This is a genomic window from Marivirga sp., assembly GCF_035704835.1.
Classification (GTDB): domain Bacteria; phylum Bacteroidota; class Bacteroidia; order Cytophagales; family Cyclobacteriaceae; genus Marivirga.
Genome location: NZ_DASSWQ010000084.1, coordinates 1 through 57,671 on the forward strand (window position 1 = coordinate 1; position 57,671 = coordinate 57,671).

The window sequence follows — 57,671 nt, forward strand, 5'->3', positions numbered from 1 at the left end:
AAGGAAGTGACAGCCTATATCGACTATTACAACAATTATCGAATAAAAAGTAAACTAAAAGGAATGAGTCCTGTGAAATACAGAACTCATTCACAAATAAATTAATTTTTAATCCGTCCAACTTTTTGGGGTCAGATCAGAACGTATAGCTCCCACGGTTTTCTAGTTTTTATCAAAGAAGATTATTTAATTTCTACGTTTTCGACATTTCTAAAAATAATTTCCTCATTCTCCATTTCAATCAGTACCGTACTATCATTACTAATTTCTCCACTGAGAATTTGCTTTGATAGTTCGTTAAGTATAGTCCTCTGCATAACTCTTTTCAAAGGTCTGGCTCCAAATTGCGGATCATATCCTATTTTACCTAAATAATCAAGCACATCTTGAGTTGCATCAATTTGGATACCGTTTTCTTTCAATCGTTTCTGAACTTCTTTCCATTGAATATTTACAATCTGTCTTAAAATTTGCTCATTCAGTGGTTCAAACATAATCGTTTCATCTATCCTATTCAAAAACTCTGGCTTCACCGACTTTTTAAGCAATTCGAATACTTCGTTTTTAGTCTCCGTTAAAATCTGATCTTTTTTCCATTCATCGCCCCTGTAGTTCTCCGGACTAAGTCGTTCTTGAATCAGTGCAGAACCAATATTAGTGGTCATAATAATAATGGTATTTTTAAAATTAGCTAACCTTCCTTTGTTGTCAGTTAATCTACCCTCATCTAAAACTTGTAATAAAATATTAAAAGTGTCAGGGTGGGCTTTTTCGATTTCATCCAATAGTATAACTGAATAAGGCTTTCTTCGAACAGCTTCCGTAAGCTGACCACCCTCATCATATCCAACATAGCCCGGAGGCGCTCCCACCAAACGGCTGACTGCATGTCTCTCCTGATATTCTGACATATCAATTCGGACCATGGCATTATCATCGTTAAATAGATATTCCGCAAGCGCTTTGGCTAATTCCGTTTTACCAACGCCAGTGGTTCCCATAAATATGAAAGAACCAATTGGTTTTCGTGGGTCTTGTAAACCAGCTCTACTTCTCCTTACCGCATCAGATAAAGCAACTATCGCTTCTTTCTGACCAGCTACTCTTTTCCCTAATTGTTCTTCTAGATGCAATAATTTTTCTCTATCACTTTGCAGCATTTTAGTAACGGGAATACCGGTCCAACGTGCTACCACATCTGCAATTTCCTCCGAACCAACTTCTTCTCTCAGAAGCGTATGGCTAGAATTTTGCATTTCCGTCATCTTAGTCTGAAACTCATTCAGCTTAGCTTCCGCTTCGGTTAATTTCCCGTATCTAATTTCAGCAACTCTTCCAAAATCACCAGAACGCTCGGCTTGCTCAGCTTCCAATTTCAATTTATCAATATGCTCTTTTTGCTTTTGAATCCCCTGAATTACTTCCTTTTCACTTTCCCATTTGGCTCGTAAATCCTTACGCTTTTCTTCCAAGTCGGCCAGCTCACGATTTACAACAGCTTCCTTATCCTTATTCTTTTCTCTACGCATGGCCTCTCGCTCTATCTCCAGTTGCATAATTTTACGATTAAATTCATCCAGCTCTTCTGGTAATGAGTCAATTTCAATTCGCATTTTAGAAGCAGCCTCATCCATTAAATCAATGGCCTTATCTGGTAAAAATCGGTCAGAAATGTATCGACTTGAAAGCTCTACTGCGGCAATTACAGCATCATCTTTAATCCTTACGCCATGATGGACTTCATATTTATCTTTAATTCCACGAAGAATTGAAATAGCATCTTCTTGCGAAGGTTCATCCACATTTACTGACTGGAATCTTCTTTCTAAGGCTTTATCTTTTTCCACATATTTTTGATATTCTTTCAGTGTTGTGGCTCCAATTGCATGCAATTCACCTCTTGCCAATGCAGGTTTTAGAAGATTTGCAGCATCCATAGCGCCTTCACCTCCGCCAGCACCTATTAACGTATGAATCTCATCAATAAATAAAATGATTTGTCCGTCTGAATCGGTTACTTCTTTGATAACCGCTTTTAACCTTTCCTCAAATTCACCTTTGTATTTGGCACCAGCGACCAAAAGTCCCATGTCTAAGGAAATTAATATCTTTTCTTTCAAGTTTTCAGGAACATCACCATCTACAATTCTTTGCGCCATACCTTCCACTATTGCCGTTTTTCCTACACCTGGTTCACCCAACAAAATCGGATTATTCTTGGTCCTTCGAGAAAGAATTTGAAGTACCCTACGAATTTCTTCATCTCTACCAATAACAGGGTCAATTTTTCCAGCTTTTGCTTGTTCATTCAGATTAATAGAATAGCGCTCTAAAGACCTATATTTTGATTCTGCATTTTGGTCTTTAACTGTATCTCCTCCTCTTAATTCTTTGATTGCTTTGATTAAATCTTTTTCAGAGAATCCTGCATCTTTTAAAAGTGTTGCTGTTTTATCCCCTGCTTTTAAAATCCCTAAAATCAAATGTTCAATAGCCACATAATCATCCTTGAAGTCTTTCAAGAATTTCTTAGCTTCTGTTAACGCTTTATGGGCATCATTTGAAAGATAAGGCTGTGCACCACTCACTTTTGGATAGCTTTCGACTATCTCACTTAATTTAGTATCTAAAAATGCTTTATTAACATTCAATTTTTTATTCACAAAAGATAGCACATTCTCGTCCGTCTGCTGAATAGCTTTTAATATATGGCCAGTTTCAATCGCTTGTTGACCATTGGCCAATGCAATTTCAGCTGCTTTTTGAATAGCCTCCTGTGCCTTTATAGTATATTCGTTTAAGTTCATTTCCTTTATGATTTGGTTGTTAAAACACTTAATGCTTAGCAATTAATTTACCATTCTACCAGTACTGCCTTTATGACTTATTTTAAGTTAAAGTTTAATCTTTTCAAGACTTTTTGGCACGATTCAGATTATTTAGTGAATTTAAATATGTCAGAAAATGCATATATCAAATACATCGCAGTATATTATTACTAAAACCAAAATGGCTGTAAAATCATAAAATTGAATTATTTGAATATCTTTACAGATTATAAAACTTCATTTGTATTGATGAAACACTTTATTCTCCTGTTTTTACTATTATTGAGCAGTCAAATTGTAATGTCTCAAAAAGGAGATGTCCCACTACATCATTATGAAGTCCCTCTTCCTCCACAAGATTATATCTTCAATGACCTTACAATAGATAACCAAGGAAGATTATTAGCTGCCTATAAAAAAGGAATTCTACAGTTTGATGGCAATTCATGGTTAAAAATTGAAATTAATAGTAGTCCAATCAAATTCTTAAATATAAATAATCAAAAATATCTTTTGGCTAAAGATGGGATATATAAAATGAGTGAAGACAACTTTAATAAACTAAAGTTTGAACTTCTTCATGCTATCCCCATCAACTCTGTAGTCGCGGATTTAATTTACAATAAAGGAAAATACTATTTGCTAGCCAATGATTTGATTACCGTGCTAGACCAAGATTTCAATAAAATTAATACTTACGAATCGAAACTTGGTTATAAAGATATTTTCGTTTTTAATAGTAAGCTTTATGCCTTTGCTGGTAATTTTCTTCTAGAAAACATTGATGGAGTATGGGTGGATTTAAACCTATTTGCGCCAGACAACACTGATTTTTTATTCTCCGTCAAAGGAAACAATAATTTATACTTCGCTTACGATAATGGCGATTTTTACTCATTTAATGGAAAGGATTTCGAGCCTTATTCTAGCGAACTCAATCAATATTTTAAAGAAAACTATCCGATATCAGGAAAATTTCTTGATCAAAAAATCATCATTTCGACCTTAAGTGGTGGAGTAGTTTTAGCTGAAGAAAGCACCGGAAAAATTATTTCAACCATTCAGAATTACAATGGCCTTCCTACGAATGAAGTAACTGCTCTTACCATGGACTTTCAAAACGGATTATGGCTAGCGCATCCTTATGGAATATCACGCGCTTCTTTGAATATTCCTTTGTCCGATTTTCAGTTCTATCCGGGCTTGGAAGGTCTACCAGAAGTCACTTTAGTAAGAAAAGATACATTTTGGGTGGGCACTACCGAGGGATTATTTTATTTGAAAGAGGTGAAAGACTATGAAACACTTCAAAAAAAGTTAATCCAAAAAGTAAAAATATCAAATCCAGAAAGCATTTCTGCTGAGGGTGATGATGAAACCGGGAATATTTTTGGGGATTTATTCAGTTTCGGCAATGATTCGAAAGAAGAAGAGTTCATAAAAAATGAATTGAAAAAATACAGATCCATTTATCGGGAAAAGGGAATACGATTTAAAGAATTGAGAAATAAATTGGACGAGAAGGAACAGGAACTAAAAGATTCAATTCAAAACGTAGACAAAAAGAAAAATAAAAACGCTACATCACCTCTTAAATATCGGTCGGTTGTAAAAACAATAAATGTCAGCAGATTAAAATCTATAGACTTTGAATATCAAAGAATAGAACAGCTCGACCAGCATGTTGAATCACTAATTTCAACTGAACATGGTTTAATCGCAAGAAGCAATACTGGCGTATTTCTGATAAAAGCAGGAAAAGCAAATAAAATCACCAACCTAAGAATGGTAAAAAAACTTCTTTACTCATCTGTTTCAACCACCCTATGGGTCACTAATGAACAGGGTTTATTCAGTTTTGATTTGCTATCCGAAAACTACAATCCTAAGCAACATTCGACCCATGCTTATCACGACCTTTTAATATTCCAAAATCAGCTAATTGCTGTTGGTGCAAATCTGCTAGAGATATTTGAGATAAATAATAGCTCCTTGAAAACCATTCGAAAACTGAATATCATCAATAATTATTCTGAGGAAATGGCGGTTTTCACAAATGAGGGCGAGATAAAACTTTTAAGTTCGGAAGCTATTTTATCTGTTAGCACAAATTCCAATGAGTTTAAAATAGATTCATTATTTCAGAATCCGCTTAATTATTTTTTAAAGGATCAAAACGAAGAAGTTTGGATACTTTCTTCTCAGAATGAATGGAGTACTTTAAATGGTGAATTATCTAATCAAGCTAAAAAATGGCTACACATTGTACCCCCCATCAAAAATATTAACGTATTAAATGATTCCACAATTTTCTTCACTACTAATGAACGTATAGTACAATGGAAATCTAGTTTATTAAAAGATTATGATACCCCAATGACTTTTATTGATGGGGTAAAAGTGGATCATAAATGGTTAAAAAATAATGATCTTATAAAACTAAATCATGGGCAAAATAACCTGAAAATTATCTTGAGTACACCTGAATATTTATTTAAAGAAGATGTGATTTATCAATATTATGTTAAAGGCTTGATGGATGATTGGTCATCGTGGTCGAAAAGCAGAGAAATAGATTTTCCCTACATCCCTACAGGCGATTATAAATTACAAGTGAAAGCAAGAACCATACTCGATAATGAAACCACTTCTTTTAATTTAGATTTCAAAATTTTACCTCCTTATTGGCGAACTTGGTGGTTTTATCTATTAGAAATTATATTTTTTAGTATATTAATATTGATTTCAATTCGCCTAAATACTACTAATCAGAGTTCATATCTTACTAAAACTTTTACTTTTCTCACTTTAATTCTATTCTTAGAATTTTTGGCCACAATCGCTGAAAATAACTTAGCCGGATATGTTGATGATTCTCCAGTCTATACTTTTATTATAAATGTAGTTTTAGCATTATCCATCTCCCCTATTGAAAAAGGGATTTCAAAACTACTAGTCATTTTCAACACTGCCAGAGCAAAGAATTTAATATCTGAATTAAGAAAGAATCAATTAAAGAGAAAAAATGAGCCGAATTAAAATAGATGAGCCAGATAATTATTTATTTAAAGCAAAAATAACCACTAGAATAACTGATTTAAATTATGGCGGACATGTGGGAAATGATAGAATTTTTTCCTTTATGCATGATGCCAGAGTACAATTTATAAAATCTTTGGGTTACAAAGATGAAATGGATTTTGATGGGCTTGGAAATATTCAGACTGACGCTGCCATAACCTACAAAGCTGAGGTATTTGCCTTCGAAGATTTAACAATTGAAGTCGGCTTAAAAGATTTTAACAAATACGGATGTGATTTTATTTACCGTTTCAACAAATCAGATGGTACTCTTGCTGCTTTAGGCAAAACTGGAATTATATTCTTCGATTACGAAAAACGAAAGATTGCGCAAATGCCTAAGTCCTTTTTAAAGAAAGTGCAGTAGTCAGATATTATTACCTGACTACATTTACCCCTCCTCTTTGTTCGTAAATTCTTGAATTTACATCATCACTTCGGAAATTAATGATGTATGCGTATAAACCTTGTGGCACTTCAACTCCATTTAAATCAGTTGCATCCCATTCAAAATTTTTATCCCCAGATTCAAAAACAATAGTACCCCAACGATTGAAAATAATGATTTGAAAATCTGCCACGTATTCGTTTGCAAAAACTCTAAATGCTCGGTTTTGAGCAATTGCACTATTCGGTCTGATGGCATCTGGTGCAAACACTTTAGGCTGACAGTCCTCTAATACGGTGGTAGAAATATTGTACTCACAACCTGCAGCTCTAAGTAGAACGCTATATTCTCCTGGCTGATTAGCCACTACAACTCTGTTGGTAGAGGTACTGCCGTCAGGCAAAGTCCATGAGTAACTACCAAACGAACCTGGATCCAAGGTTACACTTCTTTCAGTTTCTAAACCCGTAGTACAAATAAAATAAGTATCTTGAATTTGTGGCTCAAAAATTTCCTGAACAGTTAATTCTCTATTAATAACTACAGGTTCGCAATTGCTATCATCATTAACAGTTAAGGTATATCGGCTAGATTCGTTAATAATCCATTCAACCACTCCATTTTCAGTATTAACTGGAGTAACATTCACGCCACCATTGTTTATTAAAGAAAATTGAGGATCACCAAGACCACCACTGATAGTGGCAATTAATAGAATCGTACCGTCTTCGCAATTTACTTCTGAATTTAAAGTGGCCTCTAATGCTGCATAAATTTCGTCTTCTTCAACAATTTCTTCCATTGAATTCCCACAAGTAACATTTCCAATTGGCGTAACCGTAACTTCATAAGTTCCTGCCTGAGTCACGGTAATCGTCTGTCCTTGCGCTCCGTTACTCCAGTTAAAGTTGAAATCAGCAGGATTTTGACCATCTAAAATAGCTGTCAAATCCGTCCCTCCATCACAATTTGTGGCAGGTTCAATAGCAAGGATATCGGCTTGTGGACTAAGCTGCACTTCTATAGTTGCTGTTGAAGAACATAAGCCAGGTTCATCAGCCGTTACTTCGTAAGTCCCAGCAGGAACAGCACTACTATCTTGCGGATCTGGCACAATGGTATATGTTGCATTATTGTTAAATCCGTTCAAATAAGTCTCTAAATCATAAGTTGCTCCACAACCATAAACCACATCATCTGGATTGAAATTAACGGAATCTGGTAAATTTAGTGTGAAATCAGCTACACCTAAACATCCGTTGCCACTGTCGTCAATTACTTCTATGCTGTAAGTTCCTTCACTCAAACCTGTTACATCAAAAGGATTTACTGATGCAATGCCATTGTCTTCCTCCGTTCCAGATTGATTAATAATTCTCCATTGAAAGTCATTTGTTAGTGTTCCTGCAGATGCGGTTAGTGTCACTTCAATAGATTGATTATCAGGAGTGCAATCAGCTAATCTTTGCACAGCCTCAACCGTAAACTCGGGATTGCTTAAAACCACTGTCTCAGTTGCACTACAATTTGTCAGGTTGTCCGTAATGGTGACATTGTAAGTTCCAGCTTCAAGACCGCTTGCTTCTGTTAAATCATCAGCTACGGCAGTTGGACCTGTCCAAATAATACTAAAATCTCCAGAACCACCATTTGCTGAAATTTCGATTTCACCATCAGAAACTCCACAAGCTGGATTAACCGTATTATCGACAGAAATGACTGGATTTTCATTTACTATTACTTCAATTTCATCTTCTGCGTAGCAAGTTGTGTCAGCGGGAGAAGGAATTTCCACCCTTATTAAGAATGTTCCTACTTGACTGGTATTTACATTGAAATTTTGTCCTGTAGCATCTGTCTGCAATACATCATCCACAAACCAACGATAATTAGTAGCATTTCCGCTAGCCTCTAACCTTAGCGTTTCCTCTTGACATACTGATCTGTCTCCTCCTAAATCAGCGAGATATGGAGGTCCTACAAAAATTTCAGCAACAGAAACGCAACCCGACTCACTAGTGATGGTTACACTGTAGTTGCCAATTTCTTCCACATCAATAGTTTGAGTGGTATCGCCTGTATTCCATAAATAGGTATGACCAGGTTCATCTACTATATCTTCTCCTAATGTTAATGAACTACCACAGAATGATCGCTCACTTAAAACATTGCTCACATCAGGACTTGCAAATAGCTCAAAATTTTGAACCAAAAGTTCATCATAACCACATTCATTAGTTATTCTTAAAGATGCTTCATAGGCTCCTGGCTCCAATTCAATGTCTAGCGTGTCTGTTTGGCTACTAGAGGTATATACACTGGAGTTATCGGCTAATGAAATTATCGTCCAGCTAAACTGATCGAAGCTTGTTTTACCATTACCTTCTAAAATCACAGGTTCTGAAGTACAGTTAGCAATTACATTAATGGATGGTTCCTGCTGAGGAGTAGATAAGTTTTGAACAAAATTAGGCAATCCAAGTCTGCTAGTTCGACCTGCCAAATCAAAAGGTTGCAATGTGCTGGCTAATAGTTCCGCATCTTCAGGTACATATCGTAGATCAGGAGTTCCAATCGAATATATTTCACTACTATTATTAGCTGCAATATATATCTGACCATTCGGTCCTGTTTGGATTGCTCCAGCTTCAAAATCTAATTCGGCAACTGTAACGCTATCAGGGTTTTCAATTTCTTCTATAGTGTAATCATCATCTACTGGAATTTGTAGCAATAATGAATTTTGACCATTATTGATTGTTGCATACAATAAATTACTATTTGGGGAGAATTCAATTCCATAAACTATTCCTCCAAAATTTACATCAATCAGAGCCTCTTCCCAATTTTCCAAACTATCTCTTCTTAAGAAATCAATAAATTGACCTCCTGAGTTATAAGCCTGAGCCACCTTATCCCCACCAGCTGCATATTTCAAATAACCAATAGCGGAAGAATTAGTAAGATAGTCGCTGCCTTGTGAAATATATTCCGGTGCATTTATTCCATCAATATTTACAGGATAAAGTCTATAGCTATTACTTCCTAATTCATGTGTTAATACATTAGTATTTTCAACTCCTTGAGCCGCTACCTTCTCCGTACTCTTAGTATAAAGCTTTCTGTTTTTTAGGACCACATCTCCTAATCCCTCATTCAATTTCATATCAATTATTGCATAGGAAAAAGCATTGGAATCGGAGCTAACATCTTCATTGAGAAAAAGGTAATAAAGCGATGGATCACCAGCATGGGCTACAGCAATTACACCTTGCGAGGCAGCAGGGTCGCCACCCAAATCAGTTCCGTTTGCCATTACTTCGTGCTCTGAATCCCAAACCACATCCCCATTGGTGTAGAAAAGTAAATCACCATTATCGTCAGAAACGGTGGCACAACCTTCTTCTGCTTCAATATTCCCATCAGTTACCGCCACAGGACCGTCTGGATTATTGAAATCAATACCTGCTCCATCTCCAAAATACCAGAAATTAGACTTTTGTTTCTCCTCCTCAAAAAGTGTTAATTCAAAACTTGCCGTAACCGTACAAGTTCCGACTGTAACAGCAGCGGTATAAACACCAGATTCTAAAAAGGTAGCCGTTCCGTCTCCGTTATCGGTGAATTTCTCTGGGTCTGGATTAATCCAAACCACTTCGTCAGGCTCCTCGCCATCTCCTAGTGTTGGTCCATAATTTTCTAAAGGCAATTGACATACGGTTGTATCTTGCAATTGCACTTCTGAACCAAATTCTTCAACATCTACATTTCTAGAGAACGTGAATACGTTTCCACCAGAATTTACTCTTAGAACAACCGGATACGCACCAGGTTCTTCATAAATATAATTCGGGCTTATTGCAGTTGAAATATCTCCATTTCCGAAATCCCAACTAACTGATGTTACATCTTCTAAATCACTGAAATCAGGGAAAAATGAAATCGGATTATTTTGACAGATGGACTGATTTAATTCGGAAGAGTACCAATCAAAATCTATTTCTGCCTCGATCAAGGCTGGTGGTGCAATATTTGGAAAATTATTTGATTCAGTAAAAGACTGTCCATCGAATAAATTCCAGTCTACTGATACAGAATCTGCTATGGAATCTGATTGCAGTATGCGACTCAAGAAATCCTCTGTTCCATTATTGTAAAGGAAATACATACTTCCATCAGGTCCATTTTGGAGCGCTTTTAAGTTTGAAATTGACCTATCCAGAATATTCTCTGATGTTGCACTGTCTAAGTTCAGTTGAATTAAACGAGCCTCTCCAGAAACCGTATTATTTTTGGTGTAATACAAATTATTTCCTCCTGCGGACCATTCTACATCTGTAATAAGTTGATCAACTGACCCCGTATTCGCTAACACATTTTCATTTTGAAAAACTGGGTTATTAACATCTAACACATTTAAGTCAAGAAGAATAAGGTTTTTAGGACTACCATTTACATTCTGCGAACTCATTGCCATTGTTAATGTATCACTTTCACTGTTTTGAAATGAAAGATTATTAACTGAATATTCAATGGAAAATTCGTGATTACTTATTGCTGTCAAGCTACCATCATTTTCTACTTGAACTAATCGCAGACTGTTTTCATTTTGAAATATTAGGAAAAAATTATCCCCGAATCGGTAAGCATTAATATAATCTGAAAGATTATTAAAGCTAGTGTTGGTATTGGCTGCGGATGAAGTTACCTCCCCGAATTCTCCCAAAGCCATATCTACACTCAACATTTGAAGCTGACCGTTATTATTTAGATAAATATAATAAATATTATCGTCTGCATTATTGGATGGCACAATAGCAACGGGATTTCGCAATTCGTTATTTCCTCCTATTGCAATACCTCCACCTGGTAATGGCTGATGGTTTTTTCCATAAATTATCTCTCCATCGGTATAAAATAACAATTGACCATCTACGGCATTCACCGCTACTGCAGCACCATTATTTCCAAAAGCTGGGTTTTGACTTTCTATTAAGAGTGCTATACGCTCTTCATTCCTATCAAATTGAATTGCACTATTGTTATTTCCAAAAAACCAGAAGGATTCAGAAAAATCCTGAGCATTCAGTTGGGTAAATGAAGTGGTCAGAATTATTAGAAGGAGATTAATTACTTTATTATTCATACAAATGGGTGTTGTCTACCTTACAATGCTTAACGTCAAATCGATAAAATAAATTTTCTTTATATGAAAATATATGAAGTAAGGAATATTAACGTTGTTGTAATTTAAATCGAAATTTAAAAATAAAATAGATAAACTAAGGAACAATTTCCTCTTTTTCAGATTTTTAAAAGAATTAGATAAAATTTTTATTAGGAATACATCTCTTTATGACAAATTTTATATCTTTCGATAAATTTTGAATTCAATTTGTGTTGTGTATAATATACTAAAAGGAAAAACGATTCGGGTTTGGGTAATCTTAAGTATTACTTTCATTAGTGTTCAAGACTTGAAGGCGCAAGATCCTCAATTTTCACAATTCTATGCGGCACCACTATATTTAAATCCAGCTTTTGCAGGAAATACTCAGATGAGTAGGTTCGGAATCAATTATAGGAACCAATGGCCAAGTATTAATGCAAATTTTGTTACGTATTCTGCCTATTTCGATCATTATTTTGATAGAATACAGAGTGGCGTTGGATTAATTATTTCAAGAGACGAGGAAGGTCTTGCAGGATTACGGTCTACATCAGTTGGCGCCCAATATGCTTATCAATTACGACTAAGTGATAAATTAACTTTCCGACCTGGTGTTCAGGTGGGTGTATACAACAGAAGTTTAAATTTCAGTAATTTAACATTTGGTGACCAGTGGGATCCCGAAACACAAACTTTTCAAAACCCATCAGGAGAAACACCAACAGGCCCTGGTAAAACATTCTTAGATTTATCTTTTGGAGGAGTTTTATATTCAGAGAATTTCTGGTTTGGATATTCTGTTTTCCACTTAAACCAGCCCAATCAATCGGTTTTAGGCGAGGAAAGTATTTTACCTATGAAGCACTCATTTCATGCTGGCTACAAAATCCCTTTAAATACTGGTTACAGAAAAGGATATAATAGAAATGGAGATGAAAGAAGCATTACCCCAACTGCACAATACAAAATGCAAGGCGGTTTCCAGCAATTGGATTTAGGGATTTACAGTACACTTGAGCCAATGGTAGTTGGATTATGGTATAGAGGAATTCCTTTTCAGTCTCCCAATGGTTTTTCTGCATCTGAGTCACTTGTGCTTTTATTGGGCTATTCTTATGAAAAACTTTCAGTGGGTTATAGTTTTGATTACACGCTATCTGACCTAGGCATCAGAAGTGGTGGAGCTCACGAGATTTCAATTACTTATGTGCTTTCCTTAACTGATCCAAGAAGGCCTCCAGCCGACAAATTGAGAATACCTTGTCCTAAATTTTAATACTTTTCATGTTAATACCAGCAGATCAATTTTTTACTATCATTATATTGGTAGTGGTTTTAGACTATGCATTAAATACGATAATAGACTTATTGAATTTAAAAAAAGCTAATTCAAAACTTCCTTTAGATTTAAAAGATTATTTTGATGAAGAAAAATATCAAAGAGCGATTCAGTACCAAAGAGTGAATACGAAATTTGGCCTATGGAGCGGCTTCTCAAGTTTCCTGATAATGCTTCTTGTGTTATTATTTGGTGTTTTAGGAGATCTGGATGCTTTTGTAAGAAGTCAGTTCGATTCTGTTATTTCTCAAACATTAGCCTTTTTTGGTATCATCTACATTTTAAATGACATTTGGAATATTCCGTGGCAATGGTATTCTACTTTTCATATAGAAGAAAAATTTGGTTTCAATAAAATGACTCCTTCACTTTTTTGGAAAGATAAACTAAAGAACTATTTACTAACCGCAATAGTGGGAGGTATTTTATTAAGCGTTTTGGTCTTTCTAATTACTTGGATAGGTCAATCGTTTTGGTGGATATTTTGGCTTGTCATTGTTGTATTTATGATAGGTGCTAATTTCTTCTATACCAGCTGGATTTTGCCCTTATTTAATAAGTTAGTTCCTCTTGAAGATGGAAGCTTGAGAGAAAAAATCTTTGAATATGGGAAATCTGTTAAGTTTCCAATTGAAAATATTTACGTCATGGATGGTTCTAAACGTTCATCAAAAGCGAATGCCTTTTTCTCGGGCTTTGGAAAACGAAAAAAAATCGTTTTGTTTGATACATTGCTAGAAAAACACACAGATGAAGAATTAGTCTCGATATTAGCACATGAAGTTGGACATAACAAAAAGAAGCATACCATAATTGGAATGATTACTGGTGTAATTCAAACTGGCGCAATGTTGTTTATCATGTCTTTTATGATTTTCAATCCTGCACTTAGCCAAGCTTTAGGAGCTGAGCACCTAAGTTTCCCAGTAAACTTCATTGCATTTGGAATTATTTATACGCCAATAAGTCTATTTTTATCCTTGTATTCCAATTACATTAGTCGAAAACATGAATTTCAAGCTGATGAATTTGCAGCCATTACTTACAAAGGAGAAGCATTACAAAATGCGCTTAAAAAGCTTTCTATTGATAGTTTGAGTAATTTAAAACCTCATAAACTTTACGTATTCTTTCATTACTCACATCCGCCTTTATTGCAGCGGTTAAAAGCTATCGATAAGCATAAGTAGGGATTATATTTTATTAAAGAAAAAATTTATCTTTATGGCATAATAATACCAAAACCACTATAAATGATTACATTTCTTAAACTATAACAAAAAATATAAATTCACTATATTGAAATACTTTATTGAAATTCTTAGTGGAATTAAATTTTAAATTCAGAATACCATGAAAAAATCAATTGTTTTTTTATTCTTATTTACCGTTTCAACATTGGTTTTGGGGCAGCAGGATAAAATAGATAACTTAATTTACAGAGGAGAAAATCTTTTTAAAATTCAAAATTATGAAGATGCTAAAAAATCATTAGAAGAAGCCGTTAAACTTGGAGCTAATGAGCCTTATGTAAATTATATGTTAGGCGTGTCCTATTTAAAAATGCCTAGCGCCACAGAACAACTAAAAGCTTCCGCTATTTTCGAAAAAATTGAAAATGCAAATGCCATCTCCGAACTACCCAAAGAAGTAAATTATTATATGGCGCAAGCCTTTCATAAAAATTTGCAGCTGGAAAAAGCCTCAAAATATTATGACAAATACATGAAATCACTAAGTGCTTCTGATAGCAAATTAAGAGCAGAAGTGGAATTGGAGATGATGAAAAGTGAAAATGCTAAACGTTTACTAAGCCAACAGAAAGATATTAACATCCAAAGAATGGCACCTCCTATCAATACAGAGTTTACAGAATATAATCCTGTTGTTTCTGCTGACCAGTCAGTCATGGCATTTACCTCATTGAGACCTGATCAAAGAACTGGACAATCTTCGGAAGAAATTTACATTACGTTCAAAAAATCAGGAGATTGGGGTCAACCAAATAAAATTGCGATAAATACTAGTGAAAACGTTGGAACAGCGGGTATTTCACCAGATGGACAGCAAATGTTAGTTTTCATAGGTTCTGCAGATAAAGGTAATTTATTCATGATGAAGAAAGAGAGTGAGGGCTGGAGCCAACCTGCCGTTTTGGAAGGACTAAACTCAAGGGATTTAGAAAGTACTGCATCCATCACTCCCGATAGCAAAAAGATATATTTCGCAAGTAACCGACCTGGCGGATTTGGAGGAATGGATATATGGGTAGCTACAAAGCAAGCAAATGGAACTTGGGGGGATATTGAAAATCTTGGTAAAGAAGTGAACTCAAAATATGATGAAGATGCTCCTTTTATTCACCCCGATATGAAAACTTTATATTTCACTTCCAATGGAAATAAATCGATGGGTGGTAGAGATATATTTAAAACTAACCTAATTGGTGGCAATTGGACTAGCCCTGAAAATATGGGGTATCCTATTAACACACCATTAAATGATAATTATTTTACGCTTTCTGCGGATGGAAGTAAAGGATATTTTTCCTCTGACAGACCAGGTGGTTATGGAGGTCAGGACATTTACTTTTTTGACATGCCTGAAAAGTATTCTAATATTCCTTTGACCATGCTTAAAGGCAAAATCACAGCCGGAGAAGATGAACAACCTGTGCCGACAAAAATCAAATTGATTGATAATGAGAACAACACTAAGGTAGATTATGTATACGATCCTGACCCAAATACAGGAAACTACTTAATAATTCTACCTCCAGGTAAGAATTATGATTTGATAATTGAATCGGAAGGTTATTTACCGTACACGCTAAATATTAACGTACCCAATCAAACCTATTTTTATGAACTATATCAAAAAATCAATTTGAAATTGATAAAGCAGTTTGATGTAGTGGTTGGACAAGAAGTATCCGTTAATAATGCTTTTTATGATACCGAGCAAAATGGGACATATTCACCACGCCAGGCAAATGAAGCCATGTTGGTGCAAAGTGATAGTTTAGATGTTTACGATATGATGGACGCGATCATTGCTGCTGAAGATACCGCTGCTTTCAACTATTTGATGGATTTAATGTATTCAGTAAATCCAATTGATGATGTAGATTTCACAGTAAATGAGGATGCAATGGAAATTGCTTCTAGAACATACTATTATGATGAAAGCGACACCACTACTTTAGAAAGTAGAGTGGTTGAAGGAGAAACTATTTACTCACTTCCGACTATGTATGTTACAGAAGAAGCAGAAAAGCAGAAAAAAGAAAAAGCTCAAAAGCCAAAAGCAACTTACGACAAATCATTATTGGAGCCAGTTTACAAGATTTATTTTGGTGTAGGTGAAGCTGAATTTGAGGAGAAATACAAGGCTCAACTTCAGGAAATTTATGATAAAATTCAAGAACATGAAGAGCTCGGTATTCAAATATCAGGTTATGCCTCAGCGGAAGGTGACCCTGATTTTAACAGAAAACTATCCAATAAACGGGCGATAGAAGTTGTGAATTTCTTTAACTACAAAGGCGTTGTAAGAAGAAGAATTATTGCAAAAGGCTATGGTTCCACCAGAGCAGATACACAAAACGCAGCTGAAAATAGAAGAGTTGAAGTTCAGATTGTAGATTTAAATAAAGTTGATCGATAATCTAGCTTAACCAAATTTAGTTCAGGCCATTCGTAAAAGAATGGCCTTTTTATATGTTTGAAATTCACAGTTTGAGCATAAAAAATTCGTTTTTCATTTAAGCTATCCTATCTTTGAAAGATTATAATTCGATTATACTATAGGAAAAAAGTTATGAAGAAACCTGTTTATACAAAACCAACTAATAAAGGAAAAAACGAACTCTTAGCTGAGAAAAATGCAGAAGCATTGCTTGGTGGTGGTGCGGAACGAATTGCATCCCAACACGAAAAAGGTAAACTTACTGCTCGCGAAAGAATTGATTTATTAATGGACGAAGGTTCATTTGAAGAAATAGGCAAATTCGTGATGCATCGATGTAAGGATTTCGGATTAGATCAACAGCATTATCCTGGAGATGGAGTAGTAACAGGATATGGAACCATATCAGGAAGATTGACTTATGTTTTCAGTCAGGATTTTACAGTTTTCGGAGGATCTCTCTCAGAAACTCACGCTGAGAAAATTGTTAAAATCATGGATATGGCGATGAAAAATGGCGCCCCATTAATTGGCTTAAACGATTCAGGTGGTGCCAGAATTCAAGAAGGCGTAGTTTCATTAGGCGGTTATGCTGATATTTTTTATCGCAATGTGAGAGCTTCAGGAGTAATTCCTCAATTATCTGCTATCATGGGACCTTGTGCTGGTGGAGCAGTTTATTCCCCTGCCATGACAGACTTTATCATGATGGTGGAAAATACAAGTTATATGTTTGTAACAGGTCCTAACGTAGTAAAAACCGTAACACAAGAAAATGTAACTTCTGAAGAATTAGGTGGAGCCAGCACCCACAGCACTAAAAGTGGTGTAACGCATTTCTCATGCGCTAATGAATTGGAATGTATCAATAATATTAAGAGGCTGTTGAGCTACGTTCCTCAAAACTGTGAAGATCCGGTTCCTTCTGTTCCTTATGAATTGAAAGAAGATGAAAGCAGAAACTCCTTAAACGAAATCATTCCTGATAATCCCAATCAGCCGTATGATATGCGAGAGGTTATCGAAGGAACTGTAGATGATAATAGCTTTTTCGAAGTACATAAAAATTATGCAGAAAATATAGTGGTTGGATTTGCTCATTTAGCAGGGAGGAGCATTGGAATTGTAGGTAACCAACCTGCTTCTCTAGCAGGAGTTTTAGATAATGACGCTAGCAAAAAAGCAGCACGTTTCGTTCGTTTCTGCGATAGTTTTAATATTCCGCTATTAGTTTTTGAAGATGTTCCAGGCTTCCTACCGGGTACAGACCAGGAATGGAATGGCATCATTTCTAACGGAGCGAAATTATTATATGCCTTCAGTGAAGCAACAGTTCCGAGGGTGACGGTAATTACCCGAAAAGCTTATGGTGGAGCTTATGATGTAATGAATTCTAAACATATTGGTGCAGACATGAACTACGCATGGCCAACGGCAGAAATCGCAGTAATGGGTGCCAAGGGCGCTGCAGAAATTATTTTCCGGAAGGAAATAGCAGAAGCAGATGATAAAGAGGCTAAACTAGCTGAAAAAGTAGAAGAATATACTGAGAAATTTGCCAACCCATACAGAGCAGCTCACAGAGGCTATATAGATGAAGTGATTTTACCTTCTGATACCAGAAAGAAGTTGATTAGAGCTTTTTCGATGTTGGAAAACAAAGTAGATAAACTACCAAAGAAAAAACACGGAAATATTCCATTATAAATTTAAAAGCCTCCAATTGGAGGCTTTTTCTATTGAAGCTATTTTTTATGTCGAACTCATATGAATCGATTCTCTATGTAACTTTGGTTACAGCTTTTTGAACAGCTTTAGCCTCATCTTTGTTAATGTTCTTAAATTAGCAAAATGGAATACCTAGATATATTTATAACCTCATTTAAAGACTACGCTCGCTATGTGAGTAATGAAGTTTTAAATTTTCATTGGGGCAATTATTTATATTGGTTAATTGGTATATCTCTATTCTTTTATGCACTAGAACTGATCAGACCATGGAGAAAAGACCAACCTAAAATCCGAAAAGATTTCTGGCTGGATGCTTTCTACATGTTTTTCAACTTCTTCCTTTTTTCATTAGTGGGTTATTATGCCTTTTCGAATGTATTTGTTCAGCTTTTTAATGACTTTTTAGGATTATTTGGCGTAACGAACTTGGTTGCAATAGAAATCAACACATGGCCAGTCTGGGCGCAGCTTTTGACATTGTTTATCTTAAGAGATTTCATTCACTGGAATGTGCATCGATTATTACATAGAGTTCCTGCTTTATGGGAATTCCATAAAGTGCATCATTCTGTTGAGCAAATGGGCTTTGCAGCTCATTTACGATTCCACTGGATGGAAACCATAGTTTATAGAACTATAGAATATTTACCTTTAGCCATGATTGGTTTTGGAATTCAAGAATTTTTGTTGGTTCATTTGTTTGCCTTAGCAATCGGTCATTTCAATCATTCAAATATTAAAGTGCCGCTGGGACCTTTTAAATATATTTTTAATAATCCTCAAATGCATATATGGCATCATGCAAAGTATATACCTACTAAAACGGGCGTTAATTTTGGGATATCCTTAAGCATCTGGGATTATTTATTTGGTACTCATTATATTCCACGAGATGGTAGAGATGAAAAATTAGGGTTTGATGATATGGATAAATTCCCTTCAAAACTAAAAGACCAACTGGTATACGGATTGACACCAAAGAAAGAAAAATCAAAATAATTTAGTATTTCCTTCATTTAATATTGCGCAATTACGTGCAATTCCGTAACATTGCAATCCGAAAAACAGCTAGTCAAAAGACTACGTTTTTTAGGGCCTATAGCTCAGTTGGTTAGAGCACTTGACTCATAATCAAGTGGTCCCTGGTTCGAGCCCAGGTGGGCCCACCAGTTAAAGCCTCAGAATTGCTTCTGAGGCTTTTTTCGTTTCGATGGGTTTTAATTAATTACATGGAATAGCCTCGTAATCCTTATAAGAAATCTTTCCCCAAATTAACACCAAATCATTTAATTTTGTATAATTTTCAGACTAATTACATTATAGATACGTTGACGTACTTGTACTAATTGACAAAAGAGTATCAACTAACTTTTCGCAATGAAATATTCGACCAAAGAATAATAATAAATGATAATATACGTCAAAAATATGGTCTGTGAAAGCTGTAAAATTTTTGTTAAAGATGCTTTAGAAGAACTTAAAATTTTGCCAGCAACAGTTGAGCTGGGTGAAATAAAAACTGGTATGGATGTTTCTGATACTGATAAAACAGCACTAAATAACCTAATCAGAAAAGCAGGATTGGAACTATTAGAAAAAAAGCAAGGTGTTTTAATTGAGAAAATTAGGCAAGTAGCAATTGATTATGTTTACAAATCTGATAAAAAACCTAATCTCAAGTTCTCTGTATTGCTTAGCGAAGAATTAAATCTATCATACAACTACCTAGCTAACTTTTTTGCAGAAGTTCAGGCCACTACTCTAGAACAATTCATCATTTCATTAAAAATCGAACGGATTAAAGAATTAATAATTTTTGGAGAAGATACTTTTTCAGAAATTGCCTATAAATTACATTATAGCAGCGTTGCCCACTTATCAACCCAATTTAAAAAAGCTACTGGTTTAACACCTTCTCACTTCAAGCAATTGAAAGAAAAAAGAAGAGTTACAATTCAAAATATGTAAGCTAATTAACATCAAATTTTCAGAATTTTAGGCACTTCAGCATTCATCATAGATGATCATAAATAATTTTCCCATTATCCTTAAGTACCATACTGATGGGTTAATTAGATCTGTTTCTTTTCATTTTACCACCTAAACCATCATATCATAAATACAAAGTAATCACACTCATTCCCATACTCTAAAACCCTTACTTAATATCCATACATGTCACTAACTTATGGTAAAAAAATAAATTTATCTTTCATTATTCAAAAATTGCCAAATGACAAATTTTTAATCAAATACTATTTACAACTTGCCAAAATGAAAGCGCTCATCAATTATTTACTTCAATATGGACAGCTCAGTCAAGTACAAATTGTTCTAGTAAAAAGTAAAGCAAAAAAATTGATATTAACAACAGGCAAATACTTTTCAGAAGCGGGTAAAGTAGCTAAACAAGTTGCTTTTGTTACAAACGGGATTCTGAGAGTTACCTATTACAATCATGAGGGATTGGAAATAACCAAATATTTTATTGATGAAAATAACTTTGCAGTAGATTTGAATAGTTATACATCAAAATTGCCATCAACAGAGTACATTCAAGCAGTGACAGATTGTACTCTAACTGTTTTTTCAGCGGATGCCTTAAAAGATTTGTCTTTAACTATTATCGGTTGGGATAATATTATAGGTAAGATTACTGAAAAATCATTGGTCGAGAAAGTACAATGGATTAGCCCGATGATTGGGGGAAGTGCAAAAGAGAAGTATCTCAATCTCCTTGAAAGGTTTACTCAATTGGCCAATAGAATTCCGCTTTCTATGAGGGCAACCTACTTAGTTACCCAATCTTCCTTAAGTTGGATAAGGCGCAATATCTAATTTGCTTTTCGCCAAATGGCAAATATTTAAAGTTCTTAAGTCTCGAAATTTATGGCTGAACTTAAAAATATAACAGGATGACTAGCATTTGGATCACATTAACATTGATATTTAGCTTGACAGGCATTGCTTTTGCGCAGAAGGCTAAAAATTATCGTCATGTAAAGGTCAACATTACAATTGATGCCACTGTGGAGAGCGCCTTTAATTACATAGTTCCTGTTGATTTGTCGCACATTTTCAAAGGGTATAAAAATTTACCTGCAATTGTCAATACTGATGAAAAGGAAAAATGGATCAAGCCGGGGCTTACAAGAACAGTTTATTTTGAAGATGGCACAACTGCCCGTGAAAAATTATTAACAGTAGTGCCTCACACTTCATTTTCTTATGAAAGTGATAATTTTACTTCGAAACTACGTTTTTTGGCAAAAAGAATTGAAGGCGATTGGGTATTTACAGATTTAGGGAACGGAAAAACTAAAATTGAGTGGAACTACAAAATAGTCCCTTAAAATTTTTTGGCTCGAGACATCATAAAAATATTAGTACTTAAAAATGTAAAAGGATTTCTAAATACTGCTTTGAAAATTTTAAAAGATGACCTGGATGAAGTGAATGCCAAGTCTGTTGGTTTATAACAAAAATTTTTAATTTTATTTGATGAAATCGAACAGGAATTACTGTGTCACATAGGGAAATGCTGTGAGAATCCAACTTACCTTTGAAAATTAAATATAATCAGATGAAATTTAGATTTATAGTCGAAGAAATCAGAAGTAACGAATTTTTCGAGCTAAATAATAGGCAAAAATTTAAGTTATTGGGAGATGCTTTTTTATTCTGTTTGGCTGCAATGTTCATTTCAGTAATAATTTGGGATATCATTAGTTGGCTGTCAGGTAGTGAGTTTAATCAATCTAATAACAGTTATAATACAGCAGTAAAAAACTGGATTTTAGTTGTTTTACTCGCACCAGTTGTGGAAGAAATAGGGTTTAGATTATTTTTAAAACCAAATAAGTTAAAGGTATGGGTTTCAATATTTGTCCTCTGCTATTTTATATTTTCAATTGTGACGGTAAGTAATTTTTACTCAGAGCTAGACACCTTAACACTTTATAAATTATTGGCAGCTTTAGGGGTTTCTTCCTTAATCACCTTTCTTTTTAGTGAGAAAATTGTTAGCAACATTAAATCCAGTCTTTTCCAATACTACATTTTTTCCTCCTTTTTATTTGGACTATTACACCTACTAAATTTTGTTCCTTTAGACGGAATACAAATCATTCTATTTCCATTTTTAATTCTTCCACAAATCTTATTTGGGTTTGCCTTTGGCTATTTGAGATTGAAAAATGGCTTAACCTGGGCGATAGGATTGCATGCGTTAATCAATTCAATTTCATTTATTTTTAAGAGTCTATAAATACTTTACCTAAGACTTTGAAATAATCATCAGTAAAACATAAGAAATGCAGTGAAATAGACGGAAAAAACTTTTCTTAAGTAAATAATGTAGTTGAATAAATTTTTTTATCGAAAAATGGAATCCTGAAGATTCTATTTTACAACCATAAGGAATTAGAAATAACTAATACCAAACAAACTCGTAAGACTAAAGATGGATAACTAGCTTAAAATCAATAAATAATGATTGGACTATACGGGCTATTTTATTTTCATACTTTTTAAAATTGAATAAAATCAATTTCATAGAACCTAACTTTTTAACAATGAAAAAAATACAACCTTATCAAATCGTCCTATTTCTTATCCTATCATTCACTTTAAGTAGCTGTGAAATAATTGGAGGCATTTTTGAAGCTGGAATATGGGTCGGGGTTATAATAGTAGTAGTGCTCATTGCTCTCGCAATATGGATAATTAAAAAATTGATCAGCTAGAATTAATGAATTTTTGTATTTAACATGAAGTACTATACAGTTGTTAAAATAGCATCAAGATAATTAAGAAAGTGAGCACTTCAGAATCAAACGGATACTTAAGTGGTAAATCTTGAGCTATTGTATACCCCTAGAGTAAATTTTAAAATTCTTACCCAGATTAAAATTCATTTTTTATACTAGTATTCTTATACACTTGGCCAGGCATTTATGTCAACTACCATAATTTTTCTTAATTTTACATTTTACATAAAAATTCAAACTCATAACATCTGCTAAAAAGTGAAATTAAAGCGTAGAAGAAAATTAGTCACTTATTTAAATATATTAGACCAACCCATTCGATTTAACCCTTTCGTTTTTAGTCGGACGTTTTTATTATGGGCTTTACTGGGATTAATAGGCGGAATAATAGCAGGAATTTACTGGATTGGTCTTGAATTTCTGACGCATCAATTAGCATTTTTTAATGGTTGGCAAGTAATCCCTGTAATGGCCTTATGTGGTCTTTTGGCGGGTCTGATAATTCACTATATCGGAGACCCAGGAGAAATCCATTTGATTGTCAATAACATTCGATTTAATAAAGGTAAACTCGACCCAAAAAATAATCCATCCATGATTTTATCCTCCTTATTATGCGTTGCATCGGGAGGAAGCCTAGGACCTGAAGCACCCTTAGTGCAAGTAACAGGCTCAACAGGTACATGGATTGGGAAATTATTCAGATTAAAAGGAGAGGAATTACGCTCTGTAAGTATTGCAGGAATGGCATCAGGTTTTACTGCCTTATTTGGTGCTCCTTTGGGTGGTAGTCTGTTTTCTTTGGAAATACTACACCATAAGCATGCAGTAGAATATTATAAAGCAATTATTCCTGCATTTGTGGCAAGTTGTTTTAGTTATTTGGTTTTTGCTTTAATTATACATTTAGGACTTGGCCCGATTTGGGACTTATCTGCATATGAATATTCAGGAATTTTTGATTTTAGCTATGCTGTATTATTTGCCATAGTTGGTGCTTTATTTGGATGGGCTTTTATATTGTGTACTAAATTTTTCAAATCTGTTTTTGAAAAAAAACCTATTCCCATTTATATCAAAACACTTATAGGGGGAATTCTATTAGGAATCATTGCATTTTACTTACCCATCACTCGATACTTTGGTCACCATGAGATGAATATACTTTTGAATAAGGATTTTACTCTGCCTTTTTTGTGCGCAATATTAATTTTTAAAATTATAGCTATTTCTATCACCGTAACATCCGGCTGGCGAGGTGGATTTATCATCCCCCTATTCTTTGTTGGTGCCACCTTAGGATTGATTATTCATCAACTTTTCCCGGCAATAAATCTCACCTTAGCCATTGTAAGTTGTATGGCGGCTATTAATGCTTGTGTTACAAGAACGCCTATGAGTACTACCATTTTATTAGCCACATTAACTGGTTTTGGTCATTTTATCCCGATTCTTTTTGCGAGTTTAACAGGCTATTTCTTAGCTCCAAGAATACCATTTATAGGTTCACAAATGGAAAAAGAATAAGGAAATAAAAAATTAAAAAACATAATCAATTCAAAATTGATTAATTAGTACTGTAAAAATTTTAAGATGTAATTGAATCCCTTTAAAACATTTATAGAAAATTATATCTCAATTTCCGATACTGATTGGGAACAGATTTCAGCTTGTTTTGAAAAGCGATTTCTTGAAAAAGGGGAAATGCTTTTACAAGAGGGTGAAATTTGCAGACATCTTTATTTTATTGAAAGTGGTTTGCTGCGATACTTTATCAATAAAGAGGGTGATGATATTACTAAATTCTTTACCGAAGCTCCTTATTGTTTTACTTCTCAAGCTAGCTTTACTGCAGCTAAACCCGCCAATGAAAATATACAAGCCATTGAAAAATCAATCATTTGGCAGACAACTTTGAAGCAAGCCAATGACCTTTTAGAATTAAAAAGCTGGAATACTTTTATTCGCAAACTTATTCAGGAAGTTCAATATTTTACGGAAGAAATCTTGCAAGAAATTCAGACTGAAACAGCTGAAAATCGCTACATTAAAATGATTGAAACCAGTCCTCAACTCATACAAAGAGTCCCTTTAAAGTATTTAGCGTCCTATTTTGGAATTGCCCCTCAATCATTAAGTAGAATTAGAAAAAAAATACTTCCCACTAAAAGAAATTAACATAGGTGCAGTAGAATGAAATAAGAAAGCAGGAATTTTGGCTCATCCTAAAAACAAAAAGATGAAGCATTTATTTCTAATCATTTCAATCCTATTCGCAATGAAGGCAACTGCTCAACAATCAAATTATCATTTTAGTCATACCGATAGTACAAAAGCAAGTAGTGACAAAATATGGGAAGTTTGGACGGATGTCCCCAACTGGAAAGAATGGGATAAGGGCTTGAAAGAAGCAATGCTAGAAGGTGATTTTGTGGTGGGGAGTAAAGGCAAATTAATTCCTGACAAAGGACCTAAATCCAAATTTGTCATTACTGAACTCATCCCTAATAAATCTTACACTTTCGAAACCAAAATACCATTTGGACAGCTGATAATCAAGCGAACACTAGATCAGAAAGATGGGTTAACTTACTTCACACATGATGTGGAATTTACAGGCATATTGAAGAAATTCCTCGGCAAGAAGCTTGGTAAAAACTATAGAGAAATGCTCCCAAGTGTGATGAATGACATTAAACTTATTGCAGAAGGAAAATGATAGCATTAAAATTAATTTACATAGCCAATATCATTGTTGCTGGATGGATTGGCATATCCTCATTATTTTTCCCTCAGTTATCATCGGCTACCATTTTTCAAAATAGCTATCAAACCACTGATTTAATAAGATTAGTGGGCTGCTTATGGTTAGCTATTGCCATCTTATCTGTTTTCGGTCTATGGCGACCTGTAACATTTTCTCCTGTTTTATTGCTGCAATTAATTTATAAAGGCGCTTGGCTTTTAGTGGTGGCAATTCCAGCGATTGTTAACAAAGAACAATTCCCTGTAGGAATGGCTATATTCTTTTTAGTTTGGTGTTTGGTTTTACCTTTTGTGATTCCTTGGTCTGAATGGACTAAATAAATTGAGCTATTAAATAAGTACTCAAAGCTTTCAAAAATGAATTGTACCTCATTATTCTTTTTGAAAATTAATCACAATAATCAACTTCGATGCATTCGGAATTCCATTCTTATTAGCTGGTTTAAATGGAAAAGGAGTTGCTTTTACAGCTCTAACGGCTTCTTCATCAGCCTGCTTGTTAAATCCTTTCAATACTTTTACCGCAGAAATGTTACTGGCTGTATCCACAGTTAATTGAAGATATGTACGGCCTTCCCAATTCGAAGAATCAGGATAATTGACATTCTTCATTAGCGCAGCATAATATTTCTCCATCCCGTCAATAGGGTCAGGATAGTAATAATCTTCTTCGTTTTCTCCTCCTGCTACTTCACCAAAAAGTACATCTCCTACTGTTTTGCAGACATGTTCAGCGGAATCTGATTTGACTGCGTGCTGAGCTTGAGCACTCAAAATAAAAGAACTACTCGCAATTGCAGTTGCAGCCGCATATCTAAGGAATGTCTTGCTGAGTTGGGATGGTCTGAAAACCCCACAAATAGTAGAGTCAGAAGATTTCATAACTCGTTGAAAATCAGCATTCGTTTTTTCCGTAAAGTCAATTACCTGCTTAGAACAAGTCGAACAGTTGTATCCATCCGCTGTCCTGTCCATCGATTCTTTCGATTTGGGACAACTAATCTTCAACTTTACATTCTTAATATCTGACATTCAAAGTATTTAAATGAATAATCTAAAACACTGATGCTAAATTTTATCTAAAACCGCTTTAGTCATATCGCTTTTAGTATTTCCTGTGTTTAGTGTTGTGGTAGGTTCAAATAACATGATCCAGACCTCCTCATCTGCAACAGGTTTATGCTCCACTCCTCTTGGTACAATTAGAAATTCATTTTCATTAATCTGAACAGTTTTATCTCGATACTCCATTTTGAAACTGCCCTTCACCACAAAAAAGAGCTCATCTTCTTCATCATGTTTATGCCATATAAATTCTCCTTTAAGTTTTACCAGTTTCACATGCTGTCCATTCAATTCACCTACTATTTTAGGCGACCAATGTTCTGAAAACAATGCGAATTTATCCTCAAGATTTACCTTATCCATTTTTTTAAAATTTGATGTCTAACTTCAAAAGTTTTATTTCTTAGTCTGAAAACAAGCTCATCATATTTCTTTCATCACTAAATAAACGGTGTACGCAATATAAAATGCTAAAAGAAGCGCAGCCTCCCATCGGTCTAATTTTCTTCTTTTTCCAGTAACCATAGCTACTAACAAAAAAATTGTTCCACCGATTAAGATGTAGATATCTAGATTAAATTTTGGATTATAATCAATAGGAGCAATGATGCTGCTGATTGCTAAAATCAATAAAATATTAAAGATGTTTGAACCCACCACATTCCCTATGGCGATGTCACTATTCTTCTTGGTAGCAGCCACAACGGAAGTTACTAATTCAGGTAGTGATGTGCCAGCTGCAACTATAGTCAATCCAATTATTTTCTCACTAACCCCTAAACTATTGGCAACATTAACCGCATTGGTCACCACAAGTTGACCTCCAATTATTAATCCTGCTAATCCAATCGCAATTAAACCCCAAATCTTAGGTGTAGATTTTAGGACGATATTTGATTGAATATTCTGTTCATTCTTCATTTGTCTAAAGACATAATACAAAAACAGAACGAACAAAACCAACATAAAAAAGCCTTCCATTCTACTCAAACTTGTGGGCTCCGAAAAGCTAAAATCATTAATGAAAAACAACATTAAAACTGCTACCAGTAAGGATATGGGGATTTCTTTCCATGCCGTAGAAGATTGCACAGTGATCGGCAAAATCAGTCCAGAAATACCTAATATGATATACAAATTAAAATTATTACTCCCCAATATATTGCCGACTACTATATCAGAATAGCCTTTTATAGAACCAACAATATTCACTACCAACTCGGGTGCGGAAGTTCCAAAAGCCACTATGGTCAAGCCTATGGCTAAATCCGAAACGTTATATTTTTTTGCTAAAGAAGATGCACCATCCACTAGCCAATTTGCTCCAAAAACAAGACAAGCAAATCCAACGACAACCAATAAAATTTGAATTACCATGACATTTACATTTTCCTAAATGTAATAGATTGGCTTTATATATTTATGTTTTAGGTTATTTTTTCACCAAAACGCACATCAAGTAAAGTTGTAAATAGATCGGTAGGAATATTCGTTTCCATAATCTCTATAAACAGTTTTTACTATTAGTAGGAAAGCAGTTTTTGACATCACTCCTTTTTTGACAATTAGATTATTTTTTTCTTCTAAACCAAATAAAAATACCTATTGCAATTATTAGCATGAATAATAGCGTAATGAAATATCCGTAATCTGTACGAAGTTCTGGCATATTTTCAAAATTCATTCCATAAAGACCCGCGATAAAAGTCAGAGGCAAGAAAAACGCAGGGAATACAGTCAATAATTTCATTACATCATTGCTTTTTTTAGCTTGGAAAGACATATATGAATTGAGCAAAGAGTTTGCATCTTCTACAACCTCCTCAGTCCTTAGGGTCAAATCTAATATGGTGTCTTTTACATCTTGCAGGTTGGTATGCAATGACTCCTTAACCTTAAAATGATTAAAAACAGATTGCATGATAACTAATATCTTTTTGGTTAACCTAGCTTTAGACTTTTCGAAGTAGAGCTTTTCTATGGATAAATTGTCTCCAGCTTTTAGAAAAATGCTTTGCTCTAAAGCATCCATTCTTTCGGATTGTGTTTTGATAGGCTTTTCAAAAGTGTTGAGTAACTCATTTATAATATACAAAACCATCTCATCTGAAGACTTGAAGTTTTCAGGCAAATTATTCAAAAAAGAAAAAGGAGCTCGGTGTATCGTGATTATGGCTTGCTCATTTACAAAAAAGGCAATTTTATTACTGATTTGACCGACTTCTATGGCTTTTTCATCTTCAGAGGCAGTGTAAGCCCTCAGAATCATAAATGTATAATCAGAAGTTTTCTCAATTTTAGGAAGATGTCCAGATTCGAGTGCATCTTCCAAAAAATTTAAGTCCACTTTCAACGGTAAATCCAGATTTGAAAGACTTAGTTCTGATGGATTTTCAATATCAATCCATTGAAAGAGTCCATAATTATGAGTTCTTTTATTCATTTGCCTAAAATAAATTCAAATCTAATTCAAAAATCGTTTAAAGTTTAATGATTGAATATCGTTTAAGGCTAAATTTAATTCTATCAACAAAAAAAGACTCCAATTTCCCATTTAAAGAAAATCAGAGTCTTAATTACACAGTTTTATTTCTAGATTTTAGCTTCTAGTATCTCAACAATTACATTTCTTCGTCAAAAGGAACCACACCCATATTGTACCATGCGAACGAATACTTATCAGCAATTTCATCAATGATTTTATCCGTTGGTTTTCCAGCTCCGTGTCCTGCATTAGTTTCAATTCTAATCAAAACAGGATTTTCTCCTGCATGCTTTTCCTGCAATTCTGCAGCAAATTTAAATGAATGTGCTGGCACCACTCTGTCATCATGATCAGCAGTAGTGATCAAAGTAGCTGGATATTTCACGCCTTTTTCTACATTATGAACTGGAGAATAACCATATAAATATTCAAACATCTCTTTGCTATCTTCTGAAGTTCCGTAATCATAAGCCCAACCTGCACCTGCAGTAAAGGTGTGATAACGCAACATATCCATTACGCCCACAGCCGGGAATGCTACTTGCATTAAATCAGGACGCTGCGTCATAGTTGCTCCCACTAGCAATCCTCCATTGGAGCCACCTGAGATAGCGAGCTTATCAGAGCTAGTATATCCCTCATCAATTAAATATTCTGCTGCAGCTATGAAATCATCAAATACATTTTGCTTCTGCATTTTAGTACCGGCTTTGTGCCACTCTTCTCCATATTCTCCTCCACCTCTAAGATTTGGTTGAGCATAAACTCCGCCTTGCTCCAACCACACCAAACGCGCAACACTAAAGCTTGGACGTAAACTCACGTTAAATCCACCATAAGCATAAAGCTCAGTTGGATTTTTACCGTTTTTCTCTAATCCTTTTTTGTAAGTAATAAACATCGGAATTTTCGTTCCGTCTTTACTTTCATAAAAAACCTGCTCTGTTTCATAATCCTCCGGATTGAAATCAATTTCAGGTTTCCAGTATAATTCAGAAGTTCCTTTTTCGATATCGTATTCGAATATGGCGGAAGGATAAGTGAAAGAAGTAAAACTATAATATAATTTTTCATCTTCTTTCTCAGCACCAAAGCCGCCTGCAGTACCAATTCCTGGTAATTCTACCTGACGAACTTTTTTGCCATCATAATCAAATTGATGGATTTCAGTTTTCACATCCACCATATAGTTTGCAAAAAGATAACCACCTGCTGTGCTCACATTTAATACGTTTTCTGTTTCAGGGATTACATCTTTATAGTTTTCTGTAGATGGGTTTTTGACATCTACTTCAACCAATCTTTTATTGGGCGCATTCAAATTTGTTTCAATCAATAATCTGTCGCCATCATTATCCAAAACAGAATGCTCGCTATCAAATCCTTCTGCAATTGGAACAATCGGATTATTCCAGTCGGATAAATCTTTCACATATAATTCATTTCCACTGGTGCTGTTAGCCGCAGAAATAAATAAGAACTTTTGATCATCACTCACATAACCACCAATGTATCTTCTTGGGGTTTCGCTTCCACCAAAAATAAGTTTATCCTCTGACTGAGGCGTGTTCAGTTTGTGATAATATAATTTATGCTCCTGAGTTTTAGCAGAAAGCTCACTTCCTTCTGGCTTATCATAGCTGCTGTAGAAAAAGCCTTCATTTCCTTTCCAGGATACTCCGCTGAATTTCACATTTTGAATAGTATCTTCCACTATGGATTTATCTTCCGTTTTCATGACGATTACTTTTCGCCAATCAGAACCGCCTTCTGAAATAGAATATGCCAAAAGGCTTCCATCTTTTGTAAAAGATGTTCCTGCAAGGGAAGTAGTAGCATCATCTGAAAAGGTATTCGGATCCAAAAATACTTCTTCTTCTCCATCTAAGCCTTTTTTACGATAAACCACCCACTGATTTTGCAGTCCGTCATTTTTATAAGTGTAATAATAATCGCCATGCTCTCTTGGAGAACCTTCTTTTGCGTAATTCCAAAGTTCAGTCAGTCTGGATTCTATTTTATCTCTGAAAGGAATATTATTCAAATAGCCGAACGTCACTTCATTTTGTGCTTCTACCCATTCAGCTGTTTGCTCCGAGCGGTCATCTTCTAACCATCGGTAAGGATCGGGTACTTCTGTTCCAAAATAAGTATCAACAGTATCGACTTTAGCCGTTTCAGGATAGTCCTTTATCTCCATTTTCTGATTTTTTTCTTCACTATTGCATGCAAAAACTGCCAATGCAAGTGGAAAAGCCCATATTTTGTTCATAATTGTAGCATTTAAATTTGACGTAAAATAAGGGCTTTTTTGGAGAAAATCAGCAGAATTATAAAAACGGTGGATGTTGGGGGTGGTGGGTGGAAATAAAGTATAAATCCTGAGTTTATTTAAGTTAGACAAACGATAAGAATAATCATGTTTATTTTGAAACTTCAACATTCAATCTGATATCAATAATAGGCACATTTTCAAACCAACTTTCCAAACTATACCAATCATCAAAAAGAGCATGCTTAACAAAACCTTTTAATTCTGACTTTTTATTGTCGTAGTATAATAATGGATTTACACTCAACTTTTCTTCACGTTCATCAAAAACCTTATCAGGTACAACTCTATTAAGGTATAAAAAGTAATTTTCAGCTTCATCGCTAAGTTCAACACCAAGATGAAATTTAATTGCATTTTCCTTCAATAAATCTTCAATATTGAAATACTTAATTGACCCAATTGGTCCGGTAAACCCAGATTTTTGATCAAAATATCTGAATACTTGAATAACCAAATACCCTTCACTGTGATACCTCCTTTTAGTCTTAATTGGTATTTCAATACTTGATAAATATCCATTTAATTGAGGAGTTTGTACTTCAAATGCATAAGAGGTATTTAAACTTAGGGCATAGCTTGACTTCTTTTCAGTTATATTTCCGTACTGTGCAACTTCTGTCTCTGAAGGTTTAACTATTACCTCATTCAAAACATGAGACTTTTTAGTTAAAAAAATGGTATCACTAATTTTATTCTTCGATAGAATATTGATTTTCAAATCCTCATAATTTACATGAGAAAAAACTAGCGTATCTCCTTCACTCACTTCTAATGTAAATTCGCCTCTCTCATTTGAATAAGTAAATTTCTTATTGTTTTGATTTACAATAGAGGCAAATTCTACAGGATTACGTTTTTCATTGAAGATATAAAAAGAGTTACTCTGGGAATTGGCATTAAGAGGAAATAATATTGCAAAAATAAATGTAATAAACTTCATATAAACACTTTATTTGTCAAAGTAGGCGATTATAAAAAATAATCGCCTACTTTAGATATTTAGCAACTTTCAGTTTCAGTCCATGAATCTCCTAAATTAAATCCAAACAATTTAGCCTGCTTGGTTAAAACTTTGACACCTAATATGCATTCACTTTCCTTAACTTCGGTTCCTGTTCCTAGAAATGTACCAGCAGTTACCACATCACTCCTAATTTCGGACTGAATTTGTAAGATAAAAAGTGATAATAAGAGCGCAAGTAAAGATAGTTTTGCTTTTTTCGATAAATTTTTCATACCTAAGTAAAATTTAAATTGTTAATAATTGATTTAATACCAACTCAACTTTCATGTGTATTTAAAGAAAAAATATTCTTTATCCGTGGCGCCTTAAGGATAGGAAGAATAGTTATTCACTTTCTAAGCTTTCATTTCTCTTAGTGATTTAAAATCAATTTCTTTAGCACAAGTATTTAGTTGATGCGTAAACCTATTAAAAAATTCACCCCCCCCAAATATAGTACAAGTTATTTTTCAATCCGTCCCCAAGGACTTAGTTAAAAAATAGCTCCTAGTGGATTAAATTAGGATTTTTAAAACAAAATATTTTTAATAAGTTATTTTATATGTTAAAACATACATTCAGAAACCCTTGATTTCACATTTCACAATAGCCAAGTTATCTCCATCCCTAAAATTTTGGATCTTTTTGAGCAACTCTTGATTCAACTTGCTTTGTGATGATTTTTGTAGGTCTGCATTTTCAAGCATTTCGTGCTGGGCTTCAAGGTTTACAATAAAATAAATATGCTCTTCATCTATTGCCGTTGGTCGATGAGGATAGCTGATTTTCTCCTTTACATTTAAGCCAAAAACATCATTCTCTATCTCATCAAAAACCTTTGTCTCATTGCTTTTAATATTAGCGTAGAAATGAAATTGATTTTCATTTTTTAGAGCAGATGAGAACATTATCAAATCATTTGATAAAAAATTACTTAAACCATAAGCATTTCCACTTTTAGCCATCGATTGAGAAAATTCCCTGACATCCTGATATGATTTTTCAAACAACTCCTCAGGAATATTATATTTTCCGAAATTCAAATAAGTAGAATCAACAATTGAAGTTTCATTCAATCGATAAACAAATGGATTATAGGTTTGGAAGAAAGTAGCAGGTTCTCTCATGAAATTTCGCGCTTCCATAAAAAGCATAAAACCAGCTTTATTCTCATCAAATGGGAAATAAGTATTCAATATTTCATTTCGGTTTTTATTCCAAACCAAAAGTTGATATCCATATTTTGGCGCATAAAAATTACCTCCATAAAGAAAATAATCCTCTCCGTTTAAACTCAGTAAACTTTGTACGCCTTGCAATTGCTCGTTTTGGTAAACCGACATCAGTTCACCTTTCAAATTAAGGTTAAAATCTTTCCTGAATTTCCATCGAGCAATTCAATTTGCCCTTTCGGATTAATGAAAAAATTACTCAATTTCTGATATTGCTCGGGTCCCTCTCCTTTAGCTGAAATCACGACTTCTTCACCTGAATTCATATTTTTGATGAGAAGGTAATCTAACCCCCAACCACAATGCAACACCAAATATTCATTGTAAGTAGATACTTTCAGCAGGTTATCTACCACATGCTTGTCACTAAAATAAATTACATCATTAAGATTGAAATACTCACTGACTTTTAGGGTTTGAGGATTATCCAAATCAATTTCGATGGATTTGGAAGTGGATTCCTGTGATTCTTTATTACCTCCACAAGAAATGATAAGAAAACTACAAATGATAACAGAAAGTACTCTAAGCATAGTATTTCGTTTTGATTAAAGGAAATGAAGCTTCAAACTTAATTTTTAAGATTTTAAAATCAAAGTAAGATGCTATTTCACTAATTTCTTCAACTCTTTTTCAGAAACTTCTAGCAGGCCTACTTTTGGTAATCTTTTGGTCAGTTCTCTCCAGTTGGCATCTTCTGAGTAGATTTTTTGTAGCATTTTGACTGCCTTATCGATTTTTCCGTCATTTGCTAAAGTGATAGCCGTCCAATATTGCATTTCAAGATTCTGCGGGAACATTTCCATGGCTGAATTATATTCGTTCATGGCCTGTTGCATTTTTCCTTTTTCCACGAAAAAATCTCCCTGGTTCATGTGCTCGTAAGCTCTATAGACCTTCACTAATCGTCCTAATTCCTGAACCGGGTTTTCGTGGTCATCTACCCTCAAATCCAGTAATCTATCATTCCAGGGTTTATCGGTAGCTTCCGCTTTTACCACCAAAAGTGCGGCAGATTGCTTCCCTCTAATATCTCCACCCTGAGCCTGGGCAGCTTCTAATACTTTAACCATTCGCTCAGCTAATGGTAAATCACTGTATTCTTTCCAGGCTTTTTCCATTTCAGGCACTACAGTGTCATTCAACATCATATTGGCTTGAACCGAAAAGTTATCACCATTCGCATGACCCGCTTCATCTATGCACTTTTCTCCCGTATGAGTAGCTACTCGACCTTTTGCATCTAAAATAGCTACTTGACGAAATGCTTTTCCCTCATCATTATTCAATAAACTGTCCAATGCTTCCTTAGGACTTAAACCTGCTTTCAGCATTGCTAATCCTCGCAAGCCAAAAGATTTATTGGTAAAAGACTGGGTCGCAACCACTCCTACTCCTGCTTCTCCCCAGGAAACGGCAGTACCTACACTGAACCAATGACTTTGCACAGCAACCGCCATCTCACCAGTTGCTGCGTCTCGGGCAACAATGGAATAGGTATGGGCTAGTGGGTCATTCGGTCTATTTAATTGACTCAAAGCTTCAAAACTGAAGGCGATAGAAAGGAGTATTAGGTATATTTTTTTCATAGGTTTTTATTTAGCTTCATTTGCAAGTTCAAGAGTTCTATCTATTAAGGACTCAGAAATCTAAAATTAGTCCCTAGAATTTGATTTATAACTGATTTAACACTAGAAATAAGTCCTTTTTGTTTGGCCAACAAAAACATTCCTAAGGAGCCTGGCACATCAAGTCCCAAGTCTTTGGCTATTTTTCGCCCTTTTTGTTCATCAAGAATAATAAGAGATTTTTTAAAATCCGTAGCAAGGGAAATTGCAGTAGCTTCTCCAATATCTAAAATATTGAATAATCCTAAATGCAGATTCGATTTAGGATTTTGAATTTTAATCCAGCGTGGCAAAGGTTTGTTAAATTCTTGAGCGACTATGTCTGTTATCAGAATTTCAGAGAATAGATTTTTCAATAGCTCAAGCCTATCGATTTTTGAAAATAATATTAGGCAGCTAGTATCAGATACTATAGTTTTCTGCATTTTTCAAATCATCGTTTAAGTCATCTGGAGAATGATTAATTAGTGAAACACCATAATCAACCAGCAATTCCATAAAGGTAGGTTTTGAATATCCGGCTAAATCTGCTGCTTGTCCGAGTGAAAGCTTACCCATCTCATACAATTTAGAAGCTAAAGCCATTTTAGCTACTTTATCATCTAAGCCTAAGCTTTCCGGAAAGTTTATTGTTAAAGTTTTCATACGATTGTGTTGATATAAATTTAACAACTTATTATTAAAATCAGTTTATTTGGTCAAGAAATCGGCTTAAAATTCGATTATACCCCTCTTGATTGTCATGTAAAGTGGAGTGCCCTGCTCCTTCCACCATTTCAAAAGTAGCATTGGGTGTTAATTTACTAAAATATTTTACGGTCTGAGGTCGGGCTTCATCGTATTCGCCTGTTAAAAATAAAGTAGGCACTGAAATCTTGCTTAAACTTTCTGTTCTGTCAAAATCTTTTAAAGTCCCAGTGCATCTAAATTCACTAGGTCCCCACATATAATTATAAATCGCGCCATTTCCTGAAACTTCTACGGTATCTAAAGGATGCGCTTTTTTGGATGACCGCAAGCCAAACTGACTCCAGTAATAAGCATCTGCTTTTTGATACGCTTCTGAATTATATTCTCCACTCTCATTGGCTGCATTTATGATTTCCTGAGTTTCTTTCGGTAAGGTTTTAATTAAAGTATCGGCATCTGCTTCCCATCTTGGTGTGCTTATCAAAGGACTGCTTAAAATCATTCCTTTTATACCTTCGGGATATTGCAAGTAATATTCTAATGCCAATGCTCCTCCCCAGGAATGTCCTAATAAGTAAAACTCTTCCAGTGCAAGTGAATCTTTTACGGCTTTCACTTGCTGTACAAAATGCTCAACGGTCATCAAAGTGGTGTCTGTATGGTAATCTGATCTTCCTCCACCCAATTGGTCAAATAAAATTACTTTTCTATCCTCATTTTGGGGACTTAGTTGATAGAAATAGCGATGTGTGCCGCCCGGGCCACCGTGTAGTGTCAAAATTGGAATTCCTTCTCCTTCTCCCATCACTTTATACCAAATCTCGCCTCCTTCAACTTCTATTTTACCTTCATGGGCGCTAAGCTGATCTTGAGATTCTTTGGGCTGACAACCGAATATTAGAATTAAAGAAAGATAGGTTAGGGATACCTGCTTCATCACTAGAGTTATAAAATGAATCTTCAAATTAAGGAATTATTTCTAAAATCATAAAGCTAATCTCTAGATCTCAACAGGAAAGATTGAACCGAAATTCAACTTGCAAATGACCTTTTCCAATTTAATCTTTCTAACATCATTACAGAGAGGCCCATAAAAAATGAGTTTTACAACTGCTAAATAAAATATAAATTGATAAATTTCCATTCTTAACTTAAAATGATTTCTATGAAATGAGCATAAATATTCGAGGCCAATTTAAACAGACTGCCAGTTGAATATTTATTGCAAATTCCATGTGACGACTAAAAAATAAAAAATTTACACATGAAAATATTATACGCGCTAATTCTTAACTTCCTTTTCTTGTCTCTTAATTCTTTCGGGCAATATTATCCCGATGTAGAATGGGAAAGAAAATCAGCCAAATCACTAAAAATGGATCAAACACTATTGGATAGCGCAGTCAGTATAGCGAGTCAATATGAAAATTCTGTTAATAAAGATTTGAGGATAGCCATTATGGAAGCCTTTGCAAGAGAGCCCTATCTTGAAATTTTGGGCGAAGTTAGGGAAAGAGGTGGTCCTGCTGGTTTGGTTATTAAAGACGGTTATATAATAGCGGAATGGGGAGATATTGAAAGAGTAGACATGACTTTTAGTGTTGCTAAAAGTTATCTTTCTACTGTTGCAGGCTTGGCCTTGGATCGCAACTTAATTCATAACATTAATGATAAAGCATCTAAATATGTTTGGGATGGCACTTTTGATGGAGCACATAATCAAAAAATCACCTGGGACCATTTGCTTACACAATCCTCTGACTGGTCAGGCCAGCAGTTTGGCCTTTATGATTGGGCTGACAGACCACCTAGAGAAGGGGGTATTGATGAATGGAGAGCAAGAACACTATATGAGCCAGGCACTCACTACAAATATAATGATGTGCGAGTAAATGTTTTAGCCTATTCACTTTTGCAAGTTTGGAGAAAATCGCTTCCTCAGGTTTTGAAAGATGAAATAATGGACCCAATTGGCGCTTCCACTACCTGGAGATGGCTAGGATATCATAATTCTTATGTGAATGTGGATGGATTGCAAGTTCAATCAGTAAGTGGTGGTGGGCACTTTGGAGGCGGAATATTTATCAATTCTTTAGACCATGCCCGATTTGGATTACTCTTCTTACGAAATGGCAAATGGAATGACCAACAATTAATTTCTGAGAATTGGGTGAAACAAGTTCAACGATCTTCTGAAGCAAAATCTGATTATGGTTATTTATGGTGGAACAATAGCCAGGGAGGCTGGGAAGGTGTTTCAAAAGAAGTTTATTATGCGGCTGGTTTTGGAGGGAATTATATCATTATTGATGAAGCCAACGATTTAGTAGTAGTAACCCGATGGATTGATAATTCTAAAATTGATGATGTTATGAGATTAGTTCAAATGTCTATCAAATGAAAACACTGTACTTCATAGCTATTTTATTTTCTGTAGCAATTACTTACCAACCTGCTTTAGGTCAATCCAACTATCAAAATGGCTATGTGGTCACCAATCAATACGACACCATTTATGGGCAATTAAAAGACAGAAGTCCAGAGCCTTTCGGAAAAATTTTTAAAAAAGTTAAAATGAAGGGCTTTTGGTTTTTAGATAGAAAGTATGGGCCGAAAGATTTAATTTCTTACAAAATTGGAAATAGCATTTATGAATCTATTTGGTATGATACTTACTCTGAATTATTTTCAGTATTCCATGTCAGCATTCCAGAAAAGGGTGAAAAAGTATTTATGAGATTAGCGGTAAATGGAAATGTGAAATTATATTGGGATGAATATCGAGACCCCGACAGCGGCTATGAACAATCTATTCCCTTTCTCAAAAAGAGAAATTCTGAAGAATTGATTAGAGTTACTCAAGGGATTTTGGGATTCAAGAAGAAGTATTTAGCAAATCTTTTTACGGACTGTTCTGAGCTTGTCAATAGAATGTATGATGGATATTTTGATATCCCTGAAGAGATGGCGGAGTTTTACAATTCAAATTGCAATTGATGAGTAAGAGCTGTTTACCTAAAATTTCAAAGTTGAAAATTTCTTTTTCCCCTTTGCAAAAAACTCATTGATAATCGATTTTTTGTAAACTTCTGGATGCTTAAGTCCTGCTTTTTGACTTTGAGTAAATTCATTTTTCATTTGTTTAAAGTCACGATGTGCTTTTAAAATTGCATTAGAATTAGCTCTTTTTCCTTTTGCTATGAATTGAATAGCAGCCAAAATATCCAATCTTTTTCTTCTTTTTCGAATGGACTCAAACTCTCCCCTACTGAGATTTTTGTAAAGTAACAACCAATTATTCCTAAAATTAAGGTAAGTTTTAAAAGGACTTTCTGCTTTTAAAGTTCCGCCTCCAACATGGAATACGGTACTCTCTCCACAATAATAAATTTCTTTCCCTGCATTTTTAGCGCGCCAGCAAAAATCGATTTCTTCCATATGAGCGAAAAATTTATCATCCAATCCACCCAACTCGTGGAAAGCTTTTGATTTCACAAAAAGACAAGCACCAGTCGCCCAAAATACTGGAATATTATCATCGTATTGTCCTTTGTCTTTTTCCAGATGAGAGAAAATTCTGCCCCTGCAAAAAGGATAACCTAAGTGATCAATAAAACCCCCACCAGCTCCTGCGTATTCAAAGTAGTCTTTATCATGAAAAGATTTAATTTTTGGCTGGCAAGCTGCAATATTTTCATTCTGATGCATCAAGTTTATAACTGGCTCAATCCAGTTTGGAGTTGTTTCTACATCAGAATTAAGCAAAATATAATAATCGGACTCAATCTGCTTTAGAGCATAATTATACCCTCCTGCATAACCCAGGTTTTCAGGAATTTCAATAAGTCTAAGTTTGGGGAATGTATTATTTAAGAATTCAACAGAATCATCTGTAGAGGCATTATCAGCGATGATTATCTCGTAAGGATCGGAATTTTGAATAACATTCGGCAGGAATTTTTCGAGATAATTCCTGCCGTTAAAATTAAGTATTACTACTGCAACGCTATCAGCCATTGAACATACTACCTAAATCCATTCCAGGGATATTCGGCATAGCACCATCAGTTGCTTTCTTCATCTCTTCCCTAGCTAAAACATCCACTTCTTCCATGGCTTTGTTTACCGCAGCTACTGTAAGGTCCTGAATCATTTCTTTATCATTTTCATTTACAAGTGAATCATCAATTTCAATGCTCACCACTTGTTTTTTACCGTTTACTTTGGCCTTCACCATTCCTGCACCGGCTTCTCCTTCAGCTGTGATGTGCACTAAATTTTCCTGAGCTTGTTTTACTTTGCCCTGTACTTCTTTAATCTGCCCCATCATTTTCATCATATCAAACATAACTATCGAATTAAATTAAAAACTCCACTTTTATTATAAACCTCACCGTATTCATCTGTTACACGCACAGTGTAAGTATAAGTTCCTGCCGGTGCTGGGCGATTAGGCAAATATCCATCCCAGCCAATTTCTATAGAATTGCTTCTGAATATCAAGGTACCCCAACGGTTATAAATACTAAATTCTACTTCTTCTATAAACTTGCCTACTACTTTTATTTCCTCATTCAGGGCGTCTTGATTTGGAGTAAATCCTGATGGCACAAAAAAGGAAGAAGGTATTTTGTAACGTAACAAATTAGAATAAGCAACCAAGCCATTATCGGAATAAGCTTCCACTTGATAAAATGATAGTTGATCATCACTTTGGGCAATGTTCTCGCCATAGAATTCATTTAGCCCCACGTTTTCTTCACTGATCACATTCATGTTCTCGTCATACTTAATAATTACATATTCTCTCAATAAAGAATCGAAGCCACCGAATCCATTCCAGGCAAAAGTAAGCTCAGATTCATTCTGGTTTACTTGAAGTAGAATATTTTCAGCAGTCGTCCGTAAAGGTGAAATCCCTCCACAACTATTCACATAAGCAACTGAATAATAAAAAAGCCTGTCATAAAAGGCAATACCTACGTCCACATATGAATTGGTAGTAGCGGTATCCGCTTCAAAAAATTCATCTCCAATATTTCTTTTCTTAAAAATAATAAATCCCTCAGGCTGAAGCCCTTGAGGTACTTCCCAAGTCAGTTCTAATTCGCTATCCGAAAGTACATTTGTGGCAATTTGAGTAATGGGAATTGTTGGTGAACCAGTAATGGCTGAAACTGATTGAAGAAGGGAAATCACTTCAATTCCTTCACTATCAATAGTTCGGACTTGATAGATATCCTCTTGTCCACAAAGAACATTCACGTCAAGATAGGGCGCATTTCCAGAATAAATTACCTCTCCATTCTTTAGTAGATCAGAATTTTGAAAGGTAAAATGATTCCAATCTAATAAATTGCCATCCACATTAGCTTGGGCGGAAAATCTAATGGTACATACTTCATTTGAAATTAACTCATCACCTGTACATTGACTAGTTGAAATAATTCTTGCACAATAAAAGGCAGATAGCAAATTTCTATTCTCAAATGTAAGCGTTCCTCCTCCTGTATTGGAAATGTTTTCAATGGTTTGATAATTTCCATTTGTATTTTGCTTTATCTGCAATTGATAGATTTGATTTTCATTTGTTTCATAAGCTATTTCAAAACTATTTTCTGAAAGCATTACTATAGAATTAATACTGGCCGCAGATTCTGTTTGATCGATGGGTATAAAAGTTTTCGTAAAAGAATCATTATTACAATTATTATTACCAGAATTATCAAATCTCCCAACCACTGAAAGTGTATATTCTATTGTAGGGTCTGCATACTGATAACTAAAAGGAAATTGATTGATGGAATAATCCTGAACGGTGCCATCTCCAAAATTTATATTATAAATATCAAAATCTTCTTCTTGCGCATTAATATCGAAAAACACTTCATTATCACAAGTTGAAATAGCAACAAAAGGGGCGGAAGGTTCAATGATTTCTATTGTAATACTGTCATAGGTTTGATTATCTCCTAATTGGTCTAGAAATAAAATTTTATAAGTCCCTGCTTCTTGATAAGTAAATCGATAATCTTCAGGATCTTGTACAGCACTACCTAAACAACCATTATTACTTGGGATATCAGATAAATCGGCATCAAAACAAATGAATTGGGAGGCACCTTGAGTATTCCGCTCCGTTACTTCAATCTCAGTTCCGACACATCCCTTCAGATAATTAACAGAAAACAAACCATTCTCACTCTGAAAGTTCCCCTGAGCTTTCAATCCGAATGCACCAGAAATTAGTGTAAATAGTAGTAATAATTTTCTCAAGCTTTTTGAGTTTTAATGAAATGAACAGCTTTCACAATATCATAATGCAAAATTCTATCTTCCTCAATTAACGGAACTTCCGCCCTAAAATTACGAATTATTTCTTCTAAATATATACTTGTTTTCAGTGGCCTTCTAAATTTTATGGCTTGAGAGGCATTTATTAATTCTATTGCCAAAATTTGATAGGTATTTTCAACGATTTTAAAGAGTTTGGTTGCTGCATTTGCACCCATACTCACATGATCTTCCTGTCCATTTGAGGAAACAATGCTATCCACAGATGCAGGAGTGCACAACTGTTTACTTTGGCTCACCAAACTTGCTGCACTGTATTGTGGAATCATCAAGCCAGAATTTAACCCTGGATTCATCACGAGGAAATCTGGCAAACCTCGACTCCCTGAAATCAATTGATAAGTTCTCCTTTCCGATATACTTCCCAGTTCAGCTAATGCTATGGCCAAAAAATCCAGTGAAAGTGCCAGTGGTTGTCCATGAAAATTACCGCCTGAAACAATTTCACCTTCCTCCGGAAAAATATTAGGATTATCGGTAACTCCAGCCAACTCTTTACTTATAATATTCCTTACATAATTGATAGCGTCATAACTAGCCCCATGAACCTGAGGAATGCAACGAAAACTGTAAGGATCCTGAACATGCATTTTATTTTGACTGATGATTTCACTGCCATTTACAAGTTCTAAAATCTTTTGAGCCACCATTTTTTGCCCATCTTGGTTTCTGATTTTATGAATTTTAGAATCAAAAGGCTCCGGTCGACCATCAAAAGCATCTAGTGATAAGGCGCTTATAGTATTCGACCAATTGAAAATATCTTCTGCAGCCAGAACTGCGTGAACTCCAAAAGCATTCATGAATTGCGTACCATTCAGTAAAGCTAATCCCTCCTTCGCTTTCAAATGAATAGGTTCCCAATGCATTTTGATTAAGAGATCCTTTCCAGTGACTTTTTCCCCTTTATAATTGACTTCGCCTTTTCCGATTAATGGTAGAGATAAATGCGCCAAGGGTGCCAAATCTCCTGAAGCACCTAAAGAACCGGATTCATAAATAACAGGAAGAATATCGTGATTATAGAAATCCACCAGTCGCTCTACAGTCACTAATTGAACGCCACTGTGTCCGTAAGAAAGAGATTGAATTTTTAGCAAAAGCATGATTTTTACAATTCGCTTATCAATCTCTGGTCCAGTGCCACAAGCATGTGACATGACCAAATTAGATTGCAACTGCTCTAAATCTGGTTTGGAAATATTATGGCTATAAAGTGAGCCAAAACCTGTATTGATTCCATAAATTGGGTCATCGGAAGACTGAATATGTTCGTCTAAAAATTTCCGACAATTTACTATTGCGGTCACAGCCTTATCTGCCAGTTTTAGCTTTTTATCTTCGGCTAAAATATCTCTTATTTCAGATAGCGTTAAGTCGTGGTCGCCAAGTACGAAAAAGTTATTCATATCCTAAGAATCGTTTTAAAATGCTTTCTGCATTTAAGCTTTCTTGCGTTCCTTCTTTCATGTTTTTGAAAGTCAAATCACCCGTTTTCATCTCCTCAGAACCCACCAAAATCACATAAGGAATTCGTTTATCGTTGGCGTATTTCATCTGTTTTTTAAGCTTTGTAGGTTCAGGATAAAGTTCGGCTTTAACATTGGCCGTTCTTAATCTGTGCAATACTTTAAGCGAATATTTCCAACAAGCTTCATCAAAGCTCACCATCAATACTTCTGTACTACTTTCTGCATTTTCAGGATACAAATCGAGTTCTTCCAGTACATCATAAATTCTATCGACTCCAAAAGAAATACCGACTCCTGAAACATCTGGCAAGCCAAAAGTATCGGTCAAGCCATCATATCTTCCTCCTCCACAAATGCTGCCCATTTCTACATTTTTAGGCTTCACTTCAAATATGGCTCCTGTATAATATGAAAGTCCACGCGCTAAGGTCACATCCAGTTCCAGTTGTGGTACTTTTGCACCAAATGATTCCAGAATTTCAAATACCTCATTAAGTTCCGCCAGTCCTTTTTGTCCTGCTTCAGAATCTTTAAGAAAGTCTTTCAGGAAATTAATTTGCTCAGCGTTATCTCCACTTAACGCAAATAAAGGTGATAATGTATCGATTGCTGATTGAGCAAATCCTCTTTCTACTAATTCTTCTTTTACTTTTTCCTCTCCGATTTTATCTAACTTATCAATAGCTACTGCAAAATCTGTTTCCTTGCCTTCTGCACCCATCACTTCTACAATTCCTGTTAAAATTTTGCGATTATTGATTTTAATAGCGTATTCCAGAGAGTTGGCTTTCTTGCTTTGCAGGTTTTTGAAAACCTCCTGTATCATCAGTACAATTTCGGCTTCGCAAAGCATGGAGGTGGTCCCAATGGCATCTGCATCGCATTGAAAAAACTCTCTGTATCTTCCTTTTTGAGGACGATCTGCCCGCCACACCGGCTGGATTTGATATCGCTTAAAAGGAAAGGTTAAATTATGCTGGTTCATCACCACAAATCGGGCAAAAGGGACTGTAAGGTCGTATCTAAGGCCTTTTTCGGAAATTTTAGGTTGTAATGTTTTTGAGTCATTACGGTCACCCTCTTTTGTTTTAGACAAAAAATCTCCTGAATTCAATATTTTAAAAAGCAACTGATCACCTTCATCTCCATATTTCCCTTGTAGTACGCTTAAATTCTCCATGGCAGGAGTTTCTATGGGTGCATATCCATATTTTTGATAGACCTTCTTGATGGTGTCAAAAATAAAATGTCTTTTTGCCATTTCAGCTGGTCCAAAATCACGTGTTCCTTTAGGGGTAGAAGGTTTCTGTTTGCTCATTTTACTAATTATTTTGGCGCAAATCTACAAATTTTTGTGGATAGGTTAGCAAGTTGACGGGTTTACATGTTGACAAGTAGAATGATGGATGAATTCGAAATAACATGGATGATTTTGTAATAAAAGGAAATAATGTTGTGAACAGGAGGACGTATTTTTGAAATTTGTCTATTGTCTATTGTCTTAAAGTTCGTGCCTTTTCTTAATCACTCTCAATTTCCAGTAGCCCATTTTGTAATATGTAAAGGCTAAAATGGCTGCTAAAAGATTAGAAATAGGGAAAGCCCACCAAATTCCTTCAAATCCTAAAGTGGTTTTTTCAGATAACATAAACGCTGTAGGAAAACGGACGATCCATAAGCTAAATATAGATATCAACATAGAGGCTTGTGTAAATCCTGCCCCATTAAATACACCATTTAAAATCTGCTGAACTCCCAGTAAACCGAAACTTGGCGCCATTATTTTAATAAATAATGCTCCATTTTTAATTACGGTTGGATCGTTCGGAATGAAAAAAGCCGTGATGGGTTCAGCAAAAATAAATAACAAAATACCAATTCCCGTCAGACCAAAAAATCCGATTTTATTACTTAAATCGCCTATCTTCTCAGCTCTTTTGAGTTTATTGGCTCCAATATTTTGTCCTACCAAACTCGTGGTGGCAATGGCAAAACCCAAGGCAGGTACCACTACTAAACTCAAAATTCTTGCTCCTACCCCATAAGCAGCCACTACCTCATTCCCAAAGCTGGTCACCAGCATAATCATGAACGTCATGCCCGCTGCTCGGCTCGACTGGTCTAAACTTGATGGAATACCTAATTCAAATAATTTTTTCACCCAGGGGAAATCCCACTTCATATGGGAAAACTTAATTTTGATTCCTCTCTTCCCTTTAAAAAGAATGACCATACCAATAACGGCAGAAATACCTTGCGTAAAAACACTGGCAATAGCTGCGCCCGCTACTCCATTTCCTTCAATTGGTCCCCAACCGAATATAAATAATGGATCTAAAACCAGGTTTAAAAACACAGTACCTAAAACAATAAACATCGGAAGATAAACATTTCCAATCCCGCGCATGAGCGATTGGAAAACGAAAAACATAAAAAGGAATACAAAACCAAAGGACGAAACTTGAAAGTAACTTATAGACTCTTTCAAAATTTCAGGACCCGCCCCTACAATTTTCATCAAAGGTTCAGCAGAAAAATACCCGACTGCAGCTAATAAAATGGAAATGAAAAAGATGACAAAAACAGTTTGGGATGAAGCGTAATTTACTTTTACTTGATTTTCAGCTCCTTTATGTTGGGAAACCAATACTGTTCCTGCTAAGGTCAACCCTCCTCCCAACGATAAAACTAAAAACAAAATGGGAAAACTTAAACTTACAGCAGCCACTGCATTCGCACCTAATCGACCTAACCAAAAAGTATCGATTAATTGATAGGCAGTTTGCAATACATTAGCCATAATGATTGGAAAAGCCAGACTAACCAGAGAATTCAAAATCTTTCCTTCTGTATATTTCTTTGCTTTTGCCATCTTCAAAGATACGGGATTAATGATGTGGAGTTAAAACAAATGTAAGGTGTTCGTGCCCATTTCCTTTTCTATGGATATTTTCACTCTTAAATCCATCTTACCGCTATTCATTGTTATGTCGTGAAGAATATTTAAATTAATTATATTTCTATGCTTTTAAAATATGCTCCTAAAAGAATAAATAAGAAGTTACGATAACTGAAAATGGATACTTAATAACCTAAGTTCGACTTTAAATTCCTGCAAAACAGGCTCAAAATGGCAATTTTCGAGAGATACAGTATAAATTAAGATTTTTGAAAAATTAAGTCATAATTTTCCGGCATAGCTTACCCGGTTTTTACCGGGACGGTAATTCTATTAATCGAACTCAGGTTATTAGTGATTGAAAAATTATATTTATACTTTCGACAAGATGATTTTAGATACAGAGTGCAATACCGTTTACTTCTCTGAGAAGTTAAAAGAGAATTTCCCTGAGGAATTCAAGCAAATTTCCGATGCTCTTGCTCCTTTTCATTATATCAAGGTGAAATTATTAAAAGGCACTAAAGACGAATGGGCCAGAGATTATATGCCGATTCAAACTGCTGAAAAGAGATTGGTGAAATTTCGTTATCAACCCAGTTACGAACCCAGAGCTAAATGGTCAACTCCCAATAAACTAATAAAAGCTAATAAACTGCGAACTGCTTTTTCAGAACACCATATTAATCTAGATGGTGGAAACGTGGTAAAATGGAAAGACAAAGTCATTATCACAGATCGAGTAATCATCGAAAATCATACTTACCAAAACAACCATGAATTGCTGTTCAGAAGAATAGCTGAAGACTTGCAAACTGAGGTTATTGTCATTAAATCGCATACAGAAAAGCATGACATGACGGGTCATGCTGACGGCATGCTTCGATTCGTCAATGAAAATACCCTAATCGGAAATCGATTAAGCGAAGAATACAAGCCGATTAGAGAAAGCATCGAGCAAATGCTAGAAAAGCACCAATTCCAATATATTGATATGCCCTTTTTTGAAGATGACAGACAAAATCACTTTTCTGCCATTGGGATTTATGTGAATTATCTGGAAATAGCAGATGTTATTTTATTTCCTATTTTTGACCACCCTAAACAGAAAAATAAGGAAGCATTAGAAATTGTACGTAAAACATTTCCTGAAAGGAAAATCATTCCGATCAACATTGACGCCATAGGAATAGATGGTGGTTTGATGAACTGCATTAGTTGGTGTTTGAAGGAGTGAAATAAAACTTAAAAACCACTTTCTAACAAATATTTTACCTTCATCATTTTGACTTTTTCTTCTTCATAATTTGATAACTTATTGTTTTTTGGTATTCATTATTATTCTAGCTTATTTGCAGAAAAAATTCATATGAAAAATCCATTCGGCTTCATATTACTAATCATTTTGGCGTTTTCCTGCAAACCAACTGATAGGTCTTTCTTAACAGAAGCTCAGGTTTATCCTGAAGACTATAAAGCGATGACTTCAGACACATTTCGAGTGATGACCTGGAATGTAGAACATTTTGTAGATCTTTATGATAACCCCTATGTGAATAATAAAAGAGAAAATAATCCTGACTCCATAGTCTTCCAAGAGAAAATAAAATTATTCGCTAAGGCTTTAAAAAAAGCAGATGCTGATGTGGTAGTTTTGCAGGAAATTGAGCACATACAGTTAGCTAAGAAATTATCTGAAGATTTATTTCCTGAATTGAATTATAGTTTCTTCGCTGATGCAGCAAGTATTAACTGGTATCAGAATGTAGTAGTGATGAGTCGTCTGCCGCTAGGTGTTTTGTACAGTTATGGTTCAGTGCATTCACCCGTGACTTTTACCGATAAGGAAGGAGAAGAACAGTATGAAACACAAAGCAAAATCAATACAAGATTATGGACGATTGAAGTAATAGCTGATAAGGATTATAATTTCTATCTTACAGGAGCGCATCTTAAAGCTGGTAGAGGAAAGCGCGATGAATCCATGCGTCTTGGACAGATTTCACTTTTGAAGGAGCAATATGCACGTATTTACAAGGAGCATAATACTGCTAATATTGTAGTGGCTGGTGACTTAAATAGCTACCCTGATAGTCAAGAAATTCAGTCGTTTAAAGAAAAGGTGGAAGGGATTTCCTTTATTGACCCTCTTCCTGCTGAGGTGATGACACATACTGCTGATGATCCAAAACGCAGACTCGATTATTTATTGGTCAATGATAATATGGCACCTGAATTGATAAAAGGATCCGTGAAGGTTCCAACCCTACTCACTATCAAAGAGATGCGTAAAGTAAGTGACCATTTACCTGTAATAGCTGACTTTATAGCTTCTGAAAAGAAGTAAGTTATAGATCTAAATTAATTCATTTTAGATGGATCAAAAAAAGCCCGAATCTAGTTCGGGCTCATTTATCAAATTTTATAGTGAAGAATTTAAGCTTTTATCGGCCATTGAAATAAATAGCCAAAACAAGTCTTTCACCTGAGCGTCTTCTGAGGTTGGTGGTATGTTCTAATGTTTTTGACTCTTAACTGATTTAAAAAATCATAAAGCTAAACTAGTTTCTTCAATTATTGGGCATCATAATCAGTGATTGACTACCGTTGCGTTTTTCAAAAAGTTCATTTGATGTTAAATCAACTTGAAAAGTATGTTTACCGTAATTTTTTGCATTTTTAGCTAATTTACTGACAAAGAAATCTGAGAAATCGGCATTAGAATACTTTGACAATTCAGCATTTTCGATTCTTTTACTATCAATCCAAACGCCATACTTATCTGAATCTTTCCATTGATCCAAATTCTCATTGGAAGGAGTATTTTTATCATATTTTCTACTGGCAAACTTAATCTTTTGCATAGCCTGTTGTTGAGCAGACATCTTCAAATAAATTGATTTTAGCTCTTCTTTATCTGACTTATCCATGCTCATATTTACCCTTAACATCCCATCTTCATTTACGCTAACATATTTATCCATTATTTCATCGAAAGATAATTGTAAATCCTGATCAGGGGTTATTTCCTGGCTTTTTGCATCATTGTTTGCCTTCTTGTTTTCATTTCCTTCTTGAGCCAATGTAGTTTTACCAAATAGCAATATGGCAAGGATAATTATGGGTACAATAGCAAGTTGCTTTAGTTGAATGCTGGTTTTATTATATTTCTTGGTCATCATAATTATTCTTTTTTTAGTTTTAAAATAGTTAAAAGAGCTCGTTAAAGTTTTACGTGCATGAAATCTGTTGGCATGAAATATTTGATTTACAACTAAGTCCAAATACTTAGGCAAATCTTTAGAATTTTTAATTACTGCCCTATCCGCCAAAAATTCATGATTTAAACGGATTGCACTTCTGTAGAAATAAAGTGCTGGGTTACACCAAAATAGTGCTATCAATAATTCTATAAAGAGAATATCTAAGGTGTGTCTTTGAGAAACATGTGCAATTTCATGCTGCAAAATTCCATCTTCAATTCCTTTGTTGTAATCTGACTTATTTATGAAAATATAGTTCAAATAACTATGAGGAGAATGTGTATCGTTATTTAAGATAATTTTCCCTTTTCCTAGGTTAATTACTTCCCCACTTATAACTTTTCTAAAAATGAGCAAATTGAGGAATATGAATCGTAAAATGAGCAAAGTAGATACTAGGAAATAGGAATAAAATAAAATACTGGATAGTGAAATATTTTGAGTTTGTTTTTCTGTTATGATTTTTGTGGATTCGGTCGATATTCCTCCTTCAGCATATAAATACGAATCCATTTTATTCACTATTATAATGTCGGTACCTAAGCTTAAAGTCGGTATCAGCAATGAAAGGACTAAACTAAAGAGCAGATAAAACCGATTAAACTTATGCATTCTTTCGTTCTGTAATAACAAGAGATATGCTATAAAGAAGAGCGAGGAACAAAGCGTAAAGTCAATTAAATAGTCAATCATTTTTCTGTTCTTTCATTTTATCATCAATCATTTTTTTTAATTGGTCTAGTTCCTCATATGTCATTTTTCCCGAAGTGGCGAAAAAGGAAGCAAACTTAAGGGCAGAATCATCAAAATAGTTTTTAATGATTTTGCCAATTCTGTTTGAAAAATAGGCTTGTCTATCAACCAAGGGAAAGTATTGCCTAGAATTTCCAAATACTGTATATCCCACAAATTTTTTCTCCTGCATGCGCTTAAGTAATGTAGCAATTGTAGTTTTAGCAGGTTTAGGTTCCGAATGGAGCTCAATAAGCTCTTTCATAAACACCTTTTTGTGTTGCCAAATCAACTCCATCAGTTTTTCTTCGGTTTCAGATAGCTTCATGTTCTATGTTTTGATACATTGTTCTACAAACATAGAATGTAAATTCGGTTTTTCAAAATGTTTGATTTATTTTCCTGTTTTTTTAAGATAACAGGCAGCTTTCAAAAGCGGTGATAAAAGAAATTAATTATTTGATAGCGAGAATATAAATAAAGTCAATTAGCGGAATTTGTATTTAGATAATCTAATCTATTAAAATAATAGCCCAAATAGATTTGAAGGTGGTTTGTGTGATTCAAACTTTAAAATGTTGCAGAATATTTATTAGATATAATTTTACTTCCCAATACAAAATATTTTAAATGCTTTTAAATTACTGTAAATCAGTATGTTGCTAAAAGTGTAGAAACGCATTAGCAACAAAAAACGCTTAGGAATGTCAAACTAAGCGATAATAAAGGAAAAATCGAGGGGTACGGGCATAAAAAAACCGCTCCACAAAGGAAGCGGTTTTCAAGGAAAACACCAATCGCTTTACGCAACTGTTACAGAGCCTAAATAAACGCTGTTGGCGACTTTAGTTCCGTCTTCTGATACAAAACCTAAGAAGACTTCAACGTCTTCTCCTGAGTACTCAGAAGGCACTGGAATGGTCGCTGATCCAGCAGACCTTGCTGGTCCCGCAGTGGTGAACACTGCTTCTCCTCGGGTAGTGTTCAAAAGGACAATCAGAGCTTTGTCTGTTGCTTGAGCACTTCCGCTTCCTGAGTTGTCTGTCCAGGTTGCTTCTACGTTTCCAGCACTTGGAGAAGTAGCTGCACCGTTGGCCGCACCTGTCAAGTTACCACGAGTAACCAATGAACTTGCATAGTCAATCATGAAGTTTGGATAAGCTCCAGTAACTGCATTGTTCAGGTTGTAGGACATAGCCGCATTGAATTGGGTCATACGGTTTGCATACAACTTGAAACCGACTCTCAGGAAGTCTGTCATTGGCTGCAAGAACCTTAGGACAGTTGAGAATTTCGAACGCTGGTCAACCTGACCTTCCGTTCTTGGATTCGCTACACTGGAAGGTTTGATGCGCAGGTAATCGATGCCCTTCCAAGTTCCACCGATTACATTCCCTACTTGGCCTGATACGCCACCGAGAATACCTTGATTAATTTTTCCCATCTCTTTACGATTTTTAAGGAGTTAAACATTTGCTTGGACTTGACACGGACTTACCATGGATTTGCCCTTCGCCAACTAAATTACTTCAAGAATTAGGCGGTAGTTCTCTCTTGGGTGCTGTTGCGGTGGTGTGCTTTATTTTGCTTTTGTCGCCCTGTTTTTTTGGCAGGGCAGGAAGTTACCCTGCATCTGCTTCTTTCATCAAGTCATAAAATATGGCTTGTCTGGCAGTATCAATCATCTTTAGTGTGACTTTGATTTTTTGCTCGTTGGTATCGAGTAGTTGAAGGGCTTGAATTGCCTTTTCAAATGCCTGGGATTTGCTGCTTGCCTTGATTGAGCTTTCTCGGATTAGTTTTCGAGTTTCGCCAATGGTGACGAAAGGAATTACAGAGCCTTTCAGGAAATAGTGGAAGGATTTTGATTTCCATAATCCGAAGCAAAGCCAGTAGAGAAATTCTCTGTCCTCTTGGTTGTCGGTGAGGCAAACAAAGCAATTCGGGCAAGCGTTGTTGAGCGGTTTCCCGCTGTTCAATCCTTTATTCAGGATAAAGAAGTGCGGCTGTTGGTAGCTGCTTTCCAGTCGGTGTGTTTTGATGCGAAACGATTTCATACAGTGAGCCATTAAAGTTTTGCTCGCTGCGCTTCGCATACATTTTTTCAAAAGAGAAAAGAAAAAAGGGAAAAAAAGAAAAGAGAAAGCTCTTGAAAAGGCGGGCGGAGGTCGGCTGTCAAGGTTTTTGAGAAAAATACTACCCGCAGGGTGGAGATTTTTTTCAAAACCCGTAGGGCTTGACCTTGACTGTCCGAAAGTGCGATGGGCATGTGCGAACCCGCCTATCTTTGCTTTTCTCTTTTTAAAATTTTCCCTTAACGAGTAAAAAAAAGAGCCCCCTAAAAAGGAAGCTCTGAAAGGCACAACTCGAACCAAAAAACACGCAGCGTATAATCTGTGATGCCACAACGCTGAATGCCTGCATGAAACGGGAGACCTGAGGTGCGAACGCCCGCCAACAACCACCGGCTGCCGAAACGGACTCTGAATAATAACTTAAACATAATGCCCTCACACTACAGGACGGTGCGATTGCAGCAAGGGCTGTGGAAAAAAAATACTACCCGTAGGGTGGAGATTTTTTTTCCTAACAGGCGAAGCGAACCCTTGCAGCTCTCGCATCCGCACGCCTGTAACTTTGCTTTATGTTTGAGTTATTTATTGTCTGATTTACCGACAGCATGAACTGTTACCACCTTCTTGGATTGGTGGGCATGCCACTGTACCATAAGAGCAGTAAACGCAACAATCACCTTGTAAGGGTTTAAGTACTTCCTTACAATTTTCGCACTCATAGAAATACTGACACGCATCTGTAGGCATGGTTTCTTCTTTCTCATGTCCACATTTAGGACAAGTAATTGTTGATTTAAGGACTACTTCACTCATTTTGATTTGTTTACCGATTCTACTTTGTAACCTGTTTTGTTAACAGCTGATTTTACTTGCTCAATGTCTGTTTTAGATTCATCAAACGTTACCACTGCATTTGCTTTTTCATAAGAAACCTCTAATCCTAAAATACCAGGAAGCTTACCAATTTCAAGTTTTACATGTTCTTCGCATCCCGTACAGGTCATTCCAACAATATTGATTTCGTAGGTTGATTCGAAATTGACATTTTCTGATTCTGATAGTTTGGTTTTGGGGTAAAAAGTATCTGAGTAATAAGGGAATGCAAGCATGATCGCTGCAAATACCGTCACTATACCAAGGAATTTCTTTGACTGCCAAAAAGAGGGCTTTTCTTCATCACAAACGCAGGCAATTTCTTCCTCCGTTCTTGGCCTCAATTTCTGATACCATGCAAATGCTAAAACGACTACAGTTATTCCAATCAACCAAGGGCGAAAAGGTTCTAACCAAGAAAATGTTGCAGCTACTCCACTTGAACCTGCAAGTAGTGCCAACACTGGTGTAATGCAACAAAGCGATGCACTAATAGCCGTCAATACGCTTGTCATTGCTAATGAGCTTGATTTCTTGTTTTTCATAATGCTGATTCTTTTTCTGGTGTTAATAGCCCAAATATTGGATTCAGAATGAGGTTGTTGGATTCGGAAATAGAGTAGAATATTGTTTGACCTACTTTGTTTGTTTCAACCAGACCTGCATCTTTTAGCTTTCTCAAATGCTGAGAAATAGCAGGAACTGTCATGCCCAGAATATCGCTAAGATCACATGGACACATTTTGGATTCCTTTTCCAATAGAAACAGAATCTTTAGGCGTACTTCATTACCAGCAAGATTAAGTGTTCTTGCTATTTGGTTTATTGTATTCTCTACTTTTTCAATGTCTTGTTTACACTGGATGATCTGTTGTGCATCAGCATAAACTCTAATACAAGATTTCGTCATATAGAATCGTATTTAAGAGATTACTTAAATAAATACAAAGAAAGGAAAAAGAGTTTAATATTTAAGCAAATACTTAAATATATCAATCAGAGATAAGCTTCATTACGATAGGTGTGTGAACGCAGGTAAACCCAGGCGAAGTCATTTCTGCGAGCCGCCTGCGAGCGGAGCAAGGGTGGTGGCTGCAAAAGCCCGAAGAATGAGGGCGGCAGACGCCTACCGTTTACGGCAGGGCTGGCGTGTTTTTTTGCATCAGGGTCGGCAAAGGCAAGGGTAGCGACTGAACGGAACGAAACGATTGTTGGAAAGGAATGGAGCAATAACTGCCTGCAATAGTTTTGGTAGGGTTTGTATTTTTTGATTGCAGTACAAACCCATTGGAGGGGGATTGCAGGCAGATTGCGGAATGACGGTGCGTTGGCTCGTGTAGTGAAGTGAAAGAGCTATTCTTGTGAGCGGTGCTGAAAGTGGCTGAGTTGAAGGAATGAGGAACGAATGACTGAAACGAAGCGACTGAAAGCACATTGGGGAAAGCAAAAAACATGACAGCCCGATCAGCCCGCAGCGACCCGCAGGCGAGCAAAAACAATAAGCAGCGGCAGACCCCCAATTAAAAATATTGTGAGTGTAGCGAACACCTTAGAAGGGGTTTGGGGGGATGAAATAGCTGCGAGTGAGGAAGGAGAGAGTGTGTGAAGCAAAACAAGTGAACGGCAGTGAGTGAGCACCTACTGGAGCGCAAACGAACTGGTAAGTGAACGGTATATGCAAGGGCGACCGTAGGGAGTGCATTTTACCCTTGCAGATATGTTTTTGCGGAACAAAACGGAACGACTGACGAACACCGCTTTACCTGCGTTGGGGGGTGCGTTGGGAAAAGCAAGTGTGGCACGGTATGGAATGTAGCGCAGCGGAATGGAATAACGGGCTACTCTTGCTGTGCGGTGCTGGAAGTGGGTGAATGAAGAGAGTGAGGTACGAACGAACGAAATGAACCTACTGGAAGCACATGGCAAGGGTGGGTACTTAAAGATTATTATTTTGCCAATTTTAATATTCTTAATGCTCCGCGAATTACTATTCCAAAAATGATTATACCAATTATTAAATCCGGATACTTGCTTTGGGTGAAGTAAACCAGAACACCAGCGACTATTACCCCAATATTTATGACAATATCATTTGAGGTAAAAATTGATGATGCCTGCATATGGGCTTCTTTACTTTTGGATTTCTGAATTAAATAAAGTGAAATGGAATTGGCAACTAATGCTAATAATGAAACAACTATCATGGTTTGAAATACGGGAAGTGATTCCATACCTAAGAACCGTCTAAAGACTTCAATTAAGCCAAATAATGCCAACGTTATTTGAAAATATCCACTAATCTTAGCCACTCGTTTTTTACGGACTGTGGCGGCTCCTACGGCTAAAAGACTTAATCCATACACTAAGGCATCTGCCAACATGTCTAATGAATCTGCTACCAGACCCATTGACTTGGAAATCCAGCCGAATGACATTTCAACAACAAAAAAGACAAAGTTGATGATGAGCACTGCCCATAGCATTTTTCTTTCTTTTTTATTGGTCTCTACTACATTTACGGGATCATTTGTTTCTGTAATGGAAACAAGTTCAGATCCGAGATTTAATTCTTTAAGTTCTTTATCAATCTCCTTGCTATCTCCGGTATGAATTATTGTCAGTGTTCTTTTGGGGATGTCGAAATCAAGATTTTTAATTTCATTCTTGCCATCCAATTTCATCCTAATTAACTGTTCTTCGGATGCACAATCCATTTGGGGTATTCTATAAACTGACTTTTTCATAGCTTCTTTATTGTTTTAATCTTCATCCTCCTCACCACCAAATGGCTTTATGAGGATACCTACGGTAAAAACAAAACCATCTGTCGGGGCATATATTTCCTGAAAAACAGGATTTTGTATCGTGCCTGTTACTTCCGGGGAATATCTGCTTTGCCTTCTATCCGTGAAATTTTCAAAGTTGATGTAAGGGCTGCCCCATTTAAAGTGCCTTTGTATTAATAAACCCATTGTTGTATAATCAGATGTTTGGATGCCATTTGAGAGATATTGTTTTCCGGTATAGTATATCTCATAACCAACTCTCCATTTTTCATTTTCATACATTAAGACCGTTCCAGCATTATGTTTTGGGGTTAATGGTTTTTGCGGACTATTGGGTAGATAGTTTAACCTGGTATCGATTAAGGCATAGTTGAGGAACCATCTAAAGTCATTAAAACTTAGTTTCAAATTAGTTTCACTACCTAAACTCTGAATGTTCTCCGGTGCATTGCCATATGCATATTGACCTGTAGGAGTGGATTCCAGTAGCAATGCATTGGAAATATAGGTGGTATAAAAAAGTTGATTAACAGAAAGGAATAAATTGTCTGATAAAGGAGTTCGATAGTTGAAATCCAGATTGACACCATAAGATTTTTCTGCTTCCAAAGAGTTTTTATCTATTGGCATTACATCCTGATAATGTAAAGTAGCCGCCTCTTCTGTAAACAGATCAGGAATTTTATACCCTAATCCGCCACCAAGGCGAGTTGAGAATTTATGATTTACCTTCCATAAAAGGGAAATACGGGGTAAAGCGAAAAAGCCCCAATCTACAGAGTAATCACCCCTAAAACCTGTTTCGAGAGCCAGAGAATTAGATAAATCTGTTGTGTTATTTCCAAATATGCCATAAGTTATATCCCTCTGATCTCTTGGCAATACATCCCTGTTCTCTACGAATGAGTTGGTATATAGATTGGTACCGAAAATCCAATCTGATTTGTCGTGTCTTTTCGCATACGATATTTCTGTAAAAGTATTTGTTTGATTTCCATCAAAGGTGTAACCGGGAACTGT

50 protein-coding genes and 1 tRNA gene (1 of these 51 running past the window's edge) are annotated in these 57,671 nt (G+C 35.5%); 21 read left to right on the forward strand and 30 right to left on the reverse strand.

The window, feature by feature from the left end; genetic code table 11:
* Positions 1-6: 6 nt before the first annotated feature.
* Positions 7-105 carry an IS3 family transposase gene (locus tag VFM92_RS14755; protein ID WP_414675557.1) on the forward strand — a complete coding sequence of 33 codons (99 nt, stop codon included), beginning with the start codon at positions 7-9 and terminating at the stop codon, positions 103-105.
* A gap of 77 nt (positions 106-182) precedes the next feature.
* On the opposite strand, the gene clpB is transcribed toward VFM92_RS14755, so the two are convergent.
* Positions 183-2,807, reverse strand: a complete 2,625-nt coding sequence (clpB, locus tag VFM92_RS14760; protein WP_325123000.1) for an ATP-dependent chaperone ClpB — start codon at positions 2,805-2,807, stop codon at positions 183-185.
* Positions 2,808-3,038: 231 nt separating this feature from the next.
* On the opposite strand from clpB, the gene VFM92_RS14765 reads away from it, so the two are divergent.
* Positions 3,039-5,867, forward strand: coding sequence for a triple tyrosine motif-containing protein (locus VFM92_RS14765; RefSeq protein WP_325123001.1), 2,829 nt, complete (start codon positions 3,039-3,041; stop codon positions 5,865-5,867).
* Positions 5,854-6,276, forward strand: a complete 423-nt coding sequence (locus VFM92_RS14770) for a thioesterase family protein (protein ID WP_325123002.1) — start codon at positions 5,854-5,856, stop codon at positions 6,274-6,276. The genes VFM92_RS14765 and VFM92_RS14770 overlap by 14 nt, the downstream gene beginning before the upstream one ends.
* A 10-nt stretch (positions 6,277-6,286) precedes the next feature.
* On the opposite strand, the gene VFM92_RS14775 is transcribed toward VFM92_RS14770, so the two are convergent.
* Positions 6,287-11,443 carry a PKD domain-containing protein gene (locus VFM92_RS14775; protein WP_325123003.1) on the reverse strand — a complete coding sequence of 1,719 codons (5,157 nt, stop codon included), beginning with the start codon at positions 11,441-11,443 and terminating at the stop codon, positions 6,287-6,289.
* A 256-nt stretch (positions 11,444-11,699) separates the two neighbouring features.
* Between VFM92_RS14775 and VFM92_RS14780 the strand changes: the two genes are divergently transcribed.
* The 14 genes from VFM92_RS14780 to VFM92_RS14845 all read left to right on the forward strand — a co-directional run bounded on the left by VFM92_RS14780 (position 11,700) and on the right by VFM92_RS14845 (position 26,080).
* On the forward strand, positions 11,700-12,743 hold the full coding sequence (locus VFM92_RS14780) for a type IX secretion system membrane protein PorP/SprF (RefSeq protein ID WP_325123004.1): 1,044 nt from the start codon (positions 11,700-11,702) through the stop codon (positions 12,741-12,743).
* 8 nt (positions 12,744-12,751) lie between these two features.
* On the forward strand, positions 12,752-13,996 hold the full coding sequence (locus VFM92_RS14785) for a M48 family metallopeptidase (protein ID WP_325123005.1): 1,245 nt from the start codon (positions 12,752-12,754) through the stop codon (positions 13,994-13,996).
* Positions 13,997-14,159: 163 nt separating this feature from the next.
* Positions 14,160-16,472: an OmpA family protein gene (locus VFM92_RS14790; RefSeq protein WP_325123006.1), complete on the forward strand. Its 2,313-nt coding sequence runs from the start codon at positions 14,160-14,162 to the stop codon at positions 16,470-16,472.
* A 153-nt stretch (positions 16,473-16,625) separates the two neighbouring features.
* Positions 16,626-18,200 carry an acyl-CoA carboxylase subunit beta gene (locus VFM92_RS14795; RefSeq protein WP_325123007.1) on the forward strand — a complete coding sequence of 525 codons (1,575 nt, stop codon included), beginning with the start codon at positions 16,626-16,628 and terminating at the stop codon, positions 18,198-18,200.
* A 144-nt stretch (positions 18,201-18,344) separates the two neighbouring features.
* Positions 18,345-19,223 (forward strand): sterol desaturase family protein, encoded by an 879-nt coding sequence (locus VFM92_RS14800; RefSeq protein WP_325123008.1) that lies wholly within the window; start codon positions 18,345-18,347, stop codon positions 19,221-19,223.
* A 93-nt stretch (positions 19,224-19,316) separates the two neighbouring features.
* Positions 19,317-19,393, forward strand: a tRNA-Ile gene (locus VFM92_RS14805).
* 238 nt (positions 19,394-19,631) lie between these two features.
* Positions 19,632-20,192: an AraC family transcriptional regulator gene (locus VFM92_RS14810; protein ID WP_325123009.1), complete on the forward strand. Its 561-nt coding sequence runs from the start codon at positions 19,632-19,634 to the stop codon at positions 20,190-20,192.
* 207 nt (positions 20,193-20,399) lie between these two features.
* A complete protein-coding gene (locus VFM92_RS14815) occupies positions 20,400-21,062 on the forward strand; it encodes a Crp/Fnr family transcriptional regulator (protein ID WP_325123010.1) in 663 nt (220 codons plus the stop codon).
* Between the two features lie 77 nt (positions 21,063-21,139).
* Positions 21,140-21,577: an SRPBCC family protein gene (locus VFM92_RS14820; RefSeq protein WP_325123011.1), complete on the forward strand. Its 438-nt coding sequence runs from the start codon at positions 21,140-21,142 to the stop codon at positions 21,575-21,577.
* 230 nt (positions 21,578-21,807) lie between these two features.
* Positions 21,808-22,491, forward strand: coding sequence for a CPBP family intramembrane glutamic endopeptidase (locus VFM92_RS14825; protein ID WP_325123012.1), 684 nt, complete (start codon positions 21,808-21,810; stop codon positions 22,489-22,491).
* A gap of 760 nt (positions 22,492-23,251) precedes the next feature.
* Entirely contained in the window at positions 23,252-24,520 is a 1,269-nt protein-coding gene (locus VFM92_RS14830; RefSeq protein WP_325123013.1) for a chloride channel protein, read from the forward strand.
* 72 nt (positions 24,521-24,592) lie between these two features.
* A complete protein-coding gene (locus tag VFM92_RS14835; protein ID WP_325123014.1) occupies positions 24,593-25,171 on the forward strand; it encodes a Crp/Fnr family transcriptional regulator in 579 nt (192 codons plus the stop codon).
* Between the two features lie 61 nt (positions 25,172-25,232).
* A complete protein-coding gene (locus VFM92_RS14840) occupies positions 25,233-25,712 on the forward strand; it encodes an SRPBCC family protein (RefSeq protein ID WP_325123015.1) in 480 nt (159 codons plus the stop codon).
* A complete protein-coding gene (locus VFM92_RS14845; protein ID WP_325123016.1) occupies positions 25,709-26,080 on the forward strand; it encodes a hypothetical protein in 372 nt (123 codons plus the stop codon). Before VFM92_RS14840 ends, VFM92_RS14845 begins: the two co-directional genes overlap by 4 nt.
* 51 nt (positions 26,081-26,131) lie before the next feature.
* Here the strand turns inward: VFM92_RS14845 and VFM92_RS14850 are convergent, their stop codons facing one another.
* From VFM92_RS14850 to VFM92_RS14910, 13 genes are all read right to left on the reverse strand, one after another.
* Positions 26,132-26,791 carry an energy transducer TonB gene (locus tag VFM92_RS14850; protein WP_325123017.1) on the reverse strand — a complete coding sequence of 220 codons (660 nt, stop codon included), beginning with the start codon at positions 26,789-26,791 and terminating at the stop codon, positions 26,132-26,134.
* A gap of 36 nt (positions 26,792-26,827) precedes the next feature.
* Positions 26,828-27,187: a cupin domain-containing protein gene (locus tag VFM92_RS14855; RefSeq protein ID WP_325123018.1), complete on the reverse strand. Its 360-nt coding sequence runs from the start codon at positions 27,185-27,187 to the stop codon at positions 26,828-26,830.
* Positions 27,188-27,247: 60 nt separating this feature from the next.
* On the reverse strand, positions 27,248-28,201 hold the full coding sequence (locus VFM92_RS14860; protein ID WP_325123019.1) for a calcium/sodium antiporter: 954 nt from the start codon (positions 28,199-28,201) through the stop codon (positions 27,248-27,250).
* Between the two features lie 193 nt (positions 28,202-28,394).
* Complete coding sequence (locus VFM92_RS14865) at positions 28,395-29,267, reverse strand: CorA family divalent cation transporter (protein ID WP_325123020.1); 873 nt, start codon at positions 29,265-29,267, stop codon at positions 28,395-28,397.
* 178 nt (positions 29,268-29,445) lie between these two features.
* The gene (locus VFM92_RS14870) at positions 29,446-31,581 is read right to left on the reverse strand and encodes a prolyl oligopeptidase family serine peptidase (RefSeq protein WP_325123021.1); all 2,136 of its coding nucleotides are present in this window, start codon (positions 31,579-31,581) and stop codon (positions 29,446-29,448) included.
* A gap of 151 nt (positions 31,582-31,732) precedes the next feature.
* The gene (locus VFM92_RS14875; protein WP_325123022.1) at positions 31,733-32,584 is read right to left on the reverse strand and encodes a carboxypeptidase-like regulatory domain-containing protein; all 852 of its coding nucleotides are present in this window, start codon (positions 32,582-32,584) and stop codon (positions 31,733-31,735) included.
* 59 nt (positions 32,585-32,643) lie between these two features.
* On the reverse strand, positions 32,644-32,880 hold the full coding sequence (locus VFM92_RS14880) for a hypothetical protein (RefSeq protein ID WP_325123023.1): 237 nt from the start codon (positions 32,878-32,880) through the stop codon (positions 32,644-32,646).
* 345 nt (positions 32,881-33,225) lie between these two features.
* A complete protein-coding gene (locus tag VFM92_RS14885; RefSeq protein ID WP_325123024.1) occupies positions 33,226-33,990 on the reverse strand; it encodes a hypothetical protein in 765 nt (254 codons plus the stop codon).
* Positions 33,991-34,001: 11 nt separating this feature from the next.
* Positions 34,002-34,412 carry a 6-bladed beta-propeller gene (locus VFM92_RS14890; RefSeq protein ID WP_325123025.1) on the reverse strand — a complete coding sequence of 137 codons (411 nt, stop codon included), beginning with the start codon at positions 34,410-34,412 and terminating at the stop codon, positions 34,002-34,004.
* Between the two features lie 72 nt (positions 34,413-34,484).
* The gene (locus VFM92_RS14895) at positions 34,485-35,468 is read right to left on the reverse strand and encodes a DUF1028 domain-containing protein (protein WP_325123026.1); all 984 of its coding nucleotides are present in this window, start codon (positions 35,466-35,468) and stop codon (positions 34,485-34,487) included.
* Positions 35,469-35,512: 44 nt separating this feature from the next.
* A complete protein-coding gene (locus VFM92_RS14900; RefSeq protein ID WP_325123027.1) occupies positions 35,513-35,932 on the reverse strand; it encodes a DUF3368 domain-containing protein in 420 nt (139 codons plus the stop codon).
* Complete coding sequence (locus tag VFM92_RS14905) at positions 35,910-36,152, reverse strand: UPF0175 family protein (protein WP_325123028.1); 243 nt, start codon at positions 36,150-36,152, stop codon at positions 35,910-35,912. Before VFM92_RS14905 ends, VFM92_RS14900 begins: the two co-directional genes overlap by 23 nt.
* A gap of 40 nt (positions 36,153-36,192) precedes the next feature.
* Positions 36,193-37,134, reverse strand: coding sequence for a proline iminopeptidase-family hydrolase (locus VFM92_RS14910; RefSeq protein WP_325123029.1), 942 nt, complete (start codon positions 37,132-37,134; stop codon positions 36,193-36,195).
* Positions 37,135-37,461: 327 nt separating this feature from the next.
* Between VFM92_RS14910 and VFM92_RS14915 the strand changes: the two genes are divergently transcribed.
* Both VFM92_RS14915 and VFM92_RS14920 read left to right on the forward strand, forming a co-directional pair.
* On the forward strand, positions 37,462-38,598 hold the full coding sequence (locus VFM92_RS14915; protein WP_325123030.1) for a serine hydrolase: 1,137 nt from the start codon (positions 37,462-37,464) through the stop codon (positions 38,596-38,598).
* Entirely contained in the window at positions 38,595-39,194 is a 600-nt protein-coding gene (locus VFM92_RS14920; RefSeq protein ID WP_325123031.1) for a hypothetical protein, read from the forward strand. Before VFM92_RS14915 ends, VFM92_RS14920 begins: the two co-directional genes overlap by 4 nt.
* Positions 39,195-39,212: 18 nt before the next feature.
* Here VFM92_RS14920 and VFM92_RS14925 read toward each other — a convergent pair whose 3' ends face one another.
* The 6 genes from VFM92_RS14925 to VFM92_RS14950 all read right to left on the reverse strand — a co-directional run bounded on the left by VFM92_RS14925 (position 39,213) and on the right by VFM92_RS14950 (position 46,895).
* Positions 39,213-40,214, reverse strand: coding sequence for a glycosyltransferase family 2 protein (locus VFM92_RS14925; RefSeq protein WP_325123032.1), 1,002 nt, complete (start codon positions 40,212-40,214; stop codon positions 39,213-39,215).
* A complete protein-coding gene (locus VFM92_RS14930) occupies positions 40,207-40,545 on the reverse strand; it encodes a YbaB/EbfC family nucleoid-associated protein (RefSeq protein WP_325123033.1) in 339 nt (112 codons plus the stop codon). Before VFM92_RS14930 ends, VFM92_RS14925 begins: the two co-directional genes overlap by 8 nt.
* 2 nt (positions 40,546-40,547) lie before the next feature.
* On the reverse strand, positions 40,548-42,473 hold the full coding sequence (locus VFM92_RS14935; RefSeq protein ID WP_325123034.1) for a T9SS type B sorting domain-containing protein: 1,926 nt from the start codon (positions 42,471-42,473) through the stop codon (positions 40,548-40,550).
* Positions 42,470-43,960 carry a histidine ammonia-lyase gene (gene hutH, locus VFM92_RS14940; RefSeq protein ID WP_325123035.1) on the reverse strand — a complete coding sequence of 497 codons (1,491 nt, stop codon included), beginning with the start codon at positions 43,958-43,960 and terminating at the stop codon, positions 42,470-42,472. The genes VFM92_RS14935 and hutH overlap by 4 nt, the downstream gene beginning before the upstream one ends.
* On the reverse strand, positions 43,953-45,341 hold the full coding sequence (hisS, locus tag VFM92_RS14945) for a histidine--tRNA ligase (RefSeq protein ID WP_325123036.1): 1,389 nt from the start codon (positions 45,339-45,341) through the stop codon (positions 43,953-43,955). Before hisS ends, hutH begins: the two co-directional genes overlap by 8 nt.
* Before the next feature lie 183 nt (positions 45,342-45,524).
* The gene (locus VFM92_RS14950; RefSeq protein ID WP_325123037.1) at positions 45,525-46,895 is read right to left on the reverse strand and encodes an MATE family efflux transporter; all 1,371 of its coding nucleotides are present in this window, start codon (positions 46,893-46,895) and stop codon (positions 45,525-45,527) included.
* A gap of 415 nt (positions 46,896-47,310) precedes the next feature.
* Between VFM92_RS14950 and VFM92_RS14955 the strand changes: the two genes are divergently transcribed.
* Both VFM92_RS14955 and VFM92_RS14960 read left to right on the forward strand, forming a co-directional pair.
* On the forward strand, positions 47,311-48,159 hold the full coding sequence (locus tag VFM92_RS14955; RefSeq protein WP_325123038.1) for an agmatine deiminase family protein: 849 nt from the start codon (positions 47,311-47,313) through the stop codon (positions 48,157-48,159).
* Positions 48,160-48,291: 132 nt separating this feature from the next.
* A complete protein-coding gene (locus VFM92_RS14960; RefSeq protein WP_325123039.1) occupies positions 48,292-49,269 on the forward strand; it encodes an endonuclease/exonuclease/phosphatase family protein in 978 nt (325 codons plus the stop codon).
* A gap of 223 nt (positions 49,270-49,492) precedes the next feature.
* Here VFM92_RS14960 and VFM92_RS14965 read toward each other — a convergent pair whose 3' ends face one another.
* From VFM92_RS14965 to VFM92_RS15005, 9 genes are all read right to left on the reverse strand, one after another.
* Complete coding sequence (locus tag VFM92_RS14965; RefSeq protein WP_325123040.1) at positions 49,493-50,698, reverse strand: M56 family metallopeptidase; 1,206 nt, start codon at positions 50,696-50,698, stop codon at positions 49,493-49,495.
* A 172-nt stretch (positions 50,699-50,870) separates the two neighbouring features.
* Positions 50,871-51,245: a BlaI/MecI/CopY family transcriptional regulator gene (locus VFM92_RS14970; protein WP_325123041.1), complete on the reverse strand. Its 375-nt coding sequence runs from the start codon at positions 51,243-51,245 to the stop codon at positions 50,871-50,873.
* Positions 51,246-51,719: 474 nt separating this feature from the next.
* Positions 51,720-52,361 (reverse strand): DUF6266 family protein, encoded by a 642-nt coding sequence (locus VFM92_RS14975; protein WP_053224313.1) that lies wholly within the window; start codon positions 52,359-52,361, stop codon positions 51,720-51,722.
* Between the two features lie 178 nt (positions 52,362-52,539).
* Positions 52,540-52,974, reverse strand: coding sequence for a DUF6943 family protein (locus VFM92_RS14980; protein ID WP_325123042.1), 435 nt, complete (start codon positions 52,972-52,974; stop codon positions 52,540-52,542).
* 612 nt (positions 52,975-53,586) lie between these two features.
* On the reverse strand, positions 53,587-53,805 hold the full coding sequence (locus VFM92_RS14985; RefSeq protein WP_325123043.1) for a GDCCVxC domain-containing (seleno)protein: 219 nt from the start codon (positions 53,803-53,805) through the stop codon (positions 53,587-53,589).
* The gene (gene merTP / locus VFM92_RS14990) at positions 53,802-54,410 is read right to left on the reverse strand and encodes a mercuric transport protein MerTP (RefSeq protein WP_053224310.1); all 609 of its coding nucleotides are present in this window, start codon (positions 54,408-54,410) and stop codon (positions 53,802-53,804) included. Before merTP ends, VFM92_RS14985 begins: the two co-directional genes overlap by 4 nt.
* Positions 54,407-54,775, reverse strand: coding sequence for an ArsR/SmtB family transcription factor (locus VFM92_RS14995; RefSeq protein ID WP_053224309.1), 369 nt, complete (start codon positions 54,773-54,775; stop codon positions 54,407-54,409). The genes merTP and VFM92_RS14995 overlap by 4 nt, the downstream gene beginning before the upstream one ends.
* 1,036 nt (positions 54,776-55,811) lie before the next feature.
* A complete protein-coding gene (locus tag VFM92_RS15000) occupies positions 55,812-56,609 on the reverse strand; it encodes a cation transporter (protein WP_325123044.1) in 798 nt (265 codons plus the stop codon).
* 15 nt (positions 56,610-56,624) lie between these two features.
* Positions 56,625-57,671, reverse strand: the final stretch of a protein-coding gene (locus VFM92_RS15005; protein WP_325123045.1) for a TonB-dependent receptor. The gene runs 1,143 nt beyond the window's last position; the window shows 1,047 of its 2,190 coding nt (coding positions 1,144-2,190); the start codon falls outside the window, past its right edge; its stop codon occupies positions 56,625-56,627.

Coding starts and splice junctions, on each gene's coding strand:
- clpB (WP_325123000.1), bottom strand. CDS start 2,807: ATGAACTTAAACGAATATACTATAAAGGCACAGGAGGCTATTCAAAAA.
- VFM92_RS14770 (WP_325123002.1), top strand. CDS start 5,854: ATGAGCCGAATTAAAATAGATGAGCCAGATAATTATTTATTTAAAGCA.
- VFM92_RS14775 (WP_325123003.1), bottom strand. CDS start 11,443: ATGAATAATAAAGTAATTAATCTCCTTCTAATAATTCTGACCACTTCA.
- VFM92_RS14785 (WP_325123005.1), top strand. CDS start 12,752: ATGTTAATACCAGCAGATCAATTTTTTACTATCATTATATTGGTAGTG.
- VFM92_RS14790 (WP_325123006.1), top strand. CDS start 14,160: ATGAAAAAATCAATTGTTTTTTTATTCTTATTTACCGTTTCAACATTG.
- VFM92_RS14795 (WP_325123007.1), top strand. CDS start 16,626: ATGAAGAAACCTGTTTATACAAAACCAACTAATAAAGGAAAAAACGAA.
- VFM92_RS14800 (WP_325123008.1), top strand. CDS start 18,345: ATGGAATACCTAGATATATTTATAACCTCATTTAAAGACTACGCTCGC.
- VFM92_RS14810 (WP_325123009.1), top strand. CDS start 19,632: ATGATAATATACGTCAAAAATATGGTCTGTGAAAGCTGTAAAATTTTT.
- VFM92_RS14815 (WP_325123010.1), top strand. CDS start 20,400: ATGTCACTAACTTATGGTAAAAAAATAAATTTATCTTTCATTATTCAA.
- VFM92_RS14820 (WP_325123011.1), top strand. CDS start 21,140: ATGACTAGCATTTGGATCACATTAACATTGATATTTAGCTTGACAGGC.
- VFM92_RS14825 (WP_325123012.1), top strand. CDS start 21,808: ATGAAATTTAGATTTATAGTCGAAGAAATCAGAAGTAACGAATTTTTC.
- VFM92_RS14840 (WP_325123015.1), top strand. CDS start 25,233: ATGAAGCATTTATTTCTAATCATTTCAATCCTATTCGCAATGAAGGCA.
- VFM92_RS14845 (WP_325123016.1), top strand. CDS start 25,709: ATGATAGCATTAAAATTAATTTACATAGCCAATATCATTGTTGCTGGA.
- VFM92_RS14850 (WP_325123017.1), bottom strand. CDS start 26,791: ATGTCAGATATTAAGAATGTAAAGTTGAAGATTAGTTGTCCCAAATCG.
- VFM92_RS14855 (WP_325123018.1), bottom strand. CDS start 27,187: ATGGATAAGGTAAATCTTGAGGATAAATTCGCATTGTTTTCAGAACAT.
- VFM92_RS14860 (WP_325123019.1), bottom strand. CDS start 28,201: ATGGTAATTCAAATTTTATTGGTTGTCGTTGGATTTGCTTGTCTTGTT.
- VFM92_RS14865 (WP_325123020.1), bottom strand. CDS start 29,267: ATGAATAAAAGAACTCATAATTATGGACTCTTTCAATGGATTGATATT.
- VFM92_RS14870 (WP_325123021.1), bottom strand. CDS start 31,581: ATGAACAAAATATGGGCTTTTCCACTTGCATTGGCAGTTTTTGCATGC.
- VFM92_RS14875 (WP_325123022.1), bottom strand. CDS start 32,584: ATGAAGTTTATTACATTTATTTTTGCAATATTATTTCCTCTTAATGCC.
- VFM92_RS14880 (WP_325123023.1), bottom strand. CDS start 32,880: ATGAAAAATTTATCGAAAAAAGCAAAACTATCTTTACTTGCGCTCTTA.
- VFM92_RS14885 (WP_325123024.1), bottom strand. CDS start 33,990: ATGTCGGTTTACCAAAACGAGCAATTGCAAGGCGTACAAAGTTTACTG.
- VFM92_RS14890 (WP_325123025.1), bottom strand. CDS start 34,412: ATGCTTAGAGTACTTTCTGTTATCATTTGTAGTTTTCTTATCATTTCT.
- VFM92_RS14895 (WP_325123026.1), bottom strand. CDS start 35,468: ATGAAAAAAATATACCTAATACTCCTTTCTATCGCCTTCAGTTTTGAA.
- VFM92_RS14900 (WP_325123027.1), bottom strand. CDS start 35,932: ATGCAGAAAACTATAGTATCTGATACTAGCTGCCTAATATTATTTTCA.
- VFM92_RS14905 (WP_325123028.1), bottom strand. CDS start 36,152: ATGAAAACTTTAACAATAAACTTTCCGGAAAGCTTAGGCTTAGATGAT.
- VFM92_RS14910 (WP_325123029.1), bottom strand. CDS start 37,134: ATGAAGCAGGTATCCCTAACCTATCTTTCTTTAATTCTAATATTCGGT.
- VFM92_RS14915 (WP_325123030.1), top strand. CDS start 37,462: ATGAAAATATTATACGCGCTAATTCTTAACTTCCTTTTCTTGTCTCTT.
- VFM92_RS14920 (WP_325123031.1), top strand. CDS start 38,595: ATGAAAACACTGTACTTCATAGCTATTTTATTTTCTGTAGCAATTACT.
- VFM92_RS14925 (WP_325123032.1), bottom strand. CDS start 40,214: ATGGCTGATAGCGTTGCAGTAGTAATACTTAATTTTAACGGCAGGAAT.
- VFM92_RS14930 (WP_325123033.1), bottom strand. CDS start 40,545: ATGTTTGATATGATGAAAATGATGGGGCAGATTAAAGAAGTACAGGGC.
- hutH (WP_325123035.1), bottom strand. CDS start 43,960: ATGAATAACTTTTTCGTACTTGGCGACCACGACTTAACGCTATCTGAA.
- hisS (WP_325123036.1), bottom strand. CDS start 45,341: ATGAGCAAACAGAAACCTTCTACCCCTAAAGGAACACGTGATTTTGGA.
- VFM92_RS14950 (WP_325123037.1), bottom strand. CDS start 46,895: ATGGCAAAAGCAAAGAAATATACAGAAGGAAAGATTTTGAATTCTCTG.
- VFM92_RS14955 (WP_325123038.1), top strand. CDS start 47,311: ATGATTTTAGATACAGAGTGCAATACCGTTTACTTCTCTGAGAAGTTA.
- VFM92_RS14960 (WP_325123039.1), top strand. CDS start 48,292: ATGAAAAATCCATTCGGCTTCATATTACTAATCATTTTGGCGTTTTCC.
- VFM92_RS14965 (WP_325123040.1), bottom strand. CDS start 50,698: ATGGATTCGTATTTATATGCTGAAGGAGGAATATCGACCGAATCCACA.
- VFM92_RS14970 (WP_325123041.1), bottom strand. CDS start 51,245: ATGAAGCTATCTGAAACCGAAGAAAAACTGATGGAGTTGATTTGGCAA.
- VFM92_RS14975 (WP_053224313.1), bottom strand. CDS start 52,361: ATGGGAAAAATTAATCAAGGTATTCTCGGTGGCGTATCAGGCCAAGTA.
- VFM92_RS14980 (WP_325123042.1), bottom strand. CDS start 52,974: ATGAAATCGTTTCGCATCAAAACACACCGACTGGAAAGCAGCTACCAA.
- VFM92_RS14985 (WP_325123043.1), bottom strand. CDS start 53,805: ATGAGTGAAGTAGTCCTTAAATCAACAATTACTTGTCCTAAATGTGGA.
- merTP (WP_053224310.1), bottom strand. CDS start 54,410: ATGAAAAACAAGAAATCAAGCTCATTAGCAATGACAAGCGTATTGACG.
- VFM92_RS14995 (WP_053224309.1), bottom strand. CDS start 54,775: ATGACGAAATCTTGTATTAGAGTTTATGCTGATGCACAACAGATCATC.
- VFM92_RS15000 (WP_325123044.1), bottom strand. CDS start 56,609: ATGAAAAAGTCAGTTTATAGAATACCCCAAATGGATTGTGCATCCGAA.